Origin of the sequence: Nocardioides secundeburneus, assembly GCF_039939255.1 — a bacterium.
GTDB lineage: Bacteria > Actinomycetota > Actinomycetes > Propionibacteriales > Nocardioidaceae > Nocardioides.
The window spans coordinates 419,736-477,406 of record NZ_JBDUUE010000001.1; the positions used below are offsets into that span (position 1 = coordinate 419,736).

General features: G+C 68.3%; 38 protein-coding genes (2 of these 38 cut by a window edge). 10 read left to right on the plus strand and 28 right to left on the minus strand.

Going from position 1 to position 57,671, the window contains the following annotated elements; translation table 11 throughout:
- On the minus strand, positions 1–1,355 hold the 5' portion of the coding sequence (locus ABFT23_RS01885) for an ATP-binding protein (protein WP_347892166.1). The gene continues 649 nt to the left of window position 1, outside the view; only the first 1,355 of its 2,004 coding nucleotides appear in the window; it begins with the start codon at positions 1,353–1,355; the stop codon falls past the left edge of the window.
- 178 nt (positions 1,356–1,533) lie between these two features.
- On the opposite strand from ABFT23_RS01885, the gene ABFT23_RS01890 reads away from it, so the two are divergent.
- The gene (locus ABFT23_RS01890) at positions 1,534–1,992 is read left to right on the plus strand and encodes a universal stress protein (RefSeq protein ID WP_347892168.1); all 459 of its coding nucleotides are present in this window, start codon (positions 1,534–1,536) and stop codon (positions 1,990–1,992) included.
- Positions 1,993–2,089: 97 nt separating this feature from the next.
- Here the strand turns inward: ABFT23_RS01890 and ABFT23_RS01895 are convergent, their stop codons facing one another.
- The 12 genes from ABFT23_RS01895 to ABFT23_RS01950 form a co-directional block, all read right to left on the minus strand.
- Positions 2,090–10,753 carry a hypothetical protein gene (locus tag ABFT23_RS01895; protein ID WP_347892169.1) on the minus strand — a complete coding sequence of 2,888 codons (8,664 nt, stop codon included), beginning with the start codon at positions 10,751–10,753 and terminating at the stop codon, positions 2,090–2,092.
- Between the two features lie 177 nt (positions 10,754–10,930).
- Positions 10,931–11,932 (minus strand): 4-hydroxy-2-oxovalerate aldolase, encoded by a 1,002-nt coding sequence (gene dmpG, locus ABFT23_RS01900; RefSeq protein ID WP_347892170.1) that lies wholly within the window; start codon positions 11,930–11,932, stop codon positions 10,931–10,933.
- Positions 11,929–12,900: an acetaldehyde dehydrogenase (acetylating) gene (locus tag ABFT23_RS01905; protein ID WP_347892171.1), complete on the minus strand. Its 972-nt coding sequence runs from the start codon at positions 12,898–12,900 to the stop codon at positions 11,929–11,931. The genes dmpG and ABFT23_RS01905 overlap by 4 nt, the downstream gene beginning before the upstream one ends.
- 84 nt (positions 12,901–12,984) lie before the next feature.
- Positions 12,985–13,761 carry an IclR family transcriptional regulator gene (locus ABFT23_RS01910; RefSeq protein WP_347892173.1) on the minus strand — a complete coding sequence of 259 codons (777 nt, stop codon included), beginning with the start codon at positions 13,759–13,761 and terminating at the stop codon, positions 12,985–12,987.
- Entirely contained in the window at positions 13,758–14,984 is a 1,227-nt protein-coding gene (locus tag ABFT23_RS01915; RefSeq protein WP_347892175.1) for an MFS transporter, read from the minus strand. The genes ABFT23_RS01910 and ABFT23_RS01915 overlap by 4 nt, the downstream gene beginning before the upstream one ends.
- A gap of 7 nt (positions 14,985–14,991) precedes the next feature.
- Positions 14,992–15,552 carry a TetR/AcrR family transcriptional regulator gene (locus tag ABFT23_RS01920; RefSeq protein WP_347892177.1) on the minus strand — a complete coding sequence of 187 codons (561 nt, stop codon included), beginning with the start codon at positions 15,550–15,552 and terminating at the stop codon, positions 14,992–14,994.
- Positions 15,549–17,300: a dihydroxy-acid dehydratase gene (locus ABFT23_RS01925; RefSeq protein WP_347892179.1), complete on the minus strand. Its 1,752-nt coding sequence runs from the start codon at positions 17,298–17,300 to the stop codon at positions 15,549–15,551. The genes ABFT23_RS01920 and ABFT23_RS01925 overlap by 4 nt, the downstream gene beginning before the upstream one ends.
- On the minus strand, positions 17,297–19,036 hold the full coding sequence (locus ABFT23_RS01930) for a phytoene desaturase family protein (RefSeq protein WP_347892181.1): 1,740 nt from the start codon (positions 19,034–19,036) through the stop codon (positions 17,297–17,299). Before ABFT23_RS01930 ends, ABFT23_RS01925 begins: the two co-directional genes overlap by 4 nt.
- Before the next feature lies 1 nt (position 19,037).
- Positions 19,038–19,364, minus strand: a complete 327-nt coding sequence (locus tag ABFT23_RS01935) for a hypothetical protein (protein WP_347892182.1) — start codon at positions 19,362–19,364, stop codon at positions 19,038–19,040.
- A complete protein-coding gene (locus ABFT23_RS01940) occupies positions 19,364–20,800 on the minus strand; it encodes a gamma-aminobutyraldehyde dehydrogenase (protein WP_347892183.1) in 1,437 nt (478 codons plus the stop codon). The genes ABFT23_RS01935 and ABFT23_RS01940 overlap by 1 nt, the downstream gene beginning before the upstream one ends.
- A 145-nt stretch (positions 20,801–20,945) precedes the next feature.
- Positions 20,946–22,505: an APC family permease gene (locus ABFT23_RS01945; RefSeq protein WP_347892184.1), complete on the minus strand. Its 1,560-nt coding sequence runs from the start codon at positions 22,503–22,505 to the stop codon at positions 20,946–20,948.
- Between the two features lie 139 nt (positions 22,506–22,644).
- Positions 22,645–23,607, minus strand: coding sequence for a hypothetical protein (locus ABFT23_RS01950; protein WP_347892185.1), 963 nt, complete (start codon positions 23,605–23,607; stop codon positions 22,645–22,647).
- A 128-nt stretch (positions 23,608–23,735) separates the two neighbouring features.
- On the opposite strand from ABFT23_RS01950, the gene ABFT23_RS01955 reads away from it, so the two are divergent.
- The 3 genes from ABFT23_RS01955 (at position 23,736) to ABFT23_RS01965 (ending at position 28,020) form a co-directional block, all read left to right on the plus strand.
- Positions 23,736–24,491 carry an IclR family transcriptional regulator gene (locus ABFT23_RS01955; protein ID WP_347892187.1) on the plus strand — a complete coding sequence of 252 codons (756 nt, stop codon included), beginning with the start codon at positions 23,736–23,738 and terminating at the stop codon, positions 24,489–24,491.
- A gap of 734 nt (positions 24,492–25,225) precedes the next feature.
- Entirely contained in the window at positions 25,226–25,870 is a 645-nt protein-coding gene (locus ABFT23_RS01960) for a hypothetical protein (protein WP_347892188.1), read from the plus strand.
- On the plus strand, positions 25,870–28,020 hold the full coding sequence (locus ABFT23_RS01965; protein WP_347892189.1) for a DNA sulfur modification protein DndB: 2,151 nt from the start codon (positions 25,870–25,872) through the stop codon (positions 28,018–28,020). The genes ABFT23_RS01960 and ABFT23_RS01965 overlap by 1 nt, the downstream gene beginning before the upstream one ends.
- Positions 28,021–28,073: 53 nt before the next feature.
- Here the strand turns inward: ABFT23_RS01965 and ABFT23_RS01970 are convergent, their stop codons facing one another.
- From ABFT23_RS01970 to ABFT23_RS01980, 3 genes are all read right to left on the minus strand, one after another.
- Positions 28,074–29,393 carry an ISL3 family transposase gene (locus ABFT23_RS01970; RefSeq protein ID WP_347892190.1) on the minus strand — a complete coding sequence of 440 codons (1,320 nt, stop codon included), beginning with the start codon at positions 29,391–29,393 and terminating at the stop codon, positions 28,074–28,076.
- 64 nt (positions 29,394–29,457) lie between these two features.
- Positions 29,458–31,434 carry an MBL fold metallo-hydrolase gene (locus tag ABFT23_RS01975; protein WP_347892192.1) on the minus strand — a complete coding sequence of 659 codons (1,977 nt, stop codon included), beginning with the start codon at positions 31,432–31,434 and terminating at the stop codon, positions 29,458–29,460.
- Positions 31,435–31,547: 113 nt separating this feature from the next.
- On the minus strand, positions 31,548–32,270 hold the full coding sequence (locus ABFT23_RS01980) for a hypothetical protein (protein ID WP_347892193.1): 723 nt from the start codon (positions 32,268–32,270) through the stop codon (positions 31,548–31,550).
- A gap of 406 nt (positions 32,271–32,676) precedes the next feature.
- Between ABFT23_RS01980 and ABFT23_RS01985 the strand changes: the two genes are divergently transcribed.
- Positions 32,677–33,069: a tetratricopeptide repeat protein gene (locus ABFT23_RS01985; RefSeq protein WP_347892194.1), complete on the plus strand. Its 393-nt coding sequence runs from the start codon at positions 32,677–32,679 to the stop codon at positions 33,067–33,069.
- A gap of 325 nt (positions 33,070–33,394) precedes the next feature.
- On the opposite strand, the gene ABFT23_RS01990 is transcribed toward ABFT23_RS01985, so the two are convergent.
- The 8 genes from ABFT23_RS01990 to dndB all read right to left on the minus strand — a co-directional run bounded on the left by ABFT23_RS01990 (position 33,395) and on the right by dndB (position 42,152).
- Positions 33,395–33,700, minus strand: coding sequence for a helix-turn-helix domain-containing protein (locus tag ABFT23_RS01990; RefSeq protein WP_347892195.1), 306 nt, complete (start codon positions 33,698–33,700; stop codon positions 33,395–33,397).
- A 263-nt stretch (positions 33,701–33,963) separates the two neighbouring features.
- Complete coding sequence (locus tag ABFT23_RS01995; protein WP_347892196.1) at positions 33,964–35,712, minus strand: ATP-binding protein; 1,749 nt, start codon at positions 35,710–35,712, stop codon at positions 33,964–33,966.
- 108 nt (positions 35,713–35,820) lie between these two features.
- Positions 35,821–36,219, minus strand: a complete 399-nt coding sequence (locus tag ABFT23_RS02000) for a hypothetical protein (protein ID WP_347892197.1) — start codon at positions 36,217–36,219, stop codon at positions 35,821–35,823.
- Entirely contained in the window at positions 36,216–36,758 is a 543-nt protein-coding gene (locus tag ABFT23_RS02005) for a hypothetical protein (RefSeq protein WP_347892198.1), read from the minus strand. The genes ABFT23_RS02000 and ABFT23_RS02005 overlap by 4 nt, the downstream gene beginning before the upstream one ends.
- A gap of 219 nt (positions 36,759–36,977) precedes the next feature.
- A complete protein-coding gene (dndE, locus tag ABFT23_RS02010; RefSeq protein ID WP_347892200.1) occupies positions 36,978–37,352 on the minus strand; it encodes a DNA sulfur modification protein DndE in 375 nt (124 codons plus the stop codon).
- Complete coding sequence (gene dndD, locus ABFT23_RS02015; protein ID WP_347892201.1) at positions 37,349–39,328, minus strand: DNA sulfur modification protein DndD; 1,980 nt, start codon at positions 39,326–39,328, stop codon at positions 37,349–37,351. The genes dndE and dndD overlap by 4 nt, the downstream gene beginning before the upstream one ends.
- Positions 39,325–40,920 carry a DNA phosphorothioation system sulfurtransferase DndC gene (dndC, locus tag ABFT23_RS02020; RefSeq protein WP_347892203.1) on the minus strand — a complete coding sequence of 532 codons (1,596 nt, stop codon included), beginning with the start codon at positions 40,918–40,920 and terminating at the stop codon, positions 39,325–39,327. The genes dndD and dndC overlap by 4 nt, the downstream gene beginning before the upstream one ends.
- On the minus strand, positions 40,917–42,152 hold the full coding sequence (gene dndB / locus ABFT23_RS02025) for a DNA sulfur modification protein DndB (protein WP_347892204.1): 1,236 nt from the start codon (positions 42,150–42,152) through the stop codon (positions 40,917–40,919). The genes dndC and dndB overlap by 4 nt, the downstream gene beginning before the upstream one ends.
- 253 nt (positions 42,153–42,405) lie before the next feature.
- On the opposite strand from dndB, the gene dndA reads away from it, so the two are divergent.
- Positions 42,406–43,542 carry a cysteine desulfurase DndA gene (gene dndA, locus ABFT23_RS02030; protein WP_347892205.1) on the plus strand — a complete coding sequence of 379 codons (1,137 nt, stop codon included), beginning with the start codon at positions 42,406–42,408 and terminating at the stop codon, positions 43,540–43,542.
- 107 nt (positions 43,543–43,649) lie between these two features.
- On the opposite strand, the gene ABFT23_RS02035 is transcribed toward dndA, so the two are convergent.
- The 3 genes from ABFT23_RS02035 to ABFT23_RS02045 all read right to left on the minus strand — a co-directional run bounded on the left by ABFT23_RS02035 (position 43,650) and on the right by ABFT23_RS02045 (position 47,672).
- Entirely contained in the window at positions 43,650–43,913 is a 264-nt protein-coding gene (locus tag ABFT23_RS02035; protein ID WP_347892206.1) for a hypothetical protein, read from the minus strand.
- Between the two features lie 13 nt (positions 43,914–43,926).
- Positions 43,927–45,810, minus strand: a complete 1,884-nt coding sequence (locus tag ABFT23_RS02040; RefSeq protein ID WP_347892207.1) for a hypothetical protein — start codon at positions 45,808–45,810, stop codon at positions 43,927–43,929.
- Positions 45,811–46,229: 419 nt separating this feature from the next.
- The gene (locus tag ABFT23_RS02045) at positions 46,230–47,672 is read right to left on the minus strand and encodes a PIN-like domain-containing protein (protein ID WP_347892208.1); all 1,443 of its coding nucleotides are present in this window, start codon (positions 47,670–47,672) and stop codon (positions 46,230–46,232) included.
- A gap of 837 nt (positions 47,673–48,509) precedes the next feature.
- Between ABFT23_RS02045 and ABFT23_RS02050 the strand changes: the two genes are divergently transcribed.
- From ABFT23_RS02050 to ABFT23_RS02060, 3 genes are all read left to right on the plus strand, one after another.
- Positions 48,510–52,673, plus strand: coding sequence for a hypothetical protein (locus tag ABFT23_RS02050; protein WP_347892210.1), 4,164 nt, complete (start codon positions 48,510–48,512; stop codon positions 52,671–52,673).
- A gap of 138 nt (positions 52,674–52,811) precedes the next feature.
- Complete coding sequence (locus ABFT23_RS02055) at positions 52,812–54,383, plus strand: DUF262 domain-containing protein (RefSeq protein WP_347892211.1); 1,572 nt, start codon at positions 52,812–52,814, stop codon at positions 54,381–54,383.
- Positions 54,370–55,461: a PIN-like domain-containing protein gene (locus ABFT23_RS02060; protein WP_347892212.1), complete on the plus strand. Its 1,092-nt coding sequence runs from the start codon at positions 54,370–54,372 to the stop codon at positions 55,459–55,461. Before ABFT23_RS02055 ends, ABFT23_RS02060 begins: the two co-directional genes overlap by 14 nt.
- 521 nt (positions 55,462–55,982) lie before the next feature.
- Here the strand turns inward: ABFT23_RS02060 and ABFT23_RS02065 are convergent.
- Positions 55,983–56,972 (minus strand): DNA-methyltransferase, encoded by a 990-nt coding sequence (locus ABFT23_RS02065; RefSeq protein ID WP_347892213.1) that lies wholly within the window; start codon positions 56,970–56,972, stop codon positions 55,983–55,985.
- A gap of 348 nt (positions 56,973–57,320) precedes the next feature.
- Between ABFT23_RS02065 and ABFT23_RS02070 the strand changes: the two genes are divergently transcribed.
- A protein-coding gene (locus ABFT23_RS02070) for a hypothetical protein (protein WP_347892214.1) crosses the window boundary here: on the plus strand, positions 57,321–57,671 show its 5' portion. It continues 327 nt past the right edge of the window; the window shows 351 of its 678 coding nt (coding positions 1–351); its start codon is at positions 57,321–57,323; its stop codon lies beyond the right edge, outside the window.

Here is a 57,671-nt window from a genome sequence, read left to right on the forward strand (position 1 = left end):
GCCTCGGCAGCGAGGGTCTTGCCGGTCCCCGGCGCACCGGTGAAGAGCGCGGTCAGCCCGTGGCCCTTGCTCCCCTTGCCGGCCAGCTGTCCGTGACCGAGCAGCGTCTCGCGGTGGCGTGCCCACGCCACCAGCTCCTCCACCGACCGCCGGGTGGTCGGCGGCAGCACGAGGTCGGACAGCGTCGCTCGCGGCACCACCCGGTGTGCGCTCTGCTCGACATCGACAGCCCGGTGGCTGCGCGCGGCCCGGCGAAGGCGCGCGACCGAGGGCGGCTCGCCGGCCGCGACCGAGTCGACGGCCGCCGTCCGGACCACCGCCGAGATCTCCTCGGGCGTCATGCGCAGCGACAGCAGGTCGGACCACGGCACGGTCTCGTCGCGGCCGGTGGACGCGCCCTCGGGTCTGTCCGAGAGCGCAGACGCCCAGATCTCGGCCCGCTCCGGCCGGGTGAGCTCGGTGGCGGTCACGGTCAGCAACGGCCCGCGCACCCACTCCGGCCCCCACGCGACGTCGTCGACGACCACGACCGGGACCGCTGCGCCCTCAAGGGTCGCGAGCAGGGTCCGGTCGTCCCGGACCTCGTCGTCCGCGCCAGCGAGCAGCAGGCCGGCGCCGCGAAGGCCCGCCTCTCGCACGGCCAGGGCCACCAGCTCGACCGGGTCCGCCCGCCGAGACCGACGTCCGAGGTCGATCGCGAGGGTGCCGATCTCGAGCTGGTCGAAGGCGCCTCCGGCGCAGGCCAAGCCGGCGGTGCCCGGGGCCGACCGCACGTGACCGAGCCGCACGCCCGCATCGAAGGCCCGGGCCAGTGCGGCCGAGCCGTCATCGGTCCGACCCGCGACCTCGACGGTCAAGGTGGCCAGCGTCTCCTCGATGCTCGCGTCGTCCAGCAGGTGCCCGACCACCCGATCAGGTACACGCAGATCGCGCAGCGGCATCGGCGCCGCGCCGTCGACTGCCAGCAGACGGTGGTGCCGCAGCGCCGCCGTCGGCCCCAGCAGTCGACGGGCGTCGGCGGACGACGACCCGCGGCCGCAGAGCTCGAGGGCCAGGCCGACGGTCGGCCGCACCCGGTCCGGGTTGCCGAGGAGCAGTCCCACCACGGCACCGAACCGGGGATCGAGCTCGACGCTGGCGGCGATCAGCAGCAAGGACGTCTCGAGCTCGTCCAGGGCGAAGACCGCAGCGAGCAGGTCGAGCGCCCCAGCCCCGACCGCGCCGGGATCGCTCGGCCCGGCTCCTGCGGCATCGGAGCTCACGTGGTCGGCACGCAGCAGCTCCACCAGCGCGGCAGCCGTCTCGTCATGGGCGAGCTCGGACCGTCGGCGCAAGGCTGCCTCGATCGGCTCCACGAGAGCACCCAATCGAGGCGGCATGTTCCGAAAGTTACCCGAGCTCGCGCACCCCCGAGACGGTTTCTGACAACTGTCCTGAGCGTGCGGCGACAACGCCCGGATCAGCCACGACACGACGGCACCGTCCGCGCCCGTCGAGGAGCCCCGTCGGGCGCCATCTGGCAGGGTGCAGGGCGTGGAACCCGACGCCGCGACCGAGTTCGAGCTCGGACGCGACGGACCGCACACCGTCGTGGTGGGGGTCGACGGCTCGGTGACGTCCGAGCGCGCGGCGTCCTACGCGGCGGGGGTCGCCCGACGTGAGCAGAGCAGGCTGGTCGTGGTGTTCGCCAGGTACCTGGGCGCGAACACCTCCGCCGTCGCGCCCGGCATGGGCGCGGCCGCCGTGGAGAGCCTCGACGCCGTGGAGCAGCACATCCGCGACCGCATCGCTGCCCGGCCCTGGTCCGTGCGGGTCGAGCTGGTCATCCGGGCGGGCACGCCGCTGAAGGTGCTCACCGACGTCGCCGACGAGGTCCGCGCCGGCCTGCTGGTCGTGGGCTCCTCGCGCCCCCACGCCTACTACCGGCCGGGCGGTCCGCTCCCGGTCCAGCTGATGCGGCTGCGTCGCTGGCCCGTGACCGTCGTGCCGTGAACCACGCCCCGATCGCCTGATCCGGGCCCGCCCCCTCGGCGCGGCCTCCGCACTGCCGACCCCCGAGGGCGGGTGTCACCCGCCCCCGGAGGTCGGGCTAGCCGGACCGGTGACGCGCCTCGCCGCGCCGACGGCGCGTGAGCAGGACGACGCCGGCCGCGAGCGCGGCGACCGCGACGAGCAGGAGCCACAGGGCGAAGCCTCCGGTGTCCGGCAGCAGCCCGCCGACGGGGCCTGCGTCGTCCGAGCCACCGCCGGCCTGCGGTGCCTCGGTGCCGGGGTCGCCGCCGGCGTCGGGGTCGGGCACGTCGACGACGGCCGCGCCGTCGGCCGGCGCCTCGGCCCCGCCACCGCGCACGGTGGCCACGTTGCGGACCTCTCCGTCGAACGCGACCACCTCGGCGTCCAGCCGCACCGTCGTGGAGGCACCGGCAGCGAGCACGCCCGCGTAGGAGCACGACGCCAACCGCGGCGCGCTCGTGCACGACCACCCCGCGCCCCTGACGTCGAGCAACCGCAGGCCGGTGGGCAGCGGGTCGCGCAGCCGGACCTCGCGCACGGTGTCGCTCGGCCCGGCGTTGGTGACGGTGAGCAGGTAGGCGACCCGGGTGCCCCGCACCTCGGCCACGCTCTTGTCGAGCTCGAGCACCACCGTCGGGGTGACGGCGGCCTCGTCGGTGTCGGCGTCGTTGCTCGGGTCGACGTCCTCCGACGGGCTGCTCACCGCGGCGGTGTTGACGACCCGCGGGTGGGCCGAGGCCAGCACGTCGACGACGAGGGCGACCGCGCTGGTGGCCCCGACGTCGAGCGCGTCGGCGCGGGTGCAGACGACGTCCTGGCCGACGACCTCGCACGACCACCCCTCGCCCGTCGCCGAGACCGGGGTCAGGCCGGCGGGCAGGGTGTCGGTGACGGTCAGCGGGCCGGGCGCCGGCGTCGGGCCGGCGTTGGAGACCACGAGGTCGTAGGTGGCCTGCTCACCCACGACCAGCCGGTCGCGATGGGTCTTGTCGATCGCCAGGTCGACGAGCGCCGGGACGACGACCGGGTCGACGGCGCGGTCGTCGTCCGGGTCGGTGTCGGTCGTCGAGGTGGTCACCGTGGCGACGTTGTCGACGCCCGGATACGCCTCGGGCCCCACCGTGGTGGTGACCGTGATCGGCTCCGACGTCGTGCCGGGGGCCAACGGGGCGGCGAGCTCGCAGCTGACGGCCCGGGTGCCGGCGTCGGGGGCACAGGTCCAGCCGGTGCCCTGCGCCTCCACCAGGTCGAGCCCGACGGGCAGGTCGTCGACGACGACGACGTCGCGCGCCTCCGACGGACCGGCGTTGGTGACCTCGAGGGTGAACTCGAGCGGGTCCCCGACGCGGACCGGGCCGGTGTGGCTCTTGGTGATCGACACCTCGGCGCGCTGGGTCACCTCGACGTCGGCGGTGTCGGTGTCGTTGCCCGGCTCGGGGTCGGTGGTCGGCGAGGAGGCCGTGGCGGTGTTGGTCACGGTGCCCTCGTCGGCCGAGGCGGCCACGAGCACCTGCAGCTCGAGCGCGGGGGCCGTGGTGCCGGCGGGCAGGCCCTGGGCCAGCACGCACTCGATCTCGTCGGTGGCCGGCGCCGGACCCGGGGTGCAGGTCCACGGGGCCCCGGCCGAGAGGTAGGAGGCCACGCCGGGGAGCGTGTCGACGACCGTGATCGGGCCGACGGCGTCCGACGGGCCGTCGTTGCGGACCTCGACGGTGTAGGTCGTCGGCTCGCCGGCGGTCGCGGCCCCGGTCGCGTGCGACTTGGTCAGGACCAGGTCGGCCTCGGCGACCACGTCGACGTCGGCCTGGTCGGCGTTGTCGTCGGGGTCGTCGCCGGGGGTGCTGGTGACGACCGAGGCGCGGTTGGTGAGCACGGTGCCGTCGGGCACGCCGGCGCCCACGAGCGCGACGACGTCGAGCGGCGGCGACGACTGCCCGGCCACGACGCGCTCGCGCGAGCACACGGCGTCCTGGCACTGCCAGCCGGCGCCGCCGGCCTCGACCAGGCTCAGCCCGGCCGGCAGCAGGTCGGTGACGACGACGTCGCGGGCGTCGGAGGGCCCGGCGTTGTCGACGACGATGCGGAACCCGACCCGCTCGCCGGCGCGCACCGGGTCGGGACCGGTGACGGTCTTGGTGAGCGAGACGTCGGCGTCGTCGGTGACCACGGCGCCGGCGTCGTCGGTGCTGGTGCCCGGGAAGGGGTCGGTGGCGGGGCCGTCGACGTTGGCGCGGTTGACCAGCGTGGTGCCGCCGGCGTCGGAGTCGAGCGCGGCGACCAGCGTGACGACGCCGGCCGCGACGCCGGAGGCCAGGCTGCCGGCCCGCTCGCAGGTCACCTGCTGGTCGACCTCGGCGCACGACCACCCGGCGCCGGAGGCGCTGACGAAGGTGAGGTCGTCGGCGAGCAGGTCGGTGACCACGATCGGGCCGGGTGAGGTGGCCGGGCCGTTGTTGGTCACCGCCAGCTCGTAGGTGACCCGCTCGCCCGCCACCACGGGCGAGGTGGTGAGGGTCTTGACGATCTCGAGGTCGGCCTCGACGGTGACGCCCGAGTCGTCGGTGTCGGTGTCGTTGCCCGGGTTGGGGTCGGGGGTGGGCGACGTGACGGTCGCGGTGTTGACGACGTCGCCGGTCAAGGCCTCGTCGACGTCGACCCGCAGGCGCAGCGCGCTGGAGTCCTCGTCGGCCAGCCCGCCCGGCAGGGTGCAGGTGACCTCCTGGCCGGCGGCCGAGCACGACCAGGCGTCGCCGGCGGTCACGGACTCGACCGCGACGTAGGTCAGCTCGTCGGGCAGCGTGTCGGTCACCGTCACCGGCCCGGCGGCGTCGGACGGGCCGAAGTTGGTCACGGTGACCTCGTAGGTCGCGCGGCGGCCGGCGAGCACGTCGCCGACGCTCGCCTTGGCGACACCGAGGTCGGCGCTCGGCCGGGCGGTGCTGGTGTCGCTGTCGCTGTCGGGCGACTCCGGGCCGGACGTCGGGTCGCTGGGCTCGGTGACCGTGGCGGTGTTGGTCACCGAGCCGGTGACGTCGCCGGCGACGTCGACCACGACCGTGATGGCGGGCAGCGGGCCCACCGGGACCGGGGCCTCCCCGGTCCAGGTGAAGGTCAGCTCCTGGCCGTCACGCACGAGGCTCCAGCCGGCGCCGGTGTGCGAGGCGTAGGTCAGCCCGGCCGGGAGCGTGTCGCGCACGACGACGGCGCCGTGGGCCCACGACGGCCCGTCGTTGCGGGCGGTGATCCGGTAGGCGGCCGTGGTGCCGGGCACGAGGTCGCCGACCAGCTCCTTGGCGACGCCCAGGTCGGCCACGGTCGTCACCGTCGAGGTCGCCTCGTCGGTGTTGTCGTCGAGGTCGGCGTCGTGGGTGCGGGCCTCGACCTCGACGTCGTTGACCAGCGTGGTGCCGGGGACGGTGTCCGCCGGGACGCGCGCGGTGACCGCGATGGCCGGGAAGGAGGCGCCCGCGGCCAGGGTGGCCGTGGGGTCGGTGCGCCCGCAGGTGACGGTGTCCGGACCGGCGCCGGTCGTGGTCGAGCAGGTCCAGCCCGCTCCGGCCGCGGTGGCGCCGTCCAGGGGCGGCGTGTCGGTGACGGTGAACGGGCCGACGGCGGTGTCGGGACCGGCATTGGCGACCCGGATGGTCCAGGTCGTGTCGACGCCCGCGACCGGCGTCCCGACGGCGGTCTTGACGACGGACAGGTCCGCCGCATCGATGCGGGTGCGGGCGTCGTCGGTGGCGGTGGTGACGACGGCGCCGTCGGCACCCTCGAGGTCCTGCGCGGTCGCGGTGGCGGCGTTGACGTGCGCGACCGAGCCGCCGACGCGGTCGGGCACGAGCGCCGAGGCCTGCGGCACCGCGCTCAGCACGACGACGATGCGCGCACCGGTGGCGAGGTCGCCGAGGTCGTCCCAGCGCAGCGTCTGCGTGGGGTCGCCCGTCACGACGGGCTCGCGCGAGGTGGCAGCGGCGCCGGCCACCGAGACGCGCGCCGAGCCGTCGACGTAGGTCCAGCCCGTGGGCAGGACGTCCTCGAGGTCGACGTCGTGCGCGGTGGCCGGGCCGGTGTTGGTGACGACGAGCTGCCAGCGGGTGGGCTCACCGAGGTAGGCCGGCGGGCCGTCGAGCACGGTCTTGTCCAGGGTGAGCTCGGGCAGTGCCGCCCGGACGGTCGCCGTGGCCTCTCCGCCCTGGTAGGTGCGGCCGCCGTCGGTGGTCGAGGTGTAGCTGTCGATCCGGGCGACGTTGACCTGCGAGGTGGTCGGCGGCGGGCTGGTGAGCCGGGCGGAGTAGGTGAGCTCGCGGACCTCGCCGGGCTCGAAGGGGGCCAGCTCCCAGGCGATCGTGCCGCCGCCGGGCGAGCCAGGGGCGACGACGCCACCGGCGCTGGGCGCGCCGACGACGCGCACGCCGGCGGGCACGGTGTCGACGACGCGCACGTTGCGGGCGGTCGAGACGTTGACGCCGCTGGCGTTGCTGACCCGCACCGTGTAGGTGAACGTCTCACCCGGCACGGGCCGGAGCAGGTCGACGGACTTGGCGATCGACAGCGACGGCTCGGTGACGGTCAGGGTGGCCGTGCCGGGGGTCGTGGAGGACTCGAAGGCGGCGTCGACGGCGGGGGTGCCGGGCCGGTCGGTCTGGTTCCACGACAGGACGGCACTGTTGGTCAGGGCGCGGCCGGCGACGTTGTCGTCGACGACGTCCACGACGACGGTGTAGCGCAGCTCGAGACGGCGCGGTCGCGGGTCGGCGGTCACCGTGCCGAGGGCCCAGCCGTGGCGTCGGCCGACCGCCGGCAGCTCGGTGCCGGCCTCGACGACGGTCGTGCAGGGCCCGCCGGTCGCGTCGGCGTAGGTGCAGGTCGACCCGGTCAGCTGCACCGAGCCGGGCGAGATGCCGGCCGGCAGGGTGTCGACGACCGTGGTGTCGTAGAAGTTGACCGAGGCCGGGAGTGTCACGGCCAGGGTGAACTCGGCGGTGCCGCCGACCGGCACCCGCAGGCGGTCGACGGTCTTGGTCAGGGCGCTGCCGGGCACCGTCAGGGTCTCGGTGGCGCTGCGGGAGTAGGCGCGCTCGGCGGGGTTGTCGCCGGGCATCGACGAGCCGCTGAGCAGCGCGGTGTTGCGGTAGCTCGCACCGCCGGCGGCGGCGGGGCTGACGGTGACGTCGTAGGTCAGCACGGGCCAGGGGTCGGCACCCGCGGCCTGCGCCGTCGAGCGCCAGGCCAGGTCACCCACGGGCCAGCGGATCGAGACGCGGTCGGCGGCGCAGCCCTCGGTGCCGGCGGCGCCGAGGACGGCGGTGCCGGTCGTCGTGGCGAGCGAGCCGGTGACCACCGTGAGGCCGGCGGGCACGCAGTCGACGAGCACGGCGTCGTGCAGCACCGGGCGCCGCTGGTCGAGCGTCGTGGCGTTGGTCGCATCGGCGTTGCGGGCGGTGACGGTGAAGCGCACCACCTCACCGGCGCCCGGCGTCCGGTTGGCGGCCGTCTTCGTGGGCGCGGGCGACGGCTCGACGAGCGTGACGGCGGACGACGCCGACTGCGTGGTCAGGGCGACGCCGGTCTCGCTGGTCGAGGTCAGGCGCGCGGTGTTCGTGCGCACGACGCCGTGCACGTTGGCCGCATCGGCCGTGGCCACGGCGCTGATGATGATGCGCACCGAGACGGCCTCGGCCCCGGCGGTCACGACGGACGGGAACGCCAGGCGCGGGCCGGAGGTGGGCAGGGTCGCGGCATAGCCCGCGGGCAGGCCGGTCCACGGGCTGCTCGGGGTGGCCTGGTACTGGAAGGTGGCACTGCGGACGCTGATGCCGGCCGGCGTCTGGTCGGCGAGCACGCCGTTGTGCACGCTGGTGCGCGCCGGGACGGTGCCGACGACCGTGTAGGTGACCGTCTCGCCCGGCGTCACGTAGTTGAGCGCCGCGGGGTCGGCGCCCTGCGCGGCGTCGTCGACGCCGGTGTCGTTGGTCTTGGTGACGCCCGCGGCCGGCGTGGCCAGCGTGTGCGAGTCGTCGGCGCGCGGGGCGTCGACCATGGCGGCGGTGACCGTCGTGTCGACGTTGGACGCCGGGTGGTGCGGCACCGTCGTGTCGCGGTTGGTGCGGGTCTCGTAGGAGGCCACCGCTGCGTTGTTGACGTAGGTGCGCGTGGCCGAGACGGTGTCCGGGAACGTCACCCGGTAGGTGGTCGAGGCCGTCGCGCCGGGAGCGATGGTCACCGAGAGCGGCCGGTCCCACCGGATCGCCGACCGCGTGGCGCGGTCGGTGAAGGTCGGGTGACCGGCGGCGTTCGGGTCGGTGCACACGCCGCCGTCGCTGATGTCGGAGACCTGGGCGCACCGGATGCCGAGGGGCAGGCGGTCCCACACGTCGGGCCCGAGCACGTCGACGGCGTTGCGGTTGGCGGCCGTGCCGTTGTTGCGGACCGCGACGGCGTACTCGACGACGTCGCCGGCGCGGATGCGCTGCGCGGCACCCGGGGCGGCGCTGTCGGGCAGCTGGCCGGTGGCACCGGGCGGGGTCGCGGTCACCCGCAGGGCCGACTTGGTGACCGCGAGCGGCGGCGGGGGCGCGATGGAGAAGTCCTGGCGCGCCCGCAGGAAGCCGACGCGGCCGGCGGTGCTCTGCCAGGTCAGCTTGGCCAGGTTGCCCGCGACGTCGGGCGTGGTGGTGGGTGCGCGGTCGACGATGCCGGAGATGCCGAGCAGCGCGGTCGCGCCGACGGGGGCGTAGCGCTGCCCGTCGCGCGGGGTGCCGAGCAGCCACGTCGAGGTGGCGGCGTCGAAGGACGAGGCGACGGTGCTGCCGGCCAGGGTCGTGACCCCCTCGAGCGTGAGGTGGTCGGGCAGGATGTCGGTGAGCACGGGGTTGCGGGTCTCGTTGCCCGTCGGGAAGTCGACCCGCACCAGGAAGCAGACCCGCGAGCCCTCGACGAAGGTCGTCTGGTCGGCTGCCAGCGTGGCGGCGTCGGCGTACTGGCCGGCCTGGGTGCTGCACGCGGCCGGGTCCATCGTCGACCGCGGCTGGATGAGCTTGGTCAGCCGCGGCGCGTCGCTGGTCAGCGTGGCCGAGGAGGAGTCGGCGACGCGCTCGGTGCGCACTCCGCCGGGGGCGTCGACGGTGGCGAGCGTCGTCGTGTCGCCGGCGAGCGAGACCCGGTTGGTGTAGCTGTCGCCGGCCACGGTGGGCGCGCTCGCGCCGCCGCGGTACGAGGCGAGCATCCGCGCGCGGTAGGTGATCGTCAGGGTGCCGCTCGCGTCGAGGGCGACCGGCCGGAACACGACGCGGGTGCTGCCGTCGGCCTCGTTGGTCACGGTGTCGTAGGCGAGCGAGGGCGCGTCGGCGCTGGACGGCGCGCAGGCCGCGGGGCTGCCCGGCGCGTGGTTCGTGGTGGCGTCGAGCGGGCACAGGCCGTCGGGCAGCACGTCGGTGATGACGACGTCGGAGGCGTCGGCGTACTCGCCCGTGCGCACGACGAGGGTGTAGGTGGCGATGCCGCCGTGGCGGAACTGGCCGGGCGAGACGCTCTTGTGCACCGCGAGGTCCTCCGCGGTGACGCTGACCGTGTCGGTGTCGCCGACCGTGGTCGAGGTGCCGGGCGAGACCGGGCCGGTGTAGGTGGCGGTCACGGCGGCCCGGTTGGTGACGACCTGCTCGACCGACGTCTCGCGCGTGGGAGCGCCGGTGTTGTTGTCGAGGTTGGCGGCCTGGCGGCCCGAGGCGGCCGACGGGCGGCCACCGGCGAACGTGAGGGTGTTCGCGCGCTGCGGGATGCCGGCGCGGTAGACGATGCGCACGACCTGCCCGGGGGCGAGCGTGCCCAGGCGCCACTCGGTCCGCGTGTAGACCCCGGCCGGCAGCCCGGCCGGGTCCCCCACCGTGTCGACGGAGGACGGCGTCACGCACGAGGGCACGTCGGGCGTCGAGACGTCGAGACGCGGTGCCCCGGGGTACTCCACGACCGTGCCCGACGTGTTGTCGGCGGTGCCGCAGCCGAGCAGCTCGAGCTGGGCGGGCAGGTGGTCGACGACGACGACGTCGCGCGTGTCGTGCTCGGTGTTGTTGGTGACGGTGAGCGTGTAGGGGGTGCTGTGCTGGTGCACGCCCCGCACGAGCTCGTGCTCGGGGCTCGGCTCGGACTTGTCGACGGTGATCGCGGTGATCGTCGACGCCACGGCGCCCGAGGCTCCCTGCACCGTCGCCCCGGAGGTGTACGTGCCCGCGGCGTCGAACTTCGGCAGGGTGCGCGGGGCGGCGCTGGCGTAGGCCTGCGCGACGTTGGTGAAGCTGCTGCCCACCGGGTGCGCCGTGGCGCTGGCCCGCACCTGGAAGTCGAGGCGCTGCTCGGCGCCGACGGGCAGGTCGCTGACGTTCTCCCACACCAGCACCTGGCGCCCGTCGGTGCCGGTGACGACCCGCGGCTCACCGGCCGCCTCGGGCCGGGTCGAGCCGCCGACGTAGGTCACGCCCGCGGGCAGCTGGTCGCGGAAGGTCAGGTTGTACTCGGGTTGGTCACCGTTGTTGGCCGCGACGACCGAGACGTCGAGCAGACCACCGACCAGCACGTTCGGCGTCGCGGACTTGGTCACGCGCAGCGACTCCGCCGCCGCGGCCCGCTCGATCGGCACCAGGGCCACCAGGGTCGCGACGAGCAGCGTGCTCAGGCCGAGCGACCACCGACGTCCCACCCCCCGCCGTCGCGTCGTCGTTCGACCGTCGTGGTGGTGCAGGCGCACGCGTTGCTCTTCCGTCGTCCCGGTGCACGGCTGGCCGGCATCGGCCGAGCCTCGCTCCCTCCCCAGGGCCCCTCGCTCGATCGGACGAGCGTGGGCGCGCGACGCACAGCCTTCCACAGGGAGCGCTTGTTTGTTCAACTATCCGCACAACGGGCGGCCAAGCACCGGACGGCGGGCTCAGGACGTCAGGTCGAGGGCGATGTCGGTGATCATGTCCTCCTGCCCGCCGACGAGGCCGCGACGGCCGACCTCGACGAGCAGGGTGCGGACGTCGACGCCGTGGCGCTCGGCGGCGGTCTCGGCGTGGCGCAGGAACGAGCCGTAGACGCCGGCGTAGCCGAGGGTCAGCGTCTCGCGGTCGACGCGCACCGGCCGGTCCTGGAGCGGTCGAACCAGGTCGTCGGCGGCGTCCTGCAGCGCGAACAGGTCGCAGCCGTGGGTCCAGCCCTCGAGGTCGGCCACGGCGACGAACGCCTCGAGCGGGGTGTTCCCGGCGCCGGCGCCCTGGCCGGCCAGGGACGCGTCGACCCGGGTGACGCCCTCCTCGACGGCGGCCATCGAGTTGGCCACCGAGAGCGAGAGGTTCTCGTGGGCGTGGATGCCGACTTCGGTACCCGGGTCGAGGACGTCGCGGTAGGCGCGCACCCGCTCGCGGACGCCGTCCATCATCAGCCGGCCGCCGGAGTCGGTGACGTAGACGCAGTGCGCGCCGTAGGACTCCATCAGCTTGGCCTGTCGAGCCAGGCTCGGCGCGTCGCTCATGTGGCTCATCATCAAGAACCCCGAGACGTCCATGCCGATCTCGCGGGCGGTGGCGATGTGCTGCGCCGAGACGTCGGCCTCGGTGCAGTGGGTCGCGACGCGCACCGACCTCACGCCGCGCTCGTAGACCTCCCTCAGCTCGGCGATGGTGCCGATGCCGGGCAGGAGCAGGGTGGAGAGGCGGGCGTCGGTGATGTTGGCGGCGGCGGCCTCGATCCACTCCCAGTCGGTGTGGCTGCCGGGGCCGTAGTTGAGGCTGCCGCCGGCGAGGCCGTCGCCGTGGGCGACCTCGATCGCGTCGACACCGGCGGCGTCGAGGGCGGCGACGATCTCGCCGACCTTGGTCGGCTCGACGCGGTGCCGGACGGCGTGCATCCCGTCACGCAGCGTGACGTCCTGGACGAACAGGCGGGTCATCGGACGGCCTGCACTTCGTGGGAGCGCTGGGCGATGCGCTCGGCCACCTGGACGGCGGCGCTGGTCATGATGTCGAGGTTGCCGGCGTAGCCCGGCAGGTAGTGGGCGGCACCCTCGACCTCGAGGAACACCGAGACCTGATGCGTCACCCGGCTTTCATCGGACAGCGTGTGCACCGGTTGATCGTGCGGTATCGGGTTGATCTGGACCGGCTGCTTGAGCCGGTAGCCGGGCACGTAGGCGGCGACGTCCGCGACCATCGTCTCGACCGACGAACGGATCTCCTCGTGCACGGTCTCGTCGGGCGCGACGACCAGGGCGAGCACGGTGTCGCGCATGATCAGTGGCGGCTCGGCCGGGTTGAGGATGATGATCGCCTTGCCGCGCCCGGCACCGCCGACGGTGGCGATGGCGTGCGAGGTGGTCTCGGTGAACTCGTCGATGTTGGCGCGGGTGCCGGGTCCGGCGGACTTCGACGAGATCGAGGCGACGATCTCGGCGTACGGCACGGGCACGACGCGCGCGAGCGCGGACACCACCGGGATCGTGGCCTGCCCGCCGCAGGTCACCATGTTCACGTTCGGCGCGTCGAGGTGCTCGTCGAGGTTGACCGCGGGCACCACGAACGGGCCGATCGCGGCCGGGGTGAGGTCGACGAGCCGTTTGCCGTGGGTGGCGAGCTTGTCGGCGTTGGCACGGTGGGCCTGGGCCGAGGTGGCGTCGAAGACGATGTCGATGTCGCCGAAGCCGGGCATCCCGATGAGCCCGTCGATGCCCTCGGCAGTGGTGGGCACGCCGAACCTCGCGGCGCGGGCCAGGCCGTCGGAGTCGGGGTCGATGCCGACCATGGCTCCCATCTCGAGGTGCTCGGAGACCCGGAGCACCTTGATCATCAGGTCGGTGCCGATGTTGCCGGAGCCGATCACGGCGACCTTGGTCCTGCGGGCGGGAGTACTGCTGACGGTCATGCGGGGTCTCCTGTCGTCGGGCGGTGTCGCCTGGGCACCCACGGTGGCGCGCCGGGCAGCCCGAGGACGAGCGCCCGGTTCCGCTCAGTGGGAGCGGGCTCGGTTGGCGAAGGCCGTCGAGATGCCGGCAGCCGCGTCACGGACGGTGCTCGCGTGAGCGTCGGGCCGGAAGCGGGTGACCGGGCCGGTGACGCTGATCGCGGCCACGACGAGGCCGGCCCGGTCGACGACGGGGGCTGCGACGCAGACGACCCCGACCGCCGACTCCTCGTGCTCGAAGGCGACCGCCCGCTCGGCGATGGTGCGCAGCTGCTCGGCCAGGACTCCGGCGTGGGTGAGCGTGCGCGGGGCCAACCGGGGCAACGGCCCGTCGAGGACCCGGCGCCGCAGCTCGGGCGGCGCGTGTGCGAGGAGGACCTTGCCGATGGCGGTCGCGTGCAGCGGCATCCGCCCACCGAGCCGCGAGGGTGCCGCGGCCTGACGGTGACCGGCGACCTTGGCCACGTAGACGACCTCGTGACCCTCGCGGAGCCCCAGGTGTGCGGTCTCGCGGGTCGTCTCCCGCAGCTCCTCGAGGAACGGGACGGCGACGTCGAGCAGGCGGCGCTCGACCGAGGCGCGCATGCCGAGCTCGAAGACCAGTCCGGAGAGCCGGTAGCGGCCGTGCTGCCGGTCGAGCAGGCGGGCCCGGACCAGGTCGCCGGCGACGCGGTGCAGGGTGGCCCGGGGCAGCTCGGTGCGCGCCTGGAGCTCGGCGAACGTGAGCGTGGTCTGCTCGACCGTGAACGCCTGCAGGATCAGCATCGCCTTGCCGAGCACGGTCTCGCGGCCGAGCGGCTCGACGTCGACGAGGTCGCTCATGCCCGGCCCGCGGGTGCCGGCTGCGCCGTCGACCGGGTCGACGGCGACAGCACCAGCGAGACCACCAACAGCGCGGCGACCAGGTAGAACGCGTGCAGCAGGCCGACGTGGTCGGCCAGCACCCCGATCACCGGCGGGCCGAGCAGGAACGAGCCGTAGCCGAAGACCCCGATGATGCTGACCCGGCGGGGGCCGTCGGTCGGGTGCTCGGCCGCCGCCGACATGCCGACCGGGAAGCCCATCGACGCCCCCACGCCCCACAGCACCGCCGAGACGTGGACGACGACCGTGCCGCTCGGCGCCAGGATGAACAGCACCACCCCGACCAGCCCGCATGCCGCCGTCGCAGCGAGCACCTCGGCCCGGCCGTAGCGGTCGAGCAGGGGCCCGCCCGCCACCCGCGCCAGCGTCATGCCGAGCACGAACGCGCCGAAGACGAGGGCGCCGCCGGACTCGCTGGTGCCGTGGCCGTCGACGGCGGCCAGCGCGATCCAGTCGTTGGCCGCACCCTCGGTCAGGGCCATGCCGGTGACCACGAGCCCGATCGCCAGCAGCCGGCGGTCGCGCAGCCGCTCGGGGATCCGCAGCCGACGTCGGGCGGGTCGTCGTCCGGCGGCGGGCGCGTCGGGGACCGACGTGCGGACCTCGCCGGGCAGGCGCGGCGCCGACGCGAGCGTCCAGCCCGCCAGGACGACGGTGACCGCAGCGAAGTGCACGGCCACCCCGGCGCCGAGCTGGACGGCGATCGCGCCGAGGCCCGCACCGACCATCGTGCCGAGGGAGAAGAAGGCGTGCATGAGCGGGAGCACGGTGCGCCCGAGGGCCTTCTCGGCCATCGCCCCCTCCACGTTCATCAGGACGTCGGTGGCCGAGAAGCAGACCCCGAACGCGACGAGGGCCGCGAAGGCGACCGCCACGCTCCCGAGCACATGCACGCCGAGGCCGGCCACCACCAGGCTGAGGCAGAAGCCCAGGGTGCACCCGGTCAAGGCACGTCGTCCGCTGGTGCGACGGATGAGGACCGGGGCCAGCACGAGGCCGGCGACCGAGCCGATCGAGATGCCGCCCAGCAGGACCGCCACGCCGACCGTGCTCAGCTGCAGCTCGTCGCGCGTGGCGGGGATGCGCGAGGCCCAGGTCGCGAAACCCGTGCCGGCGACGGCGAAGACCACGAAGGTCGCGTTGCGCCAGGCCCGCAGCGCGGGGGGCGGACGGCGGGGCACCCGCGCCTCAGCCGGCGATCCGCGCCACGGCCGCGGCGATGAACCCGGGGTCCACAGGCTCGGTCGACAGTGCCGCGTGCACGAGGAGACCCTCGAGCAGCGCGTCGACCATGCGCGCGGTGACGACGTCGAAGTGCGCGGCGAAGATGCCCCGGGCCGTGTGCTGCCACTTCTCCATCAGCCGACGGAAGCGCACGTCGCGCGCCGCGAGCACGTAGAGCTCGAACGACAGCAGCAGGTCGTCCTGGTGCTGGGTGACGAACTCGGTGATGATCGCCGTGACGCCCTCGCGCGGGTCGCCATCGACGTGGTCGGACATGGTCTGCTCGAAGCGGGAGGAGACCCGGTCGGCGACCTGCGAGAACGCCGCCCACAGCACGTCGTCGAGCGAGGCGAAGTGGTAGGTCACCGAGCCCAGCGGGACGCCGCCGCGCTCGGCGATGGCCCGGTGCGTCGTGCGGGCCACGCCGCGCTCGACGATCACCTCGAGGGCCGCCTCCACGATGCGCTGGGGTCGCTGGGGGTCGACGTGGCCGGTGCCGCGCGGCCCGCGGCTCGACGACGTCACCAGCCACCGACCCAGCCGTCGAACACCCCGGCGGGCTCGGAGGCCGGGTCGTCGGAGCGGCCGACGAGGAAGTCGAAGTCACACCCGACGTGCGCCTGCAGCACGTGGTCAACGTACATCGCGGCGTAGCCGCGGGCCGGCCTGGCCCGGCGCGGGGTCGTCGTCCGACGTCGCCGCTCGAGCTCGTCGTCGTCGACCTCCATCTCCAGCCGGCCGGCCAGGGCGTCGAGCACGATGACGTCGCCGTCGCGCACCAGCCCCAGCGGTCCGCCGGCGGCGGACTCGGGGCTGACGTGCAGCACGCACGTGCCGAACGCCGTCCCGCTCATGCGGGCGTCGGAGATGCGCACCATGTCGGTGACGCCGGCGCGCAGCAGCTTGGTGGGGATCGGCAGCTGACCCCACTCGGGCATGCCGGGCGCGCCACGCGGCCCGACCGTGCGCAGCACGAGCACCGAGTCGGCGCTGACGTCGAGGTCGGGGTCGTCGTAGCGCGCCATCAGGTCGGCCATGTCCTCGAACACCACTGCCGGGCCCCGGTGCGACAGCAGCGCCGGCGTCGCGGCGCTGCACTTGACCACCGCGCCGTCGGGGGCCAGGTTGCCCCGGACGACGGCCAGGCCCTGAGGCCCCTGGAAGGGGGCGTCGAGCGTGGAGATGACGTCGCTGTCGGGCACGTGCGACGGCAGGTCCTCCCCCACGGTCCGACCGGTCACCGTCACGGCGTCGGTGTGCAGCAGGGGCTCGAGCGCCTTCAGCACCGCCGGGATACCGCCGGCGTGGAAGACCTGCTCGACCAGGTGCTGCCCGGCCGGTCGGACGTCGACGACGAGCGGCGTGCGCGCGGACAGCTCGTGGAACCGGTCGAGCGACAGCTCGACGCCGGCCCGCCGCGCGATCGCGAGCAGGTGCACCACGGCGTTGGAGGACCCGCCCACGGCGAGCATGAGCGTGATCGCGTTGTCGAAGGCCTCCGCGGTGAGGACCTGCGAGGGCCGCAGCTGCTCGTGGGCCATCTCCACGGCCCGCGAGCCCACCAGCTCGGCCATCTGGAGCCGGCGCGAGTCGGTCGCGGGGATCGCCGCCGCCCCGGGCAGGGTCATGCCCAGGCCCTCGACGATCGCGGCCATCGTCGAGGCCGTGCCCATCTCGGGGCAGTGCCCGACCGAGGGCCCGGCCGCGGCCTCGAGCCGGTCGTAGTCGGCCAGGGACATCGTGCCGGCCCGGACCTGGTCGACGTATTCCCACAGGTCGGTGCCGACGCCGAGCTGGCGGCCGTCGAAGACCGCCGGCGCCGCCGTCCCGCCGGTGAGGACGATCGCCGGGACGTCGGCACTGGCCGCGCCCATGAGCTGGGCGGGGGTGGTCTTGTCGCAGCCGCCGATGAGGACGACGGCGTCGAAGGGGTAGGCCCGGATCGACTCCTCGACGTCCATCGCCATGAGGTTGCGGAACAGCATGGTGGTGGGTTTCATCAGCTGCTCGCCGAGCGAGATCGTGGGGAACTCCAGCGGCAGCCCGCCGGCCGCGAGGACGCCACGCCGCACCGAGTCGGCCAGGCCGCGGAAGTGCATGTTGCAGTTGACGACCTCAGACCACGAGTTGCAGATGCCCACGACGGGTCGGCCGTCGAACGAGCGACGCGAGAAGCCCGAGGCGCGCATGGCCGAGCGGTGCACGAAACCGGGCACGTCGTGCCCGCCGAACCAGCGGGCGCTGCGCAGGGACACCGGCGCCCCGGCGGTCACCGCCGCACCTTGGCGGCGTACGACGTGACGCGACGCAGCGCCGGCTGACGCGCGGTCTGGTAGCCCAGCCACCGACCGGGCCGCGTGGCCATCACCCGCGAGGTGACCCGCTCCTGCCACGGCCGGGTCGCTGCGGCGCCGCTCGCCCGCGGCCGCTCACGGACGGCGCCGGCGGCGTCGTCGAGCACGGCGCGCGCGGCGTTGTGGCCGTTGGCGCCCATCACGCCGCCGCCCGGGTGGGTGCCCGAGCCGCACAGGTAGTAGCCGTCGACCGGCGTGCGGTAGTCGGCGAGCTCCTGCAGGGGCCGGGCACCGAAGAGCTGGTCGAGCATCATGCCGCCGTGGAAGATGTTCCCGTCGGTGATGAGGTACTCGGTCTCGAGGTCCTCCGGCGTGATCACGACCCGCTCGAGCACGTGGTCGCGCAGGTTGGGGGCGTAGTGGAACAGGTCCTCGAGCACCCGGTCGGCCCACGCCTCCTTCTCGGCCGACCACGTCGTGCCCTCGAGGTGCGAGGGCAGCTGCTGGATGCCGAGCGTCATCGTGTGCAGACCCTTCGGCGCCAGCGAGTCGTCGTGCACCGACTGCGTCACGGCCTCGATCACGTAGTGGCTCGGGAAGGTGCCGCGACGCTGCGCCTCGGCGGCCTCCTCGAAGGTCTCGATTGAGGCGCCGAGCAGCTGGTGGCCGTGGTGCTGCGGCCCCTCGCCGGCCTCGGGGAACGGGAGGTAGTGCGGCAGCTCGTCGACCAGGAGGTGGATGCGGGCCATCGAGCCGCGGGTGTCGATGGAGCGGACGGCCTTCTCCATCGGCGCCGTCAGGGTTCCGGGCTCGAGGAGCGTGAGCAGCGAGCGCTTGGGGTCGGCGTTGGACAGCACGCGCGCAGCCTGGATCTGCGTTCCGTCGGCGAGGCGCACGCCCGTGGCCCGGCCGCGGGTGACGACCACCGTGTCCACCGGGGTCGAGGTGCGGATCTCGACCCCGTGGTGGCGGGCGCCCGCGGCGAGCGCGTCGGAGATGGCTCCCATGCCGCCGCGGGCGAAGCCGAACTGGCCGAAGTTGCCCTCGAACTCGCCCCAGGAGTGGTGGCCCCAGGTGTAGGCGGTGCCCGGCGTCGAGGGACCTCCGAAGATCGAGACCATCCCGAAGAAGGTCAGCAGGCTCTTGACGCGCTCGTCCTCGAAGTAGCGGTCGAGCAGGTCGCGGACCGAGAGGAGCGTGAACTCGTTGAACAGGCTCTGCTCGCCGGCCTGCTCGAAGGCGGCGAGCAGGTCGGAGCGTTCGGGCGGCGAGGTCAGCAGGTAGGGCGTGACGATGCCGGCGAAGCGCTGGAGCCGCAGCCCGAAGTCGAGGTAGGCCTTGCTGTCGGCCTTGCTGAGCTTCTCGATCTCACGGATGGTGCGGTCCATCTCCTTCCACATCATCAGGTGGCTGCCGTCGGGGAAGAGGCTGAACGAGAGCGCGTCACCCTGGTAGAGGTCGAGGCCGAACCTCTTCAGCTCGAGCTCGTCGACGATCTCCGGGCGTAGCAGCCCGGCGATGAAGGCGCACGACGACCACTTGCTGCCCGGGATCAGCTCCTCGGTGACGCAGGCCCCGCCGACGACGTCGCGGGCCTCGAGCACGAGCACCCGCTGCCCGGCACGGGCCAGGTAGTTGGCGGCCACCAGTCCGTTGTGCCCGGCGCCGATGATGATCGAGTCGTAGGGCTCGGCGGCGCGCTGCTCGCGGTCCATGTCAGGACTCCTTCGCGGAGGGGTGGGTGAGGTAGGTGGCGACGGTGCTCTCGTCGACGAGCTCGGCGAACCGGGCGGTGACCGCGGCGAGCGCCGGGGCGTGATCGCGGGCCCGCTCCCAGGCCGGCCAGTCGCTGACGGTCATCACCTCGATGACGTCGACCCGGGGTGAGCCCTCCGGGCCGTGGTCGACGAGGTAGACCTCGAACGCCTCGACCTCGTCGAGCGCGAGGCAGGCCGGCCGGTCGACCTCGCGGGAGAAGCGGTCGAACTCCTCGGCGGTGACGTGCGGCTTCAGCGCGAAGGTGTTGACGGCGCTGACCGGCATCACGAGGCCTCGGTGTTGATCATGACGTGCTTGACCTCGGTGTACTCCTCGAGAGCGTAGGTCGACATGTCCTTGCCGTTGCCGGACTGCTTGTAGCCGCCGTGCGGCATCTCCGGCGTCACCGGGAGGTGGTCGTTGACCCAGACCGTGCCGAACTGAAGGTCGGCCGAGACCGTCATGGCGCGGGCGACGTCGCGGGTGAAGACCGAAGAGGCCAGCCCGTACTCGGTGTCGTTGGCCCACGCCACGACGTCGTCGCCGTCGTCGAACCGGGTCACCGAGGTCACCGGTCCGAAGACCTCCTCCCGGACGATCTCGTCACCCTGCCGCGCGCCGGCCACCAGCGTCGGCGCGCTGTAGAAGCCGCGGCCGGGGTCGCTGCCCCGGAAGACCTCGACGTGGTCCTGGGCGGCGGCGCGCTCGACGTAGCCCTCCACCCGGTCGCGGTGCCGCGCGGTGATGACCGGACCCATGTCGGTGCCGTCGTCCTGCAGGTCGCCGAGGTCGAGTGCCTTCACCGCCTTCTCGAGACCGGCCACGAGCTCGTCGTGCACGCGGGCGTGGGCGTAGACGCGGGACGCCGCCATGCAGTCCTGGCCGGAGTTGCAGAAGGCGCCCTCCATGATCTTCTCGACGGCCAGGTCGACGTTGGCGTCGTCGAAGACCAGCACCGGGGCCTTGCCGCCCAGCTCGAGGTGGAGCCGCTTGAGGTTGGTCTCGGCCGAGGCGCGCATGAGCGCCCGCCCGGTCTCGACCGACCCGGTCAGCGACGACATCCGCACCAGCGGGTGCTGCGCGAGCCGGGCACCGACCTCCGGGCCGTCGCCGGTGACGACGTTGAACACGCCGGGCGGGAGCAGGTCGCTGGCGAGCTCGGCGAGGCGGAGCAGGCTGAACGGCGTGTGCTCGGAGGGCTTGAGCACCAGCGTGTTGCCGGTGAGGATCGACGGCGCGAGCTTCCACGTGGCCATGAGGATCGGGTAGTTCCACGGCGCGACGGAGCCGACGACGCCCAGCGGTCCCCGCCGGATGATGCTGGTCTTGCCGGCCACGAACTCCCCGGCCGCGCGACCCTCGAGCGTCCGCGCGGCACCGGCGAAGAACCGCAGGTGGTCGGGGATCATCTCGAGCTCTTCGCGAGCCAGGCCGATCGGCTTGCCCACGTTCTGCGACTCGATCTGCGCCAGGTTCTCGGCGTCCTCCTCGACCCGGTCGGCCAGGGAGAGCAGGGCTCGGGCGCGGTCGGCCGGGGTGGTGCGCGACCAGCCGGGGAAGGCGGCGTGCGCCGCCTCGACCGCCTTGTCGACGTCGGCCGCGGACCCGCGGGCGACCTCGGCGTACTGCTCGCCGGTCGCGGGCGCGTGGACGGCGTCGCGCTCTCCTCCGGTGGCCGGGACGAAGGCGCCGTTGACGTACATGTCGCTCTGGAGAGGCATGGCTGAGCCTTTCTGAAGGTGTCGTGTCGTGTGGTTCGTGCACAGGGGGCGGCGCGCAGCTGCCGGAGCGTACGTCTGTACGCTCACGAGCGTACATCTGTACGCTCGTAGGGGTGGTGGTTTCGCGACCACCCAGTCCGTCTCGTCAGCCCGCGTCGACCACGGGCTCGGTCATCGGCTCGGCGGCGGTCCCGCCGGCGGTCCCGGCGGCGGAGTCGGCCCGCTCGTCGACGTCGTGGCCGAGGCGCCGGTAACGCTCCGGGTCGGCGCTGCGCAGGCGGAGCCCGTAGGCCATGCCGACCAGCATCGCGACGAAGACCAGGGCGACCATCAGGGCGGCGACGCCGCCGTCCACCGCCAGCAGCACGTCGAGGCTGCCCAGGGTGAGCACCAGGAAGCCGGCCAGGCCGACGACCGAGAGCAGCGGGGCCACCGCGGTGTTCCAGACCCGCTTGTCGACTGACGAACGCCGGAAGAAGACGAAGATCGCGACGGCCGCGACGAGCTGGGACAGGATGACCGCGATCGCGCCGATGCCGGTGGCCCAGGTGAACAGGGTGGCGAAGGGGTCCTGGTCGAGGATCGCGAAGGCCAGGACGATGACGAGCACCGAGGCCGTCTGCACGATCGAGGCGATCCACGGTGTCTGACGCGAGGCGTGCGTCCAGCCGAGCGGCTTCCACAGCAGGTCCTGGCGCCCGAGCGAGAACAGGTAGCGCGAGACGTTGTTGTGGAAGGTCACGATCGCCGCGAAGGTCGCCGTGACGATCAGCACCTGGTAGACCACGGTGATTCCGGACCCGACCAGGTCGTCACTGACGGCGAAGATGAAGTTGCCGCCCTCGGCGTCGGCGATGGGCACGACCCGGTCGAGCCCCACGGCGTTGAAGATGAGCCAGCCCGAGATCGCGTAGAGCGCGCCCATGAAGGCCACCGAGATGTAGGTGGCGCGGGGCACGGTGCGCTTGGGGTCGCGGGCCTCCTCGCCGTAGATGGCGCTGCCCTCGAAGCCGATGAAGGAGGCGTGGGCGAACATCAGCGCGACGCCGAGCCCCGCCCCGAAGACGGCGCTCGGCGCGAAGGGCTCCGCGCTGAACTCCGAGACCGGCACCCCGTCGCCGAAGAGGCTGAAGAAGCTGAGCACCCCGATCATCGCGACCTCGAGGCTCAACGACACCCCGAGCACGCGCGCCCCGGAGTGCACGCCCTGGATCCCGAGGGCGAGACACGCCGCCATGCCGACCAGGGCGCACAGCCACCACGGCACCGCGACGCCGGCGACGTCGTCGACCAGCTCTGAGGCGTAGAAGCCGAAGCCGCCGTAGAGACCGGCCTGGATCGCGGTGTAGGCGAACATCGCCAAGAACGCCGATCCGAGCCCGGGGATCCGGCCCAGCCCCAGGGTCACGTAGGCGTAGAACGCGCCGGCGTTGGTCACGTGCTTCGACATCGCCACGTAGCCGACGGCGAAGACCAGCAGCACCACCGCCGCGACGACGAACGCGCCCGGCATGCCGACCCCGTTGCCGGCGCTGGCGATGATCGGGAACAGGGCGATCAGCACCGTGAGCGGCGACGCCGCGGCGATGATGTAGAACACGATGCTGGCCACGCCGAGCGTGTCCTTGCGCAAGCCGTGGTTGTGGCGGGAGCCGGTGGTCGCGAGGCCGGGTGTCGGCTGCGGTGCGTCGTCGTAGGCGGTCATGCGGGTCTCATCTCGTCGGGTACGGCAGGTGGTTCGTGGCGGCCTTTCGGGGACACCCGTGCGACGTCGTCGTCGGTCGAGGTGACGTGCGGGGGGCAGTGGACGGCGGGCGAGGCGGTCGCGGAGCGCGACCTGCTCCTCAGCCGACGAGGGCGCGGGGCGGCTGGTCGGCCGGGGGCGAGACCACGACGTCCGGGCTGTGGGCGGCGACGAGCTCGTTGAGGATCGCGCAGTGGCGCACCTTGTGGCGCACCAGGTCGGCGTGGAATCCGGGCTCGACCCAGGCGTTGTACATGACGCCCTCGGACTCGCCCGGCTCGACCTTGAAGTAGACCGGGCCCGCGACGCGGGCGATGTCGCCGGCCTCGTAGAGGCGGTTCATGCCGCCGAACGACTCGAAGGTGATCGCCCAGACGTCGAGCGGGATGTCGACGTTGCGGCGGATGGCGGCGAGCATGGGCCGGCTCAGGTCGCCGACCGGATTCAGGCTGTCGGCACCGAGGTCCTGGAGGATCTTGATGGACGCCGGGTTGGCGTGACCGGTGTAGACCGAGACCTTGAACTGGGCGTCGGGCGGGATGTCGCCCGCGGCCCGCGCCCGGTTCAGGATGTCGAGCACGCCCTCGTCCCATACGAGCACCCCGCGGATGCCGGTGGAGAAGATGCGCTGGTAGTCGTCGAGCAGGTATCGGACGTTGTCGAGCCCGCGGACCCGTCGTCCGCCCGACTGCCCCTCGCTGCTCAGGGCCTGACGACCGAGGTCCCAGCCGGTCCGCGGCCCGGGCACGGCAACGAGGTCGATGCCGTGCTCGCGTGCGGCGTCGTTGACGTCGGCCAGCTCGCCCGTGTCGAGCAGGGTGGCGCCGCCACCGAAGGCGATGGCCCGGTGCACGAACACGTCCTGGGCCGCAGCCTCGTCGAGCAGCGCCTCCATCGTCGACATCCGCTCGACCCCGGAGATCTCGAGGCGATACTGCCCGCCGTCGTCGAACGACTTCTCCGACGCGGTGAGGGCGTAGTCGTCGGCGCCCAGGTAGCCCTGCGCCTTCAAGATCGCGGCTCCGTTGCGCGGGGACCGGGCCCCCGTAGTCGTGCTGGCCATCCGTGGCTCCTCCTCGGCTGACGCCGGCTTTCACTCAATGAAGTAGTGCTTCGTTGGATGAAACCCTAGAGTGGCGCGGATCGCACTGTCAATGACGAGTTTCATTGAGCACGTGTATCGTTCACTCGGTGAAAGACACTGCCTCGGGCTTGATTGCCGTCGACCGGACCGTCCGCGTGCTGCAGGCGGTCAGCAGAACCGAACGACCACACCTCGCAGAGGTCGCACGCCAGGCCGGGCTCAACGAGGCCACCGCCCTGCGCTACCTGACGACGTTGGCCGGCCTCGGCTTCGTCGAGAAGGTCGACGGCCGTCACTACCGTCTCGGCTGGGAGGTCTTCCGTCTCGGCCAGCGCGCGCTGCTCGACCACGTGCCACGCGACGCCATCCGCCCGGTCGTCGAGGACCTGGTCGCTGCCTACAACGAGACGGTCAACTTCGCCTGGCGCAAGGACGACGCCGTGGTCCTCATCGACGTGGCCGAGGGCAATCGCGCGGTGAAGAAGGTCAGCGACGTCGGCCAGATCGACCCCTGGCACGCCTCGGCGCTCGGCAAGGCCTTGATGTCGACGATGACGGACGACGCGTGGCACGACCTGGTCGGCACCGGGCCGCTGCCGCGCTTCACCCCGCACACCATCACCAGCCTCGACCGGCTGGCTGCGGAGATCGAGCGGGCGCGTACCGACGGCTACGCCGTCGACCACGAGGAGGCAGACGAGGACCTGACCTGCATCGCCGCGCCCGTCCCGGCCCCCACCGGGCCGTCGCACTACGCGATCAGCGTCAGCTTCCTGACCCACCGACTCGACGAGAGCACCATCGGTGACGTCGGCGCCCGCGTGCGCGACGCAGCCGACCGCATCGCAACCCGGCTCTACTGATCTCCCCCGCCGGCCCGAGGCGGGGCTGACGTAAAAAGAGAACCGCCCGACCCGCATTGCGCAGGTCGGGCGGTGTCAGGATCTGCGCGCCTGTAGGGATTCGAACCCCAAACCTTCTGATCCGTAGTCATTTGCTGGTTGTCGTACTTCGGGCACACCGGGGGGGTCTCAACAAGGTTGCGGAATCACGACCGGACACTGCCGCCAGCGTTCGTCAGCAACGACAAATGGGCCCTGACCTGGCGTTATTGCGCAACATCGACGAACTCCAACTTGCGTACGGTCACCGCGACACGCCACATCTGATGACTGCCGACGGGCGCCAACGGAGCGACCAGCAGGTCCCCGCTCAAGTCGATCTACGCAGATCTTGGTAGATCTGCGTCGATCTGCGCACACGACTGTGCCCTCAGTGTGCCCTCAATACGCGCCCCGTCGCGGCTCGCGCGCGAGGGACGACCGTCATCACGACACCGAACCATGGAGCCCGTCTCAATACGGTTCTGGTGTCGTCCCCGGCTGTGTCACCACGACCTGGTCTTGCAATTCCTCGGCCGTGCCGTCTTGAAAGCCGAGCGGTGCGCCGCCTTTGAAGTCAAGCCTCACCTGCGATGATGCGGTGCAGGGTGACTCGGCCCCCGGGCGCGACGCCTTTGCTCTCGAGCTGCCACGCATCCAGTAGTCAACAGGCCAAAGAACCAGGACCCTCGCATGCTCGCCTTCAACAAGCGCCCTTGCTCGAGATGGTAGGCCCGTTCTACGAGCAGGTTCGTCTTCATGTCGTCGACGGACGGCGTGCCGGCCGAGGATCGCTCGCCGTTCTGAAGGAGTCACTGCCCGAAGCCTCCGGCATCTACATCTGGACCCGGCGACTGGATGACGACACGTCGGGAGCGACCGGCAGACAGCGCCTTCACTCGATGACCGACCGGATGCAGCAGACCCGGGAGGTACGACCAGAAGCCGGCCGGCTCGGCCGCTACAGGCGCGTGCAGATCTTCGACGATCCAGCAGCGCTGACGCGCTCCAGTCACACTCGCCTAGACGACTTAACCACGGCTGGCAAGACCGACATCGGCTGGGTCCTGCTTGCGGCCTCCATGTTTCAGCGACCCCTGTACGTAGGTAAAGCGCTGAACTTCAAGGATCGGATCCCGATGCACTTCAAGTCGGAGACGACCTTTGCGAAGCTGCTCGATCGCGACGGGTTCGACATCAAGGACTGCCTAGTGACGATGCTCGCAATCGTCGATCCGCCGAACGGTGCGGCGCTGGCCCCGCCGGGCAAACGCGGCGACGTCAGTGATCTGCAGATCTCCCTGGCTGAGTCCCTAGTCATTCGAGCATCGCACCCGGTTTACAACGTGAGGATGGACTGATGACCGACCTGAGTGCCATGGCGCAGGAACAGGCAGCGACCTGGACCCGGCCGATCGTCTACACGGCGGGCCAGTACAACTTCGCAGGCGAGGCCGTGCCCTATTTTTCGGCCACCCTGACTGTGAATGAAGCTCTGCGAAACCTGGAGTTGGCCCATCAACTGCCCGTCAACGCGGACGATCCGGTTCGGCTCGACGAGTTGATGCAGCGCGTGCTCGACGACAATCGGGCAGGCGAGGACATCGTCGACTACCTGAAGCGACCGGGCCACATCAAGTTCTTCAACAGTCTGACAGTCGTGCTGCTGCCAACAACTGCTGCTGGACGGCCTCAAGACGAGTTCGGCGCCCCGTTGGCGCCGCCAGACCCGACGTTGCTGAATGAGACGACTTACGACATCCGGCGCGCCGGTGGCGTGCTCATCCGACAGCTCAAGGGTGGCGAGGTCGGTTATCTGATGTGGCAGCCCGACAGGGTTAAGGCCGTCATCATCGACGGACAACACCGCTTCGCGGCCATTCGCACCTTAGCTGCGAAGGACCCTCACATCCTCGAAGCCGATCAGAGCCGCATCCCGATCCTCATCGTTGCGCCCGCCGCCGAGCTGGGGTTCATAGCTCCCGAAGGCGCGCCGCAGTCGATCATTGCGACCAGTCGAGCGATCTTCACCGACATCAACAAGAACGCAAAGCGAGTCAGCAGCGAGCGACAGTTCCTGCTCGATGACGTCAGTTTCTCGGCCGTAGCGATGCGTCGGGTCCTGACCGACGGGATCGGCGGGCCTTTCGCTGCCGAGGCGCATCAGACCCCGGCGCGTATCCCACTGGCGGCAGTCGACTGGACTAGGGCTGATCGGTCCAGATTCGATGACGACGAGTGGCCAGCCATCTCGACCATCCGCGCACTGCATCAATTGGTCGTGCAGAGCATGCAGAAGCAACCCGGCGAACAGGACTGGGATGCGTGGCGCGCTTGGATCAAATGGGTCACCGATGAACTTCAGCCTGACGAGCGCTGGGTTTCGCAGACGTTGATCCGACGCTTGTCTGCGGCCGAGGACCGCGAAGACGCCTTCGTACTCACCTCTAACGAGTTCGACGCAGCCGTCGAAGCATTCCCAGACACCCGCGGCCAGATCGTCGCCCTACCCCTGACGCGCATGGCGCCGTACGCCAAGATGTTGGCCGCCCTAGAGAGCAGCCAGCTCCTCGGGGGCAAGGACGAGCTCTGGCTCGGACAAGACGCCCGGGGCCGGCGGGCCTTTATCGCTCGTTACGGCGACGACGACCTCGTAGGTCGCGCTGCTGGCGTCGCGCAGAGCGTGAAGTCTGAACACCGCCTCGCCTACCAGGTCGTCTTCCAACGTGGGTTCGTCATGGCGGCTAGTGAGGTCTATGACGCTCGGGCCGCGCTAGCCGAGTACTGGGGTCTCGAGGCGTCGACGGGAGAGGTCGTTCTCCTGCACTGGATCGGCCTGTTCAATGAACGCATCGCGCCCTTGCTGAACGACCCGGACTTCTGGCGCGGGACAGCAATCGCAGCCGACGGCTCACTGAGTTACATCCAGGTTCCGATGCGTGGGGTGGCCGGATTGGTACTGCTCCTGACGATCTACGGATGGGAGGAGTTGTACGGCGACGAGCAGGGGTCGAAACACACAGACGACGAGGCCGCGGCGCTGGACAAGTACCTGAACCGTAAGGCCGTCACAAGCATGCTTGAGGACGAGGACGAGGACGACGGCAGTGTCAGCGACGGGGAACGTGATGACGACGAGGACGATCTGGGCGCTGCGCTCGGAGCCGACCGCGGCCTTCGGCTCCTCGACGACGACCCGTACCCATCCGCGGTCGACAACAGGGCAACTGCAGCAACGGCGGCGTGGATCGACCTTCTTCAGATCCGGCGCGGCCCAGCGCCAGGCGTCGTACCGGCGCTGCTGCGGGTATCGGCCCGGTGGTATCGCGATTCGCTACGGCGCTACTCCAACACCGTCCACCAAGCCGCACTGGGCTCGGACCCAGACGCAGACACGGCAGCGGAGATGGTCGTGGCGCTGGGTAGTCGAAGGCTCGCGGGCGCCACCAAGACAATCGTTGCTGGCACGCCGAAGGACCCCAGAACCACCAACGACGACCTGCAAGGCTGAGAACGCCGCATCGGTCAAATCATCGGGTCCTGCGCCTGCGGTAAACGGGCTCTTCACAGACCAGGGTGTAGTTGCGGTCTGAACCCTCCGGACTCGAGTAGCGATCTGGCGATGTAGTTGGTGAGGTTGCGGAATGCGAGTGCTGAGCCGCGGAGGTGTTCGAGCCTGCCGTTGATCGCCTCGGTCGGCCCGTTGGACGTGCCGGGTCGGTCGAAGTAGGCGAGCACGTCGTCGGCTCGCTTCTTCAATGTACGACCGAGGGTGACGAGCTCACCGAGCGCGTCAGGCACGCCGTGGCCGAGGGAGTCGATGAGCTTGACCATGAGTTCGCGCCCGGCCGTGCGGTCGGGGTGTCGGTAGGCGGCGATCATCCGTTGGTAGATCCCCCAGGTCGCCTCGACTGCGACGTGCTCGTCGGCGGCGAACAGGTCGCGCAGCCGTTGGGCCTGCTTGTCGGTGAGGAGGTCGGCGCCGGTGTGTAGGGTCCGCCGCGCGGAGTAGAGCGGGTCGTCCTTGTAGCCGCGGTGGCCGTGGATGATCTGCTGGATCCGGCGACGGCACTGGTCGAGAGCGTCGCCGGCCAAGCGGACCACGTGAAAGGGGTCCATGACCGCGACCGCGTCGGGGAGCTCCTCAGCCGCGACGGTCTTGAACCCGGTGAACCCGTCCATCGCGACCACCTCGACGCCGTCACGCCAGGCCTGCGGGCGCTCGTTCAGCCAGGTCTTGAACGCCTGCTTCGAGCGGCCCTCGACCATGTCCAACAACCGCGCAGGCCCAGTCCCGTCACGGATCCCGGTCAGGTCGATGATCACCGTGACGTACTTGTCACCGCGCCTGGTGTGCCTCCAGACGTGTTCGTCGACGCCGATCGCGGTGAGGCCGTCGAACCTGGCGGTGTCCTGGATCAGGGTGCGCTTGCCCTCGGCCAGGACGGCGTCGTTGGCGGTGTTCCACGCGACCCCGAGGCCCTCGGCGACCCGGGCGACGGTGAGGTGCTGACACACGATCGCCTCAAGGGCCCATCGCAGCCCGCGGCGCGACAGCTTGGCTCGCGGCTCCGCGGCCAGAGCTGTGTCTTGGCGCCAGACGTGGCCGCAGCCGCTGCACCGGTAGCGGCGGATCGTGACGACCAGGGTGGTGGGTCGCCACCCGAACGGTTCGTGCGCCAGACGTCTGATCACGGTGTCGCGGGCGTGACCCTCGCAGCCGCACCGCCGACACCACTGGTCGGGCTCGATGACGCGACATGCGAGCAGTGCTCTGTCGGCTTCGAGTCGCTGGCCGGTCACGACCAGGCCGAGCTCATCAAGGCGGCAGAAGGTAGTCAGATCAGCACTGGCGAAGCCGGCGCCGAGGGTAGCGTCGTCCATGTCGAGGTCTTCCGGATGGCTGTGTGAGAACTTCCATCCTCGGAAGACCTCGACCCATCTCCGGTCATCGACGCGCCGGGCGCTCCCGACCGAGACCTACACCCTCAACTGTGAAGAGCCGGTAAACGTGGCGATGTGTGCAGGGCTGCACGATTTCAACGTCTTCGGGCGGAACGGAAACCGCGAAGAACGGACTCCCGTGGATGCCGCACTTCGTGCATCCGCGATGAGTGGGAAACACCTCGAAGAACTTCTCGTGATCGCGGTGCTTGTTCGCGCTGAGCATCACTCGGACCTGGAACGGTCGTGCTCGCCAGATCTCGGTGTTCACATCGTCGGTCGAAGCGTGGTGCGGTGCCGACATCAATCCGATCAGTGGCCATGGAACGTACGGAACAGCAGGCCAACGGTCCAGCAGCTTCGCCGAGCTATCGCTCCAGATGATCACCCCGTCGTTGACCTGAGCAGAGGTCTTGTCCCGCACAAGTGCCTCGACCTCGCGCCGAGACCACCGTGTACCTGCTCGGCGAGCGCCGAGCGGCGCACGCATCCACACAGCCACCAGGAAGTCGGCCACGTCCTTGATCGCCGGACCCGCCGATGGCCACAAGAACGTCACCAGCGCCCGGTCGTTCTGAATCGTCAGGTACGACGCCCGGGCGAGGACGGCGAGGGCCTGCTGCGGCTCTGGAAGATCCGTTGCCATCACCTGCTCAGCGCTCACGATCGTGCAGGTCCCGGGCAGCCCAGACTCATGCCAACGCGGCTCGCCTGCGTATCGAGCGCGGTCCACGTCGAACCACCGGAACCTGAATCCCAGCGCATGGGCCTGCCAGACCAGCGCAACAACTCGCCTGGCGGACTCGGCCGCGCGTTCCCCGACCTTTTTCACGTCGTGTGGATCAAGTGACGAGTCATCGTCCTCGGCGAGTCCGAGTGACGCGAAGGTCAGGTCACTGCCGTCCGAGTACGTGTTCCCCTTGGACCCGAGGTGGGCGTCGGCGCTGGTGGGCGCGTCGCAATCGCCACATGGACACCCTGGACCGCTTGGGTCACCGTCTTGCGCAGCGTTTCCCTGCGGGATCCCAGAGTCATGAGGATCGAGGAAGTCCTCGCTGTCGCTACGGTCCGGGCCCGGGTCTTCGGGGGAAGGATCGAACTCGTCCTCGAGGTCGTCGCGCTCCCACGGCTCGTTGGCAGTCTGCCGGGCCTCGGCCAACATGAGCTCCTGCTCGGTCGGCGGCACCTGAAGGACTGGCAACTGGCCATCATCGGCAACAACAGAACGACTGCCGGTTTCGATCGCGTCGCGGTGATCTCGCAGAAGCCTCTCAACTGCTGGTCCCAGTCCAGACTTCGTGATCGCCTCGCCCAACACCTTCGTCGCCTCGACGATCGCCGTTCGCCTGCGTCGCGGGCTCTTGCCTGGCAAATTTTCCAGCACGTCAGCCAAGTCGGGAATAGCGACCTTCAGTCCATCGACGACCGACTCGGGCAAGGGCTCAGCCGTGGGTGGCGTCGCAACTGCATCCCATTCAGTGCTTCGTTGCGAGTGCTCCTCGATACGCAGGTTCATCGGGTCGCGGCCTTGGCTTGCAGCGCCGATATCGGCAGCAGCGCTTTGCGCGGCGCTCCGCGCCCTGGGGGCGTCAGTAGCCGCCAGCTCCTTGAGGACTTGGGGGTCAAGACCGGTAGCCGCGATGGCCTGCACGATGAACAGCCACTCGACGGGCATCCAGACTTCTGGCACTGCGCGCTCGGGGTGTTCGGCGTACTCGGCCAGGAACGCCCACATACCGCCGATGTGGTCGGAGTCGTCGTGCGTCAGTACCAAGATGTCCGGCTGCGCCTGAGCGGCTCGTCTGCCGAGCTCCGGCGCGCAACCGACATCAACTACGACGCGCGCGCGCATCTCATCTGCGGCCCAGATCCAGCTCTCGCCCGGCCAGACTGGGCTGCCTGCATGCGGTTCGCTGTCTCGGTACCTCTGTCCCCAGATGATCATGTGTCCCCCCACGCTGTAGTTGGTCAGCAGATGCATCTTTCCGGCTCGTCTACGGACAACCAATGACGAGCCGGGCTACGCAGGCTTTGAGCCGCGGCGTTCCAGCACTGGAGACAATCCGTGCCTTGGGCGTAAGCGCCGACGCGCGACTACGAGTTCGGCGCGGACGGATCCGGTAGTGCCGCGATGGCGTCGAGAACACGGTCCGCGTAGGCGTCCGCCGAGGGCCGGACGAAGTCGTCGTCGACCTGGGTCCACAACACCGCAGCCACAACCGCGACAATGATGGGAGGCGTCCACAGCAAGGCGTCGGCCCGTCCGTCCTCGGTCCACACAATTGCCCCGATGACTGCCGAGACGAGTGCCGCCAGCGCGGAGCAAAGGTAGCCGATCGGCTTGAGCCCGAGCAGGTTGCGGGCGAAGCCATAGTTGCGGTTCTCAGCGTTGAGCAGTCGGTTGCCCGCGCTTCCGCGGAACTTGGGCAGCACCCGCTTCATTGCTGCTTCATACATGGCGTCGGCCGCTGCTGGATCGGCGACTTCTTCAGGGAGGGTGGGCAAAGTAAGTCTCGCACCAATCACTCGCTCCACCTCACGGTGACGGCGAGTGACTTCCTGCTCCGGCGTACCTCCCCGATAGCGCAACCGGACCGTGGTGGGCATGCCACCCCACTTCGCCCGCAACCTTGGCTGCACTCGGTTGCCGGCTCGGCGAGCGGCCATCGCCGCGTACGTTGTCACGCCCAGCGACAAGATCGACCACAGCTTGCTCAGGCCAGGCAGGCCAGGCAGCATGACGAGCCCGAGAGTCAGTACCGGGGCCGCGGCCATCGCTGCGGGTGCGACTCGCGCCGTGAGCGTATAGCGGTCCATCAGTCGTCCCCGTCCTCGGCGAGAGGTCCCAGGGGAGCAGCCGGCCCATACCCGTCGCGAGCCGGCACGTCAGAGGAACCGTGTTGCAGGCTTTTGCTCTCCGTCGCGTACACCGTCATCCCCCGACGGGCGAGTGCGTTCGTGACCTTGGGCGAGGGATGCTTCTTGTCCTTCTTCGCACTGCTTATGACGGCTAGGTCAGTCCAAGCGGATTCGCCGGGTTCGCCGAACAATCTGTTGAGGACGCTGGGCGACAGATTGCGCTTGCTTCCGTGATGGGGCGCCTGAAACTGCGTCAGAGGGGTGTGTCGGAGCGGGCTCAGCAGTCGCTCGTACTCATCGGCAGCATGGTGCAGACCAGTTATGCCGGGCGGCGTCCGTGGCGATCACCTGGCGCCGTAACGGGGTGAGCGACGAGGTCGTGAACCACCTGGCTCTGGCACGTGCGTACCTGATGGCGGGTCGGCTCGACGAGGCCGAGTCCCACGCACGTCAAGTCGCAACCGTGGCGGAGCAACAGGCTCGACCACTAGCGGTTGCCTCGCTGCTGCTCGCGCGAGCCTCGATCGCGCGTGGCAACACCGAGGCAGCGCGTCGCCAGCTCGACGATGCCGCCACGGGCCTGCAAGCCGTACTGCAAGATCGGTGGGCCGCCCGGATCTGGTGCGAGATCGCCGAGGCGCACGACGAGATCGGCTCGGCCACTGCGGCCCGCGTGGCCTACCGACAAGCGGGGACTGCATCGGGACTGGCGGTGCCAACGATGCCGGATCCAGTTGGCTCGACCGCTCCTCGATAGTGCGGCGAACGCGCGAAGCGTCGATTGCGACACCTCTGGTTGCGCCGTATACGTCTCAAATGTTTAGATCTCAGTCGGCCGAGCGGCCGAAGCGAGACATGACGAGACGGAGTGCACGTGAGCGGCTGTGGATGGTTGATAGCGATTGGGTGCGCAGTCATCGGAGCGCTTCTGCTCGTGCAGAAGATCGCCGGCGCAGACGCCGCTGGCGACTTGATGACGAAGATCGGCTTTGTGGTCCTGATCCCCGTAGTGCTACTCATTCTTCTTGTGCGCTGGATCTTCACACGTTGAGCCGACGAACAATCCGTGGCGCAGCCACCTGCTACGAAGGTGTGGGCTTCGCCTTCGGGCGCCGCTTCGCAGTGGTCGGGCGAGGTTCGGGCGCAGGAGCCTGAAGACCCTTCAGAAGGGTCCCCGGGTCGATCTCGAGCACATCGGCGATACGCAGGATGTTGTGCAGCGTTGCATTTACCTGACCTCGCTCGACACGACCGATGTAGGACCAATGCAGCGCCGTGCCCTCTGCCAGACCTTCCTGACTGAGGTCTAGTTCAATGCGACGCTGTCGCACCCGGCCTCCGAACTCCGCCAGGGCAGCAGACACTGCAGGCTTGGCGGAGGTAGGCATGGCTCAATCGAATCGGTCCTAGCTGCAAACAGCCAGAGACGATGAGTTTGAGCCGTATACGGCTCGGAAGTCCCGGACTTCCATCTGCCTGCCACGGCACGAGCGGCATGGCTCGGCGATGGCGGCGCGTCCAGCACTGAGCAATGGCGCTCGTCGGTATTGGCGACGAGACAGAATCCTCTCGCAACGTCCAGCGCGTTCCAACTGGGGCCGCGACACTCAACTCGTCGCGGCCCCAGTCGCACTGACTCGCACCGTCGCGGCTACTCCTTGCCGAGTTCCTTCATGTAGGCCTGCAGGTGCTGGCCCCAGTAGCTGCGCAGGTCGTCGTAGATCGACGGGTCGCTGTGCAAGTTCTCGGCCTTGGCGTAGGCCATCAGCAGCATGTCGAGTGCGTTGGAGGTGCGCTGGATCAGGTCGAACATCTCCCCGCGCTCCTGGTCCTCGGGCAGCTTCGAGGAAGCGGCGCGCAGCGGGTCGTAGACGTCGCGGATGAACGGGTGGCGGTGGTTGATGCGCACGACGGCCTTGCCGTTGAGGTGGGTGATGTCAACCATCTCCTTGCCGGGCCAGGCCGTGTCCATCAGCGAGATCGGCCACTTCTCCACCTGCTCGCGCACGAGCTCGGCCTTCTCGGGCTCGGCGACGACGTCGATCTCAAGGTCCTCCAGCAGGTCCTGGATGACCTCGGCCTGCTTCTCGGGGCTCACCCCGAGGCCGGCCTGGCCTTTGGGGGCTGTGCGTTCGGCCGCCTGAACGGCCTGCATCACCTTCTGATTGTGCCCGTCGACGGTCTGGTTCTTGACCTCGGTGGCGCGCCAGTAGCGGCGGATCTCAGTGCGTGCGGTTTTGATGGGCCTCTCGAGCCAGGTCCGCAACTCAGTGCGCAGCTTGTCGACGGGCTCGGCGCCACGCTTGACGTGCCGGACCTGGAAGTACTCGTCGAGGGTGGCTGGGAAGGAGACCTCGATGCCGATGTAGCGGTCGATTCTCTCGACCTTGCCGAGCATGCGCGGAATGATGTCGTAGTAGATCTCGCGACCGTTGCGCAGCATCGAGATGCGGCCCTCGTTGTCAGGGATGTTGAACTCGGTCGCGTTCTTTCCCTCGGCGTCGGTCTCGCCGCCGGCGCCGCTGAAGGGTCGGAAGAACTCCGGGATCAGCGTGACCGTGACGTGCACGGTCTGGTCGTCGATCTTGATGTCGCCCTCGTCGACGATCCGACCCCGCAGCGTCTCTTCGGGCAGGTGCTTGTAGCGCTTGAGCAAGCGGGGGTTGTCGCGCAAGAAGAGCGGGTCGTGGAGATTGACCGCTGTGTCACCCAGGTGAATGTTCAAGCCCTTGTCGAGATACTCGCGGTAGGCGCGAGCGATGAACTTGCGCATCTCCGAGACCCTTGAGTCCAAGGAGCTGCCATAGGTGCCGCCGTTGGAGAGCCGGTCGATGTGCTGCCACAGGACCAACGTCCCGGACTCGAAGGCCTTGCCTTTCTCGTCGCGCATGAGGTCGGCATACTGCGCGGGCCACCCATCAAACGTCTCGGCCTCGATGTACTGCTGGGAACGATCCTTGATCTTCTCCAGGTCCAGATAGGCCCGGAAGTACCCGTCAGTACCAGCCGGCTTGGTGATGACCTCGATGCGAGTGCCGAGGCTGAGCGCCGCGAGCTTGAGACCGACGCCGAAGCGACCGAGACCCTCGCGCTGGCCATAGCGAGTCGAGTAGCCCATCTTGAGGATGCTCGGCAGGATGTCGGGTCCGATCCCGCGGCCGTTGTCGGCGAACACGATCGTGCGGATGTGCTTCTTGTCGCTGGAGAACTCCGGCACGATGCGAATGATGCTCGCGCTGGCCTCGATCGAGTTGTCGATGGGTTCGCCGATAGCCGCGGTCAGGTCGAAGCCGCTGTCGCGCATGCTCTCGAGCGCCCGGTCGACCTCGATGAGCGAGGCGCGGGGATTGGAGTCGCCGGAGTCGGCGACCTCGAAGGGGTTGGTGCTGGGGCTGTTCATCGTGTTCCTCTCTGTCTGCCTGAGGTGCCTTACTGCATCCCGGGCGAGCTTGTGATGGTCGTGCGGAGGTGGTTGGGGAAGCTGCTTGCGATCCGCCCCGAACCCACATCAGACCGGGCCGTGGATTGTGACGCCCGTCTCGGCCGGAGGCACGTCGGGGTGCGCCCACAGGCGGGCGTGGGCGACTGAGGAGGCGCAGAACGCGCAGTCGTGGTGCCTGTCGTAGGGACGCTGCGGGTGGATCGAGTTGCGCAGGCCGGAACCGAGAGCGTGAAAGAGGCTGCACTCCATGTCGAAGGCGGCCGAGACCGACGAAGCGGCATCGTAGGAGAAGTACTCCGCGCTCCTGCGGCCGGCATGCTCAAGCAGGCGCCGGCGCAACGAGGTGTCGCTGCGGCCCGCGTAAACGGGCCGGTCGCTCTCCCACAGCACGTAGGCGCCGATGGTGGTCGGGGGCAGCAGAGTGCGGATCAGCCAGGGCCGCAACTGGTAGCGGCGGGCGTTCATGCCGACACCGTCAGCGCACAGGGGAGCACGTTGTTGCTGCACTCCGGGGCATGCAACACCTCACCGGCGTACGCGCGGCGCCCGGCTGCGCGGGCTCGGGCGATGCGCTCACGCATCCGAGCGATCGGCACGCCCTGGCGGTCAGCAAGGCTCGCCGCGTCGTGGCCCTGAGCCAGCGCCATCAGGATGGAACGCTGGACCTCGGTGATAGCGCGGGTGCCGGTCAGCCACACGACCGTCTCGATCGCTTCGAGCGACGAAGGGCCGCCAGCGCACCGGGAGTCGGCACCGATGTCGTCGCGGTACTCCTGGCGCACCTCCAGGGAGGTGACGGGGGCGAGGGCGCGGCGGCTCTTGAGGACCTTCGCGGCGTTGGCCATCGCGCTGCGAGCCTGGAACTGAGCCGGGTGATCGCGCAGCGGGTTGCTGGCCACCTCGTCCAGAGCACGGTCAAGACGCTCGAGCGCGTAGGAGTCAGTCTGGGTGCGGGCACACTCCTGCAGGTACAGGTAGGCGCCCAGCGAGTTGTCGCTGAACATGTGGTTTCCCTTCGAGGTGGATGCGACCCCCGTTCGGTAGGTCGCGTCCCTGTATCGGGTGGTGTGGAGTTGTTGGTCGAACTGTAGCGGTCAGCACCGACATGGAGCAGGAGCTGATCGGGACCGATCGGTTCCGGTCCCACTTGTAGAGGGGGTCTGTCGAGCCAAGGTGTTGCGCACGTGCCAGCAACATGGGCTGGGCGGGGTGACCCGAGCGGGTCAGCCGACCAGCGAGGCCAGCCCGCCCAGGTCGCGTACGCGGGAGTCGCCGACCAGGTAGCCGATGCCCCGGTGCAGGTGGAGGCGGAACTGGTTGGCCATCGACTCCTCGTCGAGATCGACACCGTCAACGTGGCATCGCCAGCGCACCAAGGCCCAGAGCTCGTCTCCGAGCGGGCCGGCGAATACACGCCAGGTCATCTCGACGTTGCTGTCCAGCACCAGCTTGGCCTGGGGTGGCGGTGCGGGCTCAGCCAGCGAGCGGCACAGGGCCCAACGACACAACACGTTCCACTGTGTGATCCCGGTACGCCGTTTGAGGGTGATCAGCTGATCGCGCGCGGTCTTGGTGAGCTTGACGTGTTCGACGCTCACACGGCCTCCCAGAAGTAGCCGTCATCGACGATGGTGGACTTGGACACGACGTCGTAGCTCAAGGTGTAGGCCCGGCCGACTGACGACCTGATGCGCTTCAACGCGTTCTGGTCGATCTCGGTGTCGGTGGACAGCAGCACGACTTGGTGGCTGGCGTGCGGGAAGTACCGGTCGAGCAGGTGCTCGCGGTGGGCGCCGTCGAGACGGCCCAGCGGGGTGTCGACCACCATCGGAAGCGGGCGACCGGCGGCGCGAGCTAGTCCCCACAACAAGGAGACGGCCAACAGCTGACGTTCGCCCGCTGAGAGATCGGCGGCCTCGATCTCACGCCCGTCGGGCGCGATGAGCTGCACCTGTCGCGTCACGGGATCGATGGCGACGGAAGCAACCAGGTCGCTCTTGCGCAACAGCACCGACAGAGCCTCGAAGACCAGCGCCCCAATCCGGCCGACGTGCCGCTCGCTAGCAGCGACTTTCAGAGAGTCCAGGGTCACCGCGACACGTTCGAGATGATCGATCATCCGTCGGTCGTCATCTGCGGCCAATCCCGCCTCGGCGGCGGCATCGAGGGCGCGCTCGTATGCCAGATCTGCGCGTTCACGTTCCGAGCGCAGCGAGGCCAGCCGGTCACCGGCTGCATTCGCTACGGCTTGCGCCTGGTGCTCGGCGGCCACCGCGGCGAGGTATGACGACTGGATCTCTGCGATGGCTTCCTCATCCGGCATGGCGACCAAGACCCGGTCAGCGGCGCCGAGATCATCGGCCAGCATGGATCGCCGCTCGTTGAGCGAGCGCAGTCGCACAGAGGCGGTCGGAAGGACCTCGTTACGCAGCGAGACCAACTTGGTCAGATCGCTCAACCCGACCAGACGCTCCATCTGAGACTCCTGGGCGCGTGCGCTGCGATCGGTGTGCAGGAACTCTTCGATCTGTGAGCGGACCTCACCTCCCACCTCCGAGGCATCCAGGAGATCCATCAGCTGCTGGTCACGCCCCAGTAGCTCGGTCAGCACAGTCTGCGAGCGTGCTGCCAGTTCTTCTCGACGTGCCTGCTCATACATGGGCGCTAGCAACTCCTCGACCAAGAGCATCGGGGCTGCGCCGGCCATCTCGGTTCGCATGTCAGCCTCGACCTGCTTGAGTCGCTCCTGGAGCGAGGCACGCTCTCGCTCGGTCGCGGCTCGAGACTGGGCCAGGTCGCCACCGGCCGCACGCCACTGCTCGGCGGTCTCGAAGGCGTGTTTGCTTGCGCGTTCGTGAGCGACTCGGGCCGCGGCGTCCTCCTCGCGCACCAGCTGCTCCTCAGCACGCAGCGCAGCGACCACGGCCTTCTTGTTCTCCACGACACCGCGCACCGACTCCGGAACGGCCTCAGGCTGATGACGTCGCTTGAGGACCTTGAGGTCGGCTTGCAGCCGGTCCACAAGCTCCAGGCCGAGCAGCGCCGAAAGTGCCGAGTCGAGCACCTCCTGCGAGCGTTTCATGTCAGCTAGCGCTTCAATCTGTTCGCCGTCGAAGAAGAACAGTCCAGCGACGCCTCTGGGCAGGATCGTCTCGACGAAGTCGGTCCAGGTCGAGCACAGGGCTTGGTCGAGACGGTCGTTGACGAAGACGACCAGGGACTCGCTGAGCCCCTTGCCAGTGGTGCGCCACTTACGACACACGCGGTAGTCCTTGCGCTCTGCGTCGTGAAAGGCATGGAACCTCAACTCGATCCGCGCACCCTCAGCAGGGTTGGCCGAGTGGTGGATGAGCCGACGCAGGTAGCCGTCATATCCTCCTGCTCGGCGCTGGCTCGACTGCGCCAGGGAACCGAACAGGACCAAGTGGATCGACTCAAGAATCGTGGTTTTGCCGGCCCCGTTCAGGCCGCCGATCAAGATGATGGGCTGCTGATCCGAAGGCGGGGTGAGCTCGATGACGTGGCGGCCGCCAAAGGTACCGACGTTGTCGAGAACGAGTTCGTCGATGATCACCGCGATGCTCCGTCAGAGACGTCGACCATGTCTGTTTCGGCCTCAACCCCGACGTGGTCGGTGCCATGGTCCAGGTGTTCGCGAACGAATCCCTCCACCACATCGACCAGGTCGATGCTGTTGTCTGCGACGTCGCTAGGGCGCGTACGGTCGCGAGTCTGCTTGCGGTGCACGGCGCGCTCGGTTGCGTCAGCCTCGTCGTCGTAGAAGCCTCGCTTGAGAGCCGTCTCGAGTGAGTCGAACAGGCCGGCCCGACGCGACTGTGAGCGCTGGCGCTGTTCGATGTCGAGCAGCTCGCGAACGAGCTGGAAGTGCAGAGGGTCATCACCGACGAGTCCCTTGAGGACGTCGACAGTCTCAGCCCCCAATGGCAAGTGCTCGTCGAGGACGCGACCCGGGTACGGCTCGCCCATTGCCGCGACGTAGATTCCCGGCAGCGTGTCCTCGAACTCGTGCTTCTCCACCACCCAGAGCCGGCGGATCTCCTCGAGCTCGGCAAGCGTGATCAGTTCGATGCCCTTGACCTCTTCGGGCGCGTTGGCACGCACGTGGGACTGGGCCTGCAACAACATGCGCAGCCAGTTCTCGCGCGCCGACTGCTTGTAGGGGCCCGGGATCGACTTCTCGCCGAACATCTGCACCGAACCGTTCATCCGCCGGAAGTCACGCAGGTGCCGGTCTTCAGGCTTGTCGAGCTCGTTGCGCAGATCGAGCAGGGGAAGCATCCACTCCTTCTCCTCGTCGTTTTGGATCATGGCCGCCATCGACTTGTCCTGGTCGACCAGGGTGCAGGTCCAGCAACCAAAGCGGCTGTCACCGCAAGACGGGGTCGAGGAGTCCACGACCAGCGGGCACTCGCCGTCCTCGGAGGCGCCCTGATACATGGTGAGCAGTTCCTTGTTGGAGTAGCCCCAAGGGTTCTTGTCCTGCATCAAGAAGGTCCATACGTCGTCGTTGGACCAGTTCTCCACCGGCGAATAGACCAAGCAGTTGGGCAGGTTCCCATTGGGGCTCAACAAGTCGCGCACACGCTGAGACTCCAACGCAGTCATCCGGGCGGAACGCCCGGCGCTCTCGGCCTTGCGGGTGCCCAGGACGAGGATCGCCTCCCCGTGGGAGCGGACCATGTCTCGGATGAAGGTGTTGGACGGCTTGATCTTGAGCCGCTCGGTGCACCAGCGGAACTTCGGCCGCGGCGCCGGGTAGCCGCGACCGATGAGGTTGACCCAGAACGTGTCGGTCACCGCCGGCGTCAGCCGGTGCGGGACCAGCGGCAGGTCTGCTCGCTCGGCTGCTGCCTTCATGACGTCGAGTGAGTGGCTGACCCATGCAGCAACGACCGGGTTCTCGACCAGAGTGTCGGTACTGATGACATGGACCGGCTTGGTCCGTTGCGCGGGCTCGAGGCCGGCCAGGGCGTTCCACACCAGCTGCAGTACTGCAGTGGAGTCCTTGCCACCCGAGTACCCCACTACCCACGGCACCTGGTCGGCCAGGTACAACCGCTGGGTCTGGGCTATCAGCCCTTCGACCGTTCCGGCGAACCCGTCGGCATCGAAGGCCGAACGGGCCCGGATAGGTAATGACTTCATGCTGCGCCTCCAGAGGCGAAAATCTCCTCGAGCTCGCGCTCCTCAGGAGGTAGGGCCAGGCCCAGATGGTTGCGGACGGCTGCGGTGGTCAACAGGACGTTGGCGCGGCTCTTGGAGACCTTGCCCGAGTGCAGGGCACGCCCGTCCCACAGCTTGACGTTGCTACGTCGCCAGTCGATGTCGGACAGACCACTCAGCGCGCGCTGCCATTTACCGCGGTCCTGTGAGGAGCGCATGATGCTGTTACCGACTCGACCCAGGGCATGCAGTGCGATGGCGTGGCTGTGAATGAAGTCCTGGCGGATCTCTCCAGCGCTGACCTTCGACTCATACACCTGGGTCCACTCGGGGAACTGGGCGCACACGACAGTCCAGTAGTCGGCTGCGAGGTCCACGCGACTCTCAAGCTTCTCGATGTCGAGGCCTTCAAGCAGGGACCGATGAGCGGTGTGGAAGCCGGACAGTGTGAAGAGCTTGCGGCTACGGGCGGCGAGATTGCTCTTCTCCATCTCAGTGAGATCTTTGAGAAGGGGCGATCGCCAGATCACGAGCTTGGTCAAGGCCGCCATCTCGTCACGCTGGTTGTACAGGATGCCGATCGAGCGAGCCGGTCGCACAGCGTGCTGGTTGAGGTCTGCGAACATCTGCTGACTGCGCGACAGGCCTACGTCGAGGAACAAGACGATAGCGATCGTCTCGTCGCCCAGATCGGGGTTCTGTGCCAGCGCCTGCTCGATGCCGGCTCGCCGGTGCTGACCATCATTGATGATGAACTTTGCGCTCATCGGAACTGCCAGCTTTCCGACACGACCGTCCACGTCCTCCTCGAACGGCTCGAAGTCGACCGAGGAGTCGACCGAGGCGGTCAGCGCCGAGAACACGTAGTCCTGGGGGTTGTCGGTCAGATAGCGAGCAAGTTCGGGCACGCGGGCCTTGTTCAGGGTGCGCTGAGCGCGCAGCTCGGGCGAGAGCTCCTCGTCATCGAAGGTGAAGAGCTTCGGAATGAGTCTCATCGGACACATCGTCACGTAGTACTCGCGTCCGGCTTGGACACCGCGGATGGCAGAGAAGACATACTCGAAGGCGCCCGATCCGCGCACTCTTCCCGAGCTCTGGCTGCTCGACTGGACCGTCACGGTCGAGGCCATCGCGTCAGTTGAATCCAGACCAGCCGGCGTCACCGCGGTTGCTTGGTCGTCTACCGAGAGTCCTACGCTGAGATCGTCAGTCACCGGATGAGCCGATCACACCGGGACGCTTGCATGTTCGTCATCCTAGATCCGTACACTTGCCAAATCAATCCGAACACCTCCCGTTCAGGTTGCATACTGGTTCGACACAGACGCTAAATGCTGCCGCCGACAGATTGCCTCCCATGGGCGGGCATCACAGCGGGCTGCCCGGGACGGCGTTCCGAACGCGCGACCAAGCTGTACTCGAGCGACCGACACGCAGACCGACAAGCAGACCGACAAGCAGAGGGCCATGACCGCGACGTACTTGGACTGCAACGCCACCACCCCGGTGGATCCGCGAGTCGTTGATGAGGTCACCCACTACCTGTGCCTGGAGTACGGCAACGCCGGCAGTCGCACTCATGGCTTCGGCCAAGCAGCCAAGGAGCGGGTCAACAAGGCACGCATACAGGTATCGGACCTGGTCTCGGGCAAGCCAGACGAGGTCGTGTTCACCAGCGGTGCCACCGAGAGCAACAACCTGGCCATCCTGGGTCTTGCTGCACACGCGCACCGAACAGGTAGACGCCACATCATCAGCACCCAGATCGAGCACAAGGCCGTCCTCGAACCTCTAGAGCGACTACAGGCGCAGGGCTTCGAAGTCACGGCGCTGGCGCCCACCCCTGGCGGATGGATCGATCCTGACGCAGTCCGACGGGCGCTTCGGCCTGACACCGTCCTGGTCTCGGTCATGGCAGTGAACAACGAGACGGGCGTCGAGCAGCCCCTGCGAGAGATCGCAGTGGTCCTCGGCGACCACCCGGCCTACTTCCACGTTGACGCAGCGCAGGCCTTCGGAAAGGTCGTGGCCCCCTTGCGCGACCACCGCATCGACATGTTGTCGATCTCGGGCCACAAGCTGTTCGCGCCCAAGGGACTGGGTGCTCTTGTCGCGCGTCGTCGCGGCTACGACCGCGTTCCGCTGACCCCTTTGATGGTCGGCGGGGGGCAGGAACGCGGACTGCGGCCCGGCACGCTGCCGGTACACCTGATTGCCGGGTTGGGAACGGCAGCATCGATTGCTGCGGGTGAGCACCAGCAGTGGGTTGCTGCCAACAGCTCGGCCAAGACGGCGCTCTTGGAGGACCTGAGCGCGCTCGACATCGTGCTCAACGGCGACCCCGAGCGGACCGTGCCTTGGACCCTCAACTTCAGCGTGCCCGGCGTCGACTCCGAAGCCGCATTGGTGGCCCTCAAAGACCTGGTGGCCGTCTCGAACGGGTCAGCGTGCACATCAGCCTCCTACGACCCCAGCCACGTCCTTACCGCAGCAGGCCTGCCTCAAGATCAAGTGGCGGGAGCCTTGCGCCTGTCGTGGAGCCATCTGACGCCCGCCATCCCAGGCGCGGAGATCGCTGCGCGACTGGCGTCCCTGCGGCGGTGACGAGGTCGGGGTGAAACGCCTGCAGCGTCGGCCCGTCGTCCACGCCGAATTGCATCGGCGTAGTTACGCCCGTGGCCGGGACAAAGCACCGAGTCAATGGAGACGTGCTACTTGAAACCGAGGCTCTGCAGGGCCGAGGTGAACTGAGCGATGAGTCGGTCGCGCTCGTCGTCGTTGAGATTCAGGTTGATGCCGGCAGAGGACGAACCGAGATCAGTGATCTGCGCGCCTTCACCCTCTTCGCGCAGTTGCAGCGCCGCCCGCTCGATGGGCGAGAGCAGGGCAAGGTCGGCGGCTGGATCAGCGTCGGCAGCTCGGCGATTGCGGCTCGCGCCCTTGTCGACGACTGTCGGGTCTGTTGCCGTGGCCATCTGTGGACCTCTTCTACTCTGCCGGAATTGAACTCGTGGCGTACCAGTACCTACCCGCGCGCCCTACAACGAACACGATACTCAGTGCTAGATGTAGCGCTACCGCGACCATCAGCATTCCCCACACGGGGTGCGTGAGCACCACGACACCCAGATCAAGTGGTTCATCAGTAAGTTCGACTTTTCCGGTCTTGAATGCTGCAGCCAAGACGGCGCACGCCGAGATTGCAGCCAGCGACAACGACATCGCGAGCGACAACAGCGACAGTCGTTGAATCGCCCCGGCATTGATGCGCGAGACGAGCCAGCCGGAGAGCAGCGTCGGGATACCGAAGAGCACCGTTGGCCACGTCCCGGGGGGGGGACCCGAGCCGAAGACCGTGTCGTGGAAGTGGCCCACCGTCCAGACGGTGACTGCCAAGTACAGCGACAGGAGCAGGCCAGCTTCCATGAGTCCGGGCGGACGTTCGCGCAGGGACATCCCGAGCGTCAGTGCTCGAGGAGTGTCGCTCCCGGCCGACTCATCAGAGGTGTCGCGCAGGTAGACGTGCAGGTGTGTCGGCGACGTTGACACGACGCGATCTGGCAGGAGTGGTCGTCGGCCGGCGGTGGGCATGGGCGAGTTCAGCAGACCGGGCAGATCTTGTTGGCTGAACTTGTGCCGGTGCACGTACATGCCCTCAGGGGCCTCGACCGAGAAGTGGTACGAGACGGTCTCGGTCGCCCGCGCCAGGTAGAAGAGGTGCTCTCGCATGTTGAGCCCGATCAGCGTGCGGGCCCACGTCAACGGCGTGTTCGACGCCTGCACCGGACCGAGCTGGCAGGACACCGTGATCTTGCGAGCGGCGTTCTTGTCGGACTTCGGCAGCAGGCACAGCATGAAGTAGGAGTGCGCACCAACCTGGGCCAGACCAATGAGCACCTCGCGCCATTGCTCAGCATCACCACCCGGGGCTGGGGTTGGTACCGAGGCGTCAGTGCCAGCAGCACCGGGTGGGTTTGCAGCACCGGGTGGGTTTGCTGGGTCTGGTGGGTGGCCACCGGGGCCAGGGGCAGGGCCAGAGGCAGGGCCAGGGGCGGGGCCAGAGGCGGGAACTGGTACCGCCGACTTGTGGATCGGGCTCGAAGTGAGGTCGAGGTCGCGAATGGCCTTGACCACAGCGGTGCTGTCGACTGGTCGTGGGGACGCCACCAGGCGCTTGAGACTCTGACAGGCCTCGCTCAACTCGGCGGGGCCCGGCGCTTGCGGGTCGGGAAACAAGGTCGTGAAGATGCCGTTGATGACGTGCATCATCGCGCCCTGGTTCTCGCGGTACGGCAGCGTCGATCCAGCCGAGCCATCTACCAACAGCTTCATCTCGTTGACCAGCACACGCTTGCGCTGGGTGAAGATCGGAACGAGAGCGTCTTGGCCAATGGTGTTGCGAACCGTGAAGGTTGTGGTGTTCTTCGTCCCCGCCAGGTTGATTTCGATCTGCTCCTTGACGCGGTCGAAAAAGCCGGATGGATCGACGAGCTGCGCGAGCAGGTGCCCCAGCGTGGCGCTGTCGGGGAAATTCGTCAGGTAGGTCGTCTGGGCCTTGTCGATGAACTTGTCGATGTCATCATTCGGAGCAACTTTGTCCTCGCTGGCGCGCATCGCGCTCCAGAGGTTGTTCATGGCGAATCGAGAAAGCCCGAGCCGAGCGACCAGTGACAACACGAAGGCGGTCGACCACCACCCGGACCCTGACGACTCGAGCGCCTCGGTCTTGATCACTGAGGCGGCCGCAAGCACCAGCGAGATGGCAAGAACGGCGTCGGCGACGATCTTGGCGGCTGTGAGCCATCCAGGCTCGCTGATCGTGGGACGAGCACTGCGCTTGACTCTAGGCACCTGCGTTCCGATCCGTGACATGAGCGAAGGTTCGGTGAACCCTCACCTGCAGAGACCCGATACTGACCGAAAGTCCAACCTGAGACCGCGATTTGCGGATATTTGTGTCAAGTCCCTCTTCAAACGGGAGCCGGGACGTCACGCTCGCTCGAGCGGCCAGCGACGGGTTGGTCTGCGCGGTGCCGTCGGAGTAGACCAGGGGCTGGGCACCCAGTCAGGTCGGCTCATCGCCTCGCGCCAGGGACTGACCCGGGAGCGGCGCTCCTGAGGCGACCGCGTCGGGCTTGGGTGCGCTCGATGAAGGTGCTCTCTACGAGAGTCGGCTAGACCTGCCAACCACAACAGGCACGGCGACCTGATCCCTCCTGGGCCTCAAGCCCACGACTGGCTCCTGGCCAGTCTCACGCGCGGGACGTTTCGGTGTCCCGACGCCCCAGGTTCTAGTCCTCGTCGAACTCGGCGTCCAGTGCGTGGTCCAGCTCCACGTCCATCACAGGGCCTGTCGACTCGCCCGTCTTGGGTGGAATGAGGTCTAGCGCCCGCATGTACTGATAGATCCGGGTGCCCTGCGTGGCGCTCAGGTTGTCGACCTGGCCGCCGTAGATGCGTTCGGACAGCTCTTCGCGACTCAGCGTCCTCGCGAGATCGCGAATAGTCTCAGCGTGCTTGACCCTTCGCATGAAGAGCTCGCGCAGCAACTCGACGTCTCCGTCGCGCGCATAAGCCTCGCCATCGCTGGTCAGGCGCACAGCATCATCATCCATTTCGATCAGGCCAAGCGCGATCAGAGTGCCGACACGACGCCGCGCGACCTCGGGTCGAGTGATGCTGGGGAAGGCTTCCATGAAGGCGTCGATGAAGTCCTCGACGTCAGGGTTGCTCTGAGCGCAGCGAGTCATTGTCAAGATGTGCTCGGCGTACTGACCATCACGACCCGACGGCATCTTCTCCAAGAACGCCGAGCTGACTCGGTTCGCACCTCGAACTCGGACCGTCTTCGCACTCTGCACAGACTCGTCGGCAATCTCGATGCCGAGTGCCTCTCGCGCATGAAGCAGCACCGATGGTGGGGTCATGAGGTTCAACCGCACGCCCCCCGACTTCGTGAACTCGGCGGACAGCTCCCGCCGCGGCCCGAACCGCTTGTTGTGCGGCATGTGCCACCAGTCCTCCTTGCGGTCGTCGGTCACGATCAACAAGGGCAATCCGCGGACGAGCGCCTCTCGGCATGCCTGAGCCCAGACCCGGTAGTCCCCGAACGGCTTCTCGCCTGGCTTCTTGTCGTCCTTGTAGCCGGGCGGGATCTCGGCCTTCGCCCGGCGCTGAGCCTCTGCGTCGTCGGCCCTGCAAGTGGCATCGTCCGGCGCAGCCCCCACCCGGCCTCGAAGCAGGGGAAGCAACTCGTTCAAGACCTCGTCGTCGGCGGCGTTGCGGGCAGCGTCGGCAGGGATTGAGGTGTCGAGCGAACGGACCTGCTCGGCGACCTCGGCAAACACCTTCTCCAGCTTGCCTCGAACCTCGGTCACGAATGTTGCCGGAGGCGAGACTCGGTTCTTCCACTCGTTGAGAACATCCAGCGCCATCGATGCCTTCTTCTGCAACTCGTCGGCGTAATGCTGTGACATGCCACTGGCATCGTGAATAACCTTCTCGCGCCGCTCCCAGAACTCGAAAGCGACCTGGTGCGGCACGAACAGCCGATCGCCGAATTTGGCCAGCACCTTCATCAAGTCTGAGCGGGTGCGCTCGTTGTAGCGGTAGAGGTTCAGCAGGACGTTGGTGTCCACGACGACCAGGCCCTCGGTCAGGTCGGCATGAGTCGATTCCGTCGTCGACGGCAGGTAGTACTCGAACCCGTCACTCAAGCCACCGTGCGTGCTCATCGTTCCTCCCCGAATATGCGCACATCCTCCACCACTCGAGCTTCTGCCTCCAACGCCCGAGAGGTGCCGGAGACACCGCCTGCTGCCCGCTGATTGCAGCGCGAGGCCCCTTGTCGACGAAGGAGTCTGGCCCGAACCGCAGTCTCAGCTCAGATGATTGCCCTTGGATCTCCCCGAGGCTGCCGAGGCCAGGTGTCTTCCCCGCCTCGGGCAGGCCGAGTCGCTCGACGCTGGCCGCTCGGCGTGTCCAGGTGCCCGCCCATGGCCTGCACATGGCGTGTCCTTGGAGTGTCCTTGTGTCCATAGTGTGTCCTTGTCTGCCAGGCCGATCTCGGCCATGTCACAGGAGCGTGCGAAAGTTCGGCATGGACTGCGCGCACTGCGGACACGTCGGACCAGCCCACGCCAGCGCCCTCGATCCCGACGCCAGTCCTCGCAATTTCTGCGACCACTGCATGAAGTGCTCACGCCTTACCGATGATGTGACCATCCCCGTGAGCCGGTTCCGACGCAGCCATTGGGACGTGCTGCACGAGGTCGAGTCCAGCCACGCACGAGCAGGATCTGAATGGATCCAACGCGATGAGCTGGTCAGTCGGCTGACCGCACGTCACGCGACGCGCTCAGCATCCTCAGATCAGTTGACTCACGTGGTCAACGACCTCGCAGATTGGGGGCAGGTGACCCGTACTGCGGGGATCACGCAGCCTGTGTCCGCGACGACCGCGAGGGCACGTACCTATGACGGCAACTGGGCGGTCAAGTTGACCCCGGCCGGCTCTTCTACGTTGTCCGCGCTGCCCAACGCACGGGTCCCCCGGTGAGGCGGCACTTGCCATGAGCGGTCGCCGCAACAAGCACAAGCCAAACCTGCCGCCGCTGCCGAAGCAGAACACCCCCGCCGCCACCACTACCGCCGCTGGTGATGGTCCAACCGGGGTAGTCGCAGGGAGTTCGGCGGGCGATGGCGGCCGGCTGGCCAAGCACACGATCAAAGAGTTCGAGGCGTGGAGGAAGTCACGACACGGCGCTACCGCAGGTCGTGGTTTCCACTTCCAAGATGCAGTCGGCGCCTGGCTCGCGGTCGGGATCCTCACCGGGACCGTCGACGTCGACCGGCTGGTACCCGAAGGCTTCGAAGATCTGTGCGGTGAGGGCGGCAGTCCTGTCGACTGGCAGGTGAAGTCGCGCCAGGATCGAGTTGGCGAGTTCCTGCCTCGTGATGTTGGCAAGTACGCGCTCAAGCTCGCGCGTGAACACCGCGCTCGCAGTTCCAGCTCGCGCGCGGTGCTGGCTCTGGAGCGCGGCATCAAGGACGCCGACGTGCCTGGCGGATCTGCCAAGCTCAACGACTTAGCCCTCGACCATCCACTCAGGCTCGCCTTGGCCGACCTGGTGGACGACGCCGGTACCTCGCAGTCAGACGTGGACGATGCAGTCGAGCTCGTCGAGGTTCTCATCGTCTCCAACGCGGCCGTGCGACGTGATGCGGTGGCGGCGCTCGCTGCGCACCTCGACGTCTTGCCAGCCGTGGCGGAGAAGGTGCTGCTCGCGATCCGGGACCGGGTATCGCAGTGCGTGGACACCAACGCGGCCGTAGAACTCAGCGAACGGGTCGGTGTCGACCGAACAGCTCTCGAGTCGATCGCTGAGCGCACCCTCGTCGACGTCGATCCGAGCGCTCTCGGCGAGGCGCTGTCCACCGGTGCATGCCACTCACTCGACCTCGACTCAGCACTGGTCGACGACCAGTACTACCTCGGCCTGGACGCTCAGCCAGGTCATATCGCGGCTGGTCTTCCCGCCCAGCGTCCAGACTTGGACGAGACGATCTCTGCCGCGCTCAACCTCAATCGCTGCGTGCTGCTCACCGGCCCGTCGGGGGTCGGCAAGTCCACAGCGATGTGGGCCGCAGCCGCTCACGTGAGCAACGTGACATGGTTTCGAGTTCTGCGCCTCGACGTTGCAGACGTCGAGCCCATCGCCCGTCTCGCAGCTGCGTTGCGCCCGTCCGCGCGCACACCCGTCGGGTTCTTGGTCGACGCCGTAGGACTGAGCGACGCGCCCGCGTGGGACCGGCTCGTGGACCGGCTCGCAGCCATGCCGCACGTCCGGCTCCTGGGGACCGCACGCACCGAAGATCTGGTCGCCCTACGGTCGTTGTCCGCCACGAAGACGGTGGACGTCCGGTTGGACGAGACTGTCGCTGCCACCATCTTCGAGGGCTTGAGGGCTTCAGGTGCCACCTCAGCCGCACACTGGCGCGAGGCGTACGACAACGCCGACGGACTGACCTTGGAGTTCACCCACTACCTCACTCAGGGGCGGCGCCTCGACGACGTCCTGGCCAGTCAGGTCAGGCGCCGCGTGCAGGATGGTCGAGACCTCGAGCTCAAGGTTCTGGCGTTGGTCTCAGCCGCTCATTCGTGCGGGCTCTCGCTTCCGCTCGCCGCACTTCAGCAAGCGCTGAGCGCAGACGACGCTAGCCTGCGCCTGGCCCTGGCTGCACTCGCCGACGAACACCTCGTCCGCGAGAACGCCGGGAACCTCAGCGGTCTGCACCAACTGCGCTCCCTTGCCATCGCACAGGTAGTTCACTCCTATCCCCCGCCGTCCAGGAGCGAGTCGTTCGCTGCGGTGGCGGCGATCCTCGGTGCCAGCCACGTCCCCCAGCTCTTCATCACCTCGCTTGCCCGTTGGCCAGAGCTGGACGAGGTAGCACTCGAGGCGTTGCGCAGCCTCCTCACCGATCCACAGACGCCTCTTGCGACCTGGACGGCGTCCTTGACCGCGTTGCGGATCATCGACTTCCGTCGCCGGGCCGAAGGCTGGACCGCAGCGCCGGAGTTCGTCGCTCTAGCTCCGGCCGACCGATCGGTGACGATCCAGTTCGCGATCGCGACCGCCGACGGCGACTCTTTCGACTACCTCAAGGACGAGATCCAAGCGGCCATCCCCCTGGTCCTGGACTCCCTCCGTGCCGCGAGCACGTTGCGCGACCGGCTGTTGGAGTCGGTCGGGTCGCAGGAACTGCTGGCACGGCTGATGGGGACTGACGAGGTTCGCCATGCTGCGGCTTTCCTGTCGGCGATGCGTGGCGCGCCGCTGCGACTGTCCACCGCGCTGGAGCCTGGCTCGGCACTTGGTCTTGCCCTCACCCGAGCAGAGCCTGACGAACTCGCCGAGATCCTCTACGTTGCAGCGCGGGTCACGCCGGACCTCGAGTTTGCCCGCGCCTTGCAGGACCTCATCGGCGGAGAGGCTGCTGTTCTGCAGGGCATTATGGATGCGGAACCCACTCTCCTCGAGGCGCGACGAGTGTCCAGGGACGGTGAGGAGGTGGCCTTCGCCAGACTCGTCCACCTCAGCGAGGCATTGGATCCCGACAGCGCCAAGACTCCGGTCCGCATCGCACGACTACTCCTGCGATCCCTGCCGGGCACCGTTGTGGCCGATGTCGAGACTCGACTGGCACGAGATACAGCGTTCGAGGTCAACGGCCACAACGCCCACCACTCAGGGCTCCTCGAGCGATATGCCCTCACGTCACTGGATGTGGACTGGAACGTCACGCGGTCGCTGGTCGCGCTCGACACGCTGGGGACGATGACTCCGACCGAACGCGCGGCTGCTGCAGTTGAGGCACTCGACCTCACCGCGGACTACTTAGCCAGGACGCTCGATTCGTGGGCGCGCCACCGGCGCACCGACGCCCAGGCCGCCGCCATCAACACGACACGGAAGCTGTGTCTCGCGCTGAGGGACGCTCTCACCGTGCCCATCGAATCGCGGGACTTCCTACAGCGCGCACTGCCGTCGGCGACCCAACGTGCGAGCAGCGTGATGCTCGGCGCCCAGATGCGAGGCGATGCCGAGATTCCTCGTCTGGTCGAAGAGCTTGAGGTGCGGCAGACCAACGACGACCTCACTTCGCTGATCCACAGCGTATGCGTCGTCGTCTCCAACCACCTCCAGAACGGCGACTTTCGCCTCCTGGCCGCACACCTCGGCACCGCGCGAGACATTGCCTTGGCATCGGTACAAGTCAACGAGAGATGGGATCTGGTCGACAGCCCGGCCGCGCCGGAGTCATTTCATCGAATCTCAACAATGCTGCAGCAACTGCAGGTCGTTGCTGGGGCACTGGCCTACGGCGGCCTGCCCCTTCACCAACTCCAGCGCGAGGCTCGACGCACCAACCGCGACTCGCCCATGACCAACGCCTTCTCATTCGCAGATCGTTTCTCTGCAAATTGGCTCGCGGGTCGAATCGATTCACTTATCAATCAGGGTAAGGAGCGGGGAGTCTCTCTCAGCGTCGAGACAACGAAGACGCACGATCCCGACGCCTATTGGCCCGAGTATGACGTCGTGGTCCTCGTCCACATCGAAGATCTAGACGCCCTGGCGAATGCACTGGCGGTCGTCGACGAACTGGTTCTGGAACTGCGCAGTCATGGCAACTTCGCTGAGACGCTGGCCCTACCGGTGGTAGGCGACTACAGCGTTGCCAAGCTTGCGCGGCGGGTCGTCTCCTCTGTCTGGCCCGGCGAGCCTCAAGTCGAACAGTGGGCATCTGTCATACCGCCCATGGCGCCGACCCCTGTCACTGATGCCGTCGCCGCATTCACCAACGCCCTTACCGAACTGTCGAGCGTGGCGTACCTGGCTAGCAGGCGCGACCTGGCACCAGCAGTGGTGGACCTACGAGAGCGCGCCCAGGCCTGCTGCACCGAAGCGATGGAAGTCGTCAGCGCCCTCGGACCGGACCCGATCATCGATGACATCCACGAGGAGTTGCGCCGCCTCTCAACCCTCGTGCACGACGAGGTTCTGAACAGTCAGCGCGGGACCGGGGCTACGCGCGCGCCCGGCATGTGGGCCTCTGAACTCGGCGAGATTCTTGGTGGAGCCGACAACGAGCTGAACAGCACGTTGATCCCGCTGCAGGAGGCAGCGCTTGGCTGGGACCTCCAGCGTCTCATCGACCGTGCGACTTAAGGACATACGGGCCCGACGCGCCGGCGTCGAGCTCGTCGGTGGCTATGAATCCCAGGACGCGGAAGACAGAATGCGAGCGACCGCTTACCGCCAGCAGAACCGATTGGCTGGAGCGAGTCAGCAACGGAGGGCTGAGCAATGAGTGTGCAGTTTGTCGCTAAGTCGAACACCGGTCGCGAGCTTTTCTCGGCTGCCCGGTTCGACATCCCGATCTACCAGCGGGACTACGCCTGGGAGAGTGAGGAATACCAAGCGCTGTGGGAGGACCTCCAAGGAGGACTCGACGAGGGCGGCTACTTTCTCGGGCTCATCATCCTCACCCAGTCATCGCCCCAAAGCCCGCGCGAGGTCGTCGATGGACAGCAGCGCATCATCAGCATCTCATTGCTAGCCGCCGCCCTTCGTGACAAGGCGATGGACGACGGACGCACGATCCTCTCCTCAGAGATCGAGCGAGACTTCCTCAAGACCCTCGACATGCAGAATGACGACTACGTGCCTCGCGTGACTTTCAGCGAAGACGACGACGCCACAGTGTTCAACGCAATCGTGGATGGCACCTTTACCGGCGACCGCAAGTCCCATCCGATGGCAGCCGCGTACCACCACTTCCGCGACCAGCTGGAAGACGATCTGGAACAAGATGGATTTCAGCGCCTGGGCGCGTGGACGACTTTCCTTCAGGACTACCTCTATTTCGCGGTATTCACGCACCCCGACCCCTCAAGTGCCTACACGGTCTTCGAGGTGGTCAACACGCGCGGACGCAACTTGGCTGACGCAGACCTGATCAAGAACAGCCTTCTTCGACTGACTGACGAGAAGAAGCGCATGGACGTCTATACGCGCTGGACGCGTCTGGCGACATCGTTCGACGAATATCACGAGAACACGTTCGTCCAGTTTGTGCGCCACGTGGCGATGCTCCGTCGGGGATACATCTTGCCGAAGGAGCTGCACAAGAAGGTGACGAAGAACGAGGGACTCACACACTTCGACACACTTCTGCCCGATCTCGAAAAGCACCTCGATCTTTATCTACAGATCGTCGACCCAGCGAACGGCGGCCCCGCCTCCGACGAGGCTTCCCGGGCATTCGCCGGGTTCAACGCGCTCGGCGTCAGTGCTGTCCGGCCACTGCTGCTGGCACTCGGACCAGAATCTGACGACGACTTCGAGTACGTCCTGCGCATTACCGTTCAGATCGTTGCCGGCGGGTCTTTGGGCGGAGTGAATCTCGAGCGCAAGTTCAGCGACGCCGCAACGAGTGCGAGGTCGCGCAAAGCTTGGAAGTCCACACTCAAGAAGTCCGCACCGAGTGCGGAGGACTTCGTGGCTGACGTGGCACGGCGCAAGATGCGCAAGTCAGTGCTGCAGCTGCTCCAACGTTCGATTCTGCAAGGCACCGTTCTCCCGACCGAGGACGACCACCTCCAGTTCATCCGCCCGGCGGTCGCTCCGAAGTGGAAAGACTTCTCCGATGCTGAGTTCACCGAGTCGGGCATGACGCTGGGCAACACCTTCATGACCGAACGCGCGCGTCGACCAAAGAACTGTCAGACCTGGGAGCAGGTCAAGAGCGACCTTCTGCCACTGGCGAAGGACACCGAGCACAAGCGACGATTGAGCCGTCAGTCGAAGTGGACTCCGAGGGAGGCCCGGACTCTCGGCGCATACCTCGCAGAACGGGCCTCTGATGTCTGGTACTGAGCAGGGCACACCTGGAACGCCTGCAAAGAAGAGCACGCCGAGGAAGCGCTCCAGTGCTACGAAAAAGGCGACGACCCCGCGCAAGACGACGGCCAATCGGTCCACGCCCGGCCCCGGCGACACGCCCGAGAAGACCGAAGAGTCTGCCGCTGACGTCGGGCCGGATGCGGCCGCTGCAGTAGATCCCGAGGCCGACGGCACGCCATCCACCACGCCTGTTGAGGCCACGACGAACGCGCCCGACACAACGGCGACAGCAAGCCCGCTGGTGTCAGAGTATGTCACTGACACTCGGCCTTCGCACGTAGAGCGAATCCGGGCTGTCCTGGCCGGCGAAGTCGCAATCGATAGCAAGAGCGCGGTGTCCAACGCACTGGGCGCCGCGGCCACTCCTGTCCGGCCACCCGGGGACCGAGTCGCGTTCGGGCTCGACGCAAACATCATCTTGAAGCTGCACACGCGCTCCCTTGAGGCCGAGTACCTCGGCTCGAAACACGCCGGCCTCCTCGTGATGCCCGCCCAAGCGGTCCAAGAGTTCTGGAACAACAAGTCGTCGACCGAGAACGTCGCGAAGTCGGTGAGAGACGCCTTCAAGAGATTGGACGGACTCATCAAAGACTTGGAGCCGGGGCACCAAGAATTCCAGGGAGCATTCACGACCCTGCTTGACGAGTTCGAGAACAGCGCCAGCCACATGTGGGCACCTGACTTTCGCGCGAAGGTCGAGAGCACCTTCAACGCGTTGGCCGCGCGTGCTCACGAACCGCGGTTCCCGAAGTCGGCACTCGCCCACATCTCCCACGAACGCCAGATGACCAAGACTCCCCCTGGCTTCAAGGACACCGGGAATGGCGACCTGTATGTGTGGGCTGAGTTCCTTCTCGGTCTGATGCACGGACGTGAGGACGGACAGGATTTCGACCTGGCGGTCCTCATCACCGAGGACAAGAAGGCCGACTGGGGCAAGAACGGAGAGGCTCACCCCGTGCTGGTGGCAGAGGCCGCCGAACTGCTCGGAGTGCCATTCGAGACCTGGGACCTCAAGGAGCTCAAAGAGTTCGCGACGTCGGCGTCCTGAGCCGCACCTGCAACCGCGCCAGCGCGCGGTCCAGCGGATGGGCGAAGTCGTACATGACGCCGTCGAGTACAACGACCAGTCCGCCGGGGCCGCTCCAACCCGCAAGGTGCTCGCACAGCAGAGCGAGCACTCCGGGCATCTGGACTGCTCGGGCGACGTCGGTGACCAAGAGCGTCGCCGGACGCTGACTTGCGAACGCCTCGGCGATAGGCACCCCGGCGGCATCGAGCAGCAGAGTGCCTCGGCTTGTCACCACCCACCTATCCGGAGCCTGGCTCGCGACGCGGCCGCTGGCCCGCAGGCTCAACGTTCCGCGCCCGTCACTGGGGCGACCGGGCCGCGTGCTGAGGACTGAACCGACCCGCTTGTGGGGTCTCGGAGAACTCGTCATGTTGAGATGTATACGTCCTAGACGTATACGGCGTCAAGCCTCCGGCCCCGCAGCGACACGCCACGAGCCCGCGCCCGGTTCCCTCAGGGACCAGGCACGGGCTGGTCGTTTCAGCGCAGCTCCTCGACCCTCAGTCAGGCGGGTCCGTCATCCTGCGGGCTCGTTCGACCCGGGCATCGATGAGAGGCAGGTAGCCAGCATCGCGCTCGATGCCGATGACCGACATGCCCTCGCGTAGAGCCGCCTCGACTGTCGTCCCCGACCCGGCGAAGGGGTCGAGCACGATGCCGCAAGGCGGGGTCACCAGCCGCACCAGCTCACACATCAAGACCAACGGCTTGACAGTCGAGTGCGAGACTCCGTCGACCTCGGGCCGTTCACGCCTGGACGCCTTCGGCGAGAAGAACAGGCGCCCGGACTTACCGAGTGCCTCCGCGACGTCGTCACTGACCAGCATGTTGCTCGGCCACCGGTCCTCGGAACCGAAGTGGGTCTCGCCCAGGTTCATCGCGCCGGTGCCGAACCGGGCGACGTTGCTGGCCACGGTGCCTTCGAAAGGACAACGTGCCAGCACGGCAAACTCAGTCGCGGGACGCAGCGTGGTGCCCCAGCCGATGCGCTTCCCGTTCTCGTCCAGCAGGTTGAGCCCGTTCGACACGCCGGCTCCGTGTGCCCACACGATGAGGTCGCGGACCTGGAAGCCAGCCTCTTGGCACGCGCTGACGAGCAAGTGGATGGTCTGCGCGCCGGCGAAGGCCACCAGATAGCCTCCTGGCAGCAGGACCCGCAGGCGCTGCGCGGTCCAGTCAGCGCACCATGCCTTGAAGACCTCTGGGGAGTTGTCGGCGTAGCCACGCGAGTGGGTCGCCCTCTGGTGGTAGTTCTTCGACAGTTGCCCGAGCATCTGGCCTTTGGAGTCGAGTGCGTAGGGCGGGTCGGTGACCACCGAGTGGACGCTGGCGTCGCGAATCTCGCGCAGGTTCGCCCATGCATCGCCTTGAACGACTCGCACGAACGCTGGTGCCGGTCTCGCCGGAATCGACATGTGGTCGCTGGGCTGGTCGCTGGGCTGGTCGCTGGACGCTTCGGGGTCCGCGGCGGTGGACTGGATGTAGTTCAAGGGGTTCTGCCTCGTGTCTCGGTACAGCGCGAGCGAGGAGCGAGTTGTCCTCACCGGCTCCTGTGCCGTGGCGCGACCGACGCCTCGTCAGTACTTCTCGAGGGCGCGGTGCAGTGCGGTGTCGTGCGGACCCACGTCGACGCCGCGGACCCAGCTCCCAAAGGGCGCATGGCTACGCACCGATTCACCGTGCGAGCCGCGCGCGCACGCGGATGCAGCTGTTCGCCAGCAACCCAGAGGGAACGGCTGAGCGCCAGGGAGCGCGTGGAGGCCCCCGCCGGACACATCGGTGGCGGCTCGAACGAGCCCCGTCTGCAAGGGCAGGTGGAGCACCCCAAGGAGACAGACATGAACGACTCAGACTCATTCCGCAACGCAGGTCACGACGCCGGTCACGACGCCGGGCACGACGCCGGTCACGACGCGGGGCGCGACGCGGGCCACGACGCGGACCACTGCGGTGGCGTCCCCGAGCGGGCCAGTGAGCCCGGCGAGAACCACGACGGTGGTCGCGATGCGCTAGACCCGCGAACGGCAATGGCATTCCACGTGGCCGGGCACTACTTCGCGGTGTGGTCACCGGTGCTCGAGATGCCGTTGGCGACGCTGCGCTCGTCAGTCCACGTCGCAGACAAGCACGGCGCGTCGACCCACGTGCTGGCGGCCGCGAGCCTGGACCACTTCCGTGAGTTCGCCATC

What these genes read in the sequence shown, in the direction of transcription:
- ABFT23_RS01940 (WP_347892183.1), bottom strand. Translation starts at nt 20,800, where the DNA reads ATGCCTCTCCAGAGCGACATGTACGTCAACGGCGCCTTCGTCCCGGCC.
- ABFT23_RS01905 (WP_347892171.1), bottom strand. Translation starts at nt 12,900, where the DNA reads ATGACCGTCAGCAGTACTCCCGCCCGCAGGACCAAGGTCGCCGTGATC.
- ABFT23_RS02045 (WP_347892208.1), bottom strand. Translation starts at nt 47,672, where the DNA reads ATGAGCACGCACGGTGGCTTGAGTGACGGGTTCGAGTACTACCTGCCG.
- ABFT23_RS01910 (WP_347892173.1), bottom strand. Translation starts at nt 13,761, where the DNA reads ATGAGCGACCTCGTCGACGTCGAGCCGCTCGGCCGCGAGACCGTGCTC.
- ABFT23_RS02055 (WP_347892211.1), top strand. Translation starts at nt 52,812, where the DNA reads ATGAGTGTGCAGTTTGTCGCTAAGTCGAACACCGGTCGCGAGCTTTTC.
- ABFT23_RS01995 (WP_347892196.1), bottom strand. Translation starts at nt 35,712, where the DNA reads ATGAACAGCCCCAGCACCAACCCCTTCGAGGTCGCCGACTCCGGCGAC.
- ABFT23_RS01930 (WP_347892181.1), bottom strand. Translation starts at nt 19,036, where the DNA reads ATGGACCGCGAGCAGCGCGCCGCCGAGCCCTACGACTCGATCATCATC.
- ABFT23_RS02060 (WP_347892212.1), top strand. Translation starts at nt 54,370, where the DNA reads ATGTCTGGTACTGAGCAGGGCACACCTGGAACGCCTGCAAAGAAGAGC.
- dndC (WP_347892203.1), bottom strand. Translation starts at nt 40,920, where the DNA reads ATGAAGTCATTACCTATCCGGGCCCGTTCGGCCTTCGATGCCGACGGG.
- ABFT23_RS01950 (WP_347892185.1), bottom strand. Translation starts at nt 23,607, where the DNA reads ATGGCCAGCACGACTACGGGGGCCCGGTCCCCGCGCAACGGAGCCGCG.
- ABFT23_RS02050 (WP_347892210.1), top strand. Translation starts at nt 48,510, where the DNA reads ATGAGCGGTCGCCGCAACAAGCACAAGCCAAACCTGCCGCCGCTGCCG.
- ABFT23_RS01935 (WP_347892182.1), bottom strand. Translation starts at nt 19,364, where the DNA reads ATGCCGGTCAGCGCCGTCAACACCTTCGCGCTGAAGCCGCACGTCACC.
- ABFT23_RS02005 (WP_347892198.1), bottom strand. Translation starts at nt 36,758, where the DNA reads ATGTTCAGCGACAACTCGCTGGGCGCCTACCTGTACCTGCAGGAGTGT.
- ABFT23_RS02035 (WP_347892206.1), bottom strand. Translation starts at nt 43,913, where the DNA reads ATGGCCACGGCAACAGACCCGACAGTCGTCGACAAGGGCGCGAGCCGC.
- ABFT23_RS01975 (WP_347892192.1), bottom strand. Translation starts at nt 31,434, where the DNA reads ATGCATCTGCTGACCAACTACAGCGTGGGGGGACACATGATCATCTGG.
- dndA (WP_347892205.1), top strand. Translation starts at nt 42,406, where the DNA reads ATGACCGCGACGTACTTGGACTGCAACGCCACCACCCCGGTGGATCCG.
- ABFT23_RS02000 (WP_347892197.1), bottom strand. Translation starts at nt 36,219, where the DNA reads ATGAACGCCCGCCGCTACCAGTTGCGGCCCTGGCTGATCCGCACTCTG.
- ABFT23_RS01970 (WP_347892190.1), bottom strand. Translation starts at nt 29,393, where the DNA reads ATGGACGACGCTACCCTCGGCGCCGGCTTCGCCAGTGCTGATCTGACT.
- dmpG (WP_347892170.1), bottom strand. Translation starts at nt 11,932, where the DNA reads ATGACCCGCCTGTTCGTCCAGGACGTCACGCTGCGTGACGGGATGCAC.
- ABFT23_RS01965 (WP_347892189.1), top strand. Translation starts at nt 25,870, where the DNA reads ATGACCGACCTGAGTGCCATGGCGCAGGAACAGGCAGCGACCTGGACC.
- ABFT23_RS01990 (WP_347892195.1), bottom strand. Translation starts at nt 33,700, where the DNA reads ATGCCTACCTCCGCCAAGCCTGCAGTGTCTGCTGCCCTGGCGGAGTTC.
- ABFT23_RS01980 (WP_347892193.1), bottom strand. Translation starts at nt 32,270, where the DNA reads ATGGACCGCTATACGCTCACGGCGCGAGTCGCACCCGCAGCGATGGCC.
- ABFT23_RS01945 (WP_347892184.1), bottom strand. Translation starts at nt 22,505, where the DNA reads ATGACCGCCTACGACGACGCACCGCAGCCGACACCCGGCCTCGCGACC.
- ABFT23_RS02040 (WP_347892207.1), bottom strand. Translation starts at nt 45,810, where the DNA reads ATGTCACGGATCGGAACGCAGGTGCCTAGAGTCAAGCGCAGTGCTCGT.